The following is a 42,616-nucleotide window of genomic DNA, read 5'->3' as shown; positions in this document are numbered from 1 at the left end:
GGGGGGGTGGGGTGTGCCCCCCCCCCCCCTGTGGGGGGGCCCCGCCCGGGGCCCCCGCCCCCCCCCCGCGGCCGGCGCCGCGGGACTGGTTCGAAGCGCCGGGCGCCGAAGCGCTCTCTCGCCACCCACTGGTACGCGTGGGCCATGATCGCCCCGGTGGTGATCGTGATCGCCGTGATCATCGGGTACCCCCTGGTGCGCGGCATCTACCTGTCGCTCACCGACGCCAACGAGCGCAACGTCGCGCGCAGCATCGGTGTCAACGAGATCCCGGCCAGCTACGAGTTCGTCGGTCTGGACAACTACGTCACGGCCCTCAACGGCAGCCAGTTCTGGGCGACGCTCGGCTGGACGGTCCTGTGGACCGTGGCCTGCGTGTCGATCACCTTCGCCCTCGGCCTGGCCCTCGCCAACATCCTCAACCGCAAGATCGCCGGCCGCTCCGCCTACCGGATGATGCTCATCCTGCCCTGGGCGGTCCCCGGCTTCGTCTCGGTCTTCGCCTGGCGCTTCCTCTACGACGAGCGCCGCGGCATGCTCAACCAGATCCTCTCCGGCATCGGCGTCGACGGCATCCCGTGGCTGAACGACCCCACCTGGGCCAAGTTCTCCGTCATCGCCGTCAACGTCTGGCTCGGCATCCCCTTCATGATGGTGGCCCTCCTCGGCGGCCTCCAGTCCATCCCCGGCGAGCTCTACGAGGCGGCCGAGATGGACGGGGCCAACGCCTGGCAGCGCTTCCGGAACATCACCCTGCCGGGCCTGCGGTCCGTCTCCAGCACGGTGATCCTCCTCTCCACCATCTGGACCTTCAACATGTTCCCGGTGATCTTCCTGCTCACCCGGGGCGGACCCGGCGAGGCCACCCAGATCCTCGTCACCCAGGCGTACAAGTTCTCCTTCGAGATCAGTCCCCGCGACTTCGCCCAGTCGTCCACGTGGGGCGTCCTCATCCTGGTGCTCCTGATGCTCTTCGCCGCGATCTACCGGCGCGTCCTCCGCAAGCAGGGAGAAGTCTGGTGACCACCACGACCCCCACCCCCACGCAGCGACTCAACGCCCCGCTCCGGGGCCGTCGCTCGCCGCTCGCGTCGGTGGCGCTGCACGTCACCCTGATCGTCGCCTCCGTCGTCGCCGTCTTCCCGGTGCTGTGGGTCCTGCTGACCTCGCTCAAGCCCGCGAAGTACGCGACCACCGCGGACTTCTTCAAGGAGACGACGTTCGAGAACTACACGAACCTGCTGAGGGACACCCCGTTCCTCACCTGGTTCGGGAACTCGCTCCTCGTCGCCGCGCTCACCACGCTCATCGGCGTGTTCATCTCCGCCACCACCGGCTACGCGGTCAGCCGCTTCCGCTTCCCGGGCAAGCGCGGCCTGATGTGGACCCTGCTCATCACGCAGATGTTCCCGGTCGCCGTCCTCATCGTGCCGATCTACAACATCATGGCGACGCTGGGGCTGCTCAACCAGTCGGCCGGCCTGGTCATCACTTACCTGACCATCGCCGTCCCCTTCTGCGCCTGGATGATGAAGGGCTTCTTCGACGGCATCCCGCGCGAGATCGACGAGTCGGGATACGTGGACGGGCTCACCCCCTTCGGCACCTTCTGGCGCCTCATCCTGCCGCTCGCCAAGCCGGGCATCGCGGTGACCGCCTTCTACTCCTTCATCACCGCCTGGGGCGAGGTCGCCTACGCCTCCGCCTTCATGGTCGGCGACGAGAACATGACGCTCGCCGGCGGTCTGCAGAAGTTCGTCAACCAGTACGGGGCCCAGTGGGGTCCGATGACGGCGGCCTCCGTCCTCATCGCCATCCCCGCGGCCCTGGTGTTCCTCTTCGCCCAGCGCCACCTCGTCACCGGCATGTCCGCCGGTGCCGTCAAGGGCTGACGGCCCTGAACGCCGAACCCGTACGCCCCTCCTTACCTCCCAGGGAAGACATGACCCAGCATCTCGCCCCCGCCGCCGACGCCCCCACCACCGGCACCGACACGGGCTGGTGGAGAGACGCGGTGATCTACCAGGTCTACCCGCGCAGCTTCGCCGACGGCAACGGCGACGGCATGGGCGACCTGGTGGGCATCCGCGGCCGGCTGCCGTACCTCAAGGAGCTCGGCGTCGACGCCGTGTGGCTCTCCCCCTTCTACGCCTCCCCCCAGGCGGACGCCGGCTACGACGTCGCCGACTACCGGGCCATCGACCCGATGTTCGGCTCGCTGCTCGACGCCGACGCCCTGATCCGCGAGGCCCACGACCTGGGCCTGCGCATCATCGTGGACCTGGTCCCCAACCACTCCTCGGACCAGCACGAGTGGTTCCAGCGCGCGCTGCGCGAGGGCCCCGGCTCCCCGCTGCGCGAGCGCTACCACTTCCGCCCCGGCAAGGGCGAGAACGGCGAGCTCCCGCCCAACGACTGGGAGTCCATCTTCGGCGGCCCCGCCTGGACCCGGGTCGAGGACGGGGAGTGGTACCTCCACCTCTTCGCCCCCGAGCAGCCGGACTTCAACTGGGAGCACCCGGCCGTCCGCGACGAGTTCCGCTCGATCCTGCGCTTCTGGCTCGACATGGGCGTCGACGGCTTCCGCGTCGACGTCGCCCACGGCCTGGTCAAGGCCCCCGGCCTGCCCGACCTCGGCGCGCACGACCAGCTGAGGCTGCTCGGCAACGACGTCATGCCCTTCTTCGACCAGGACGGCGTCCACGAGATCTACCGCTCCTGGCGGAAGATCCTGGCGGAGTACGACGGGCAGCGCGTCCTCGTCGCCGAGGCCTGGACCCCGACCGTCGAGCGCACCGCGAACTACGTGCGCCCCGACGAGATGCACCAGGCGTTCAACTTCCAGTACCTGGGCACCCACTGGGACGCGGCCGAGCTGCGGACCGTCATCGACGCCTCGCTGGAGGCGATGCGCCCGGTCGGCGCCCCCACCACCTGGGTGCTCTCCAACCACGATGTCACCCGGCACGCCACCCGCTTCGCCAACCCGGCGGGCCTCGGCACCCAGCTGCGCACCGCCGGCGACCGCGAGCTCGGCCTGCGCCGGGCCCGCGCCGCGACCCTGCTGATGCTGGCCCTGCCCGGTTCCGCGTACGTGTACCAGGGCGAGGAGCTGGGTCTGCCGGACGTCACCGACCTGCCCGACGAGGTGCGCCAGGACCCGTCGTTCTGGCGGGCCAGCGGCCAGGACGGCTACCGCGACGGCTGCCGGGTGCCGATCCCGTGGACCGCCGAGGGCTCCTCGTACGGCTTCGGCTCCGGCGGCTCCTGGCTGCCGCAGCCGGCCACCTGGGGCGGGCTGAGCGTCGAGGCGCAGACCGGCGACCCCGGCTCCACCCTGGAGCTGTACCGCAGCGCGCTCGCCGTGCGCCGCGAGCGCCCCGAACTCGGTGCGGGCGAGGCCGTGGAGTGGCTGGAGGCACCCGAGGGTGTGCTCTCCTTCCGCCGCGACGGCTTCGTCTGCACCGCCAACACCACCGGCCGGGCCATCTCCGTCCCGCTGCCCGGCCGGTATCTCCTCTCCAACGAGGACGTCAGGATCGTGGACGACACCGCAGAGGTGCCGGCCGACACCACCGTCTGGTGGGCGGTGTGACGATCCCCCCGCCGCGGGGCACCGGAAACGGCGCCCCGCGGCTCGCGGACATCGCGGCCCAGTCCGGGGTCAGCGAGGCCACCGTCAGCCGGGTCCTCAACGGCAAGGCGGGCGTGGCCGGCGGGACCCGGCACAAGGTGCTCGCGGCGCTCGACGTGCTCGGCTACGAGCGTCCCGTACGGCTCAAACGCCGCAGCGCGGGGCTCGTCGGGCTCGTGGTGCCCGAGCTGACCAACCCGATCTTCCCGGCCTTCGCGCAGGTCGTCGAACAGGTCCTGGCCGGGCACGGCTACACGCCGGTGCTCTGTACCCAGATGCCCGGCGGCGCCACCGAGGACGAGCTGGTCGACCAGCTCGTCGAGCGCGGGGTGGCCGGCATCGTCTTCCTCTCCGGGCTGCACGCGGACGCCTCCGCCGACCCGGCGCGGTACGCCCGGCTGACCGAGCGGGGCGTGCCGTACGTCCTCATCAACGGCTACCACGAGCGGATCGACGCCACCTTCGTCTCCCCGGACGACCGGGCGGCGGCGCGGATGGCCGTGCGGCACCTGGCCGAGCTGGGCCACGAGCGGATCGGCCTCGCCATCGGCCCGACCCGTTACGTGCCCTCGCGCCGCAAGGCCGAGGGCTTCGCCGCCGAGCTGTACGAGATGCTCGGTGTGGAGCGGGCGGAGGCCGAACGCTTCGTGCGGCCCACCCTGTTCGGCGTCGAGGGCGGGCACGCCGCCGCCGAGATCCTGCTCGACGAGGGCTGCACGGGCATCGTGTGCGGCTCCGACCTGATGGCGCTCGGCGTCGTCCGGGCGGCCCGTGCCCGGGGTCTCGACGTGCCCCGGGACGTCTCCGTCGTCGGCTTCGACGACTCCCCGCTGATCGCCTTCACCGACCCGCCGCTGACCACCGTGCGCCAGCCCGTGCAAGCCATGGCGACGGCGGCCGCCGGCGCGCTCCTGGAGGAGATCGAGGGCAACCCGGTGCAGCGCACCGAGTTCGTCTTCCAGCCGGAGCTGGTCGTGCGCGGTTCCACCGCGCAGCCGCCGCAACTCCTTGCGTGATCCCTTGTGAGGGGCGTGCCGGAAGTATTGACCGCACGCCTGTACGCCCCTACGGTCGCGGCTGAAAACAGTTGCTGAGAGTTTCGGCAACTTCTTGCGAACAGCTCTCGCACGCGACAGGGACGTCGTACAGGAGGAAGCATGGCAAGAAAGACCGTGGCCGCTGCACTCGCCCTCGTGGCGGGAGCCGCTGCGGCCGTCACGGCGAACGCCCCGGCACAGGCCACCCCGCCGGGGACGAAGGACGTCACCGCGGTGATGTTCGAGTGGAACTTCGCCTCGGTGGCCCGTGAGTGCACCGACCGCCTCGGCCCCGCCGGCTACGGCTACGTCCAGGTCTCCCCGCCCCAGGAACACCTCCAGGGCGGACAGTGGTGGACCTCGTACCAGCCCGTCAGCTACAAGATCGCCGGCCGCCTCGGCGACCGCACCGCCTTCAAGAACATGGTCGACGCCTGCCACGCCGCCGGCGTGAAGGTCGTCGCCGACTCGGTCATCAACCACATGGCCAACGGCTCCGGCACCGGAACGGGCGGGACCCCGTTCTCCAAGTACGACTACCCGGGCCTCTACTCCGGCTCCGACATGGACGACTGCCGGTCCTCGATCTCCAACTACCAGGACCGGGGCAACGTCCAGAACTGCGAACTGGTCCAGCTCCCCGACCTCGACACCGGCGAGGAGTACGTCCGCGGCAAGATCGCCGGCTACCTCAACGACCTGCTGTCGCTGGGCGTGGACGGCTTCCGCGTCGACGCCGCCAAGCACATGCCGGCCGCCGACCTGGCGAACATCAAGTCCCGGCTGACCAACCCGGGCGTCTTCTGGAAGCTGGAGGCCATCTACGGCGCCGGCGAGGCCGTCTCCCCGAGCGAGTACCTCGGCAGCGGCGACGTCCAGGAGTTCCGCTACGCCCGCGACCTCAAGCGGATCCTGCAGAACGAGAAGCTCGCCTACCTGAAGAACTTCGGCGAGTCCTGGGGCTACATGCCCTCCGGCCAGTCCGGCGTCTTCGTCGACAACCACGACACCGAGCGCGGCGGCGACACCCTGTCCTACAAGGACGGCGCGAACTACACCCTCGCCTCCGTCTTCATGCTCGCCTGGCCCTACGGCTCCCCGGACGTCCACTCCGGCTACGAGTGGACCGACAAGGACGCGGGCCCGCCCAACGGCGGCCAGGTGAACGCCTGTTACACCGACGGCTGGAAGTGCCAGCACGCCTGGCGCGAGATCTCCTCCATGGTCGCCTTCCGCAACACCGCCCGCGGCGAGGCAGTCGCCAACTGGTGGGACAACGGCGGCAACGCGATCGCGTTCGGCCGCGGCGCCAAGGCCTACGTGGCGATCAACCACGAGTCCTCCGCGCTCTCCCGCACCTTCCAGACCTCCCTGCCGGCCGGCTCCTACTGCGACGTGCAGTCGAACACCGCCGTCACCGTCGACTCCTCCGGCCGGTTCACCGCCACGGTCGGCGCCAACACCGCCGTCGCCCTCCACGTGAACGCCACCACCTGCGGCGGCACCACCCCCACCACGCCGCCCACCACCCCGCCGACGACGCCCCCCGCCACCGCGGGCGCCTCCTTCAACGTCACCGCCACCACGGTGATCGGCCAGAACATCTACGTCGTCGGCAACCGCGCCGAGCTCGGCAACTGGGCCCCCGCCTCCGCCCTCAAGCTCGACCCGGCCGCCTACCCGGTGTGGAAGCTGGCCGTGAACCTGCCCGCGGGAACGGCCTTCGAGTACAAGTACCTCCGCAAGGACGGGGCCGGGAACGTCACCTGGGAGTCCGGTGCCAACCGCACCGCGACCGTCCCCGCCTCCGGCCAGGTCGTCCTGAACGACACCTTCCGCAGCTGAGCCTCCTCCCTCCGCAGGGCCGCCCCGACCGGGGCGGCCCCCTCTTCCCGTACCTCCAGGGAGCACCCGTGATACCCAAGAGAACGGCCGTGGCGCTCGCCGCCGCCCTCGTCGCCGCCCTCGTCCCGGCCCTGCCCGCGACCGCCGCGCCCCGACCGCCGGCCCCGCCGTCCGACCGGGCGCTGGCCGCCGAGCCGGCTCGCCAGGACCTCACCCGCGAGCAGTTCTACTTCGTGCTCCCGGACCGCTTCGCCAACGGCGACACCTCCAACGACCGGGGCGGCCTCACCGGCAGCCGCACCGCCACCGGCTTCGACCCCGCCGACAAGGGCTTCTACCAGGGCGGCGACCTCAAGGGCCTCACCCAGCGCCTGGACTACATCAAGGGCCTCGGCACCACCGCCATCTGGATGGCGCCGATCTTCAAGAACCGGCCCGTGCAGGGCGAGGGCAAGGACGCCTCGGCCGGCTACCACGGCTACTGGATCACCGACTTCACCCAGGTCGACCCCCACTTCGGCACCAACGACGACCTCAAGAAGCTGATCGCCGCCGCCCACGCCAAGGGCATGAAGGTCTTCTTCGACGTCATCACCAACCACACCGCCGACACCGTCGACTACGCCGAGAAGAAGTACGGCTACCGCCCCAAGGGCGCCTACCCGTACCTCGACGAGGACGGCCGCCCCTTCGACGACCGCGCCGCGATCGGGAAGGTCGACGCGGACTCCTTCCCGTACACCCCCGTCGAGAAGGCGAACACCAAGGTCCCCGCCTGGCTCAACGACCCGACGATGTACCACAACCGCGGCGACTCCACCTGGCAGGGCGAGTCCGCCGAGTACGGCGACTTCGTCGGTCTCGACGACCTGTGGACCGAGCGCCCCGAGGTCGTCGAGGGCATGAAGAAGATCTACGAGAAGTGGGTCCGCGACTTCGACATCGACGGCTTCCGCATCGACACCGTCAAACACGTCGACCTGGACTTCTGGACCCAGTGGGCCACCGCGCTCGACGCCTACGCCAAGAAGCAGGGCCGCGAGGACTTCTTCATGTTCGGCGAGGTCTACTCCGCCGACACCACCGTCACCGCCCCCTACGTCACCCGCGGCCGGCTCGACGCCACCCTCGACTTCCCCTTCCAGGACGCCGCCCGCGCCTTCGCCTCCCAGGGCGCCGGCGCCGACCGCCTCGCCAAGGTCTTCGGCGACGACTACCGCTACACCACCGACAAGGCCAACGCCTACGAGCAGGTCACCTTCCTCGGCAACCACGACATGGGCCGCTTCGGGGCCTTCCTCAAGCAGGACAACCCGAACGCCTCCGACGCCGAACTCGTCCGCCGCACCACGCTCGCCAACGAGCTGATGTTCCTCTCCCGCGGCAACCCGGTGATCTACTCCGGCGACGAGCAGGGCTTCACCGGCGCCGGCGGCGACAAGGACGCCCGCCAGCCCCTCTTCGGCTCGCGGATCGCCGACTATCTCGACGACGACCAGCTCGGCACCGACCGCACCCACGCGACCGACGCCTACGACACCACCCACCCCCTCTACCGCTCGATCGCCGCCCTGTCGAAGCTCACCCGCGAGCACCCCGCGCTCCGCGACGGCGTCCAGCAGGAGCGCTACGCCGAGGGCTCCGTCTACGCCACCTCCCGCACCGACGCGAAGCAGCGCGTCGAGTACCTGGTCGCCGCCAACAGCGCCACCGAGGCGAAGACCGTGAACATCCCGGTCGACTCCACCGCCTTCCACGCCCTGTACGGGGGTCAGGGCGCCGTCGCGGCGAAGGACGGCGAGGTCACCGTCACCGTCCCGGCCCTCTCCACCCTCGTCCTCAAGGCCGACCGGCCCCTCCCGGCCGTCGCCCAGCGGCCCACCGTCACCCTCAAGGCCCCGGCCGCCGGCGCCACCGGCACCGTCGAGCTCACCGCCGACGTCACCGGGGGCGCCCTGAACCGCGTCGTCTTCGCCGCCCAGGTCGGCGACGGCCGCTGGCAGACCCTCGGCACCGCCGACCACGCCCCCTACAAGGTCACCCAGCACGTGACCGCCCCCGCCGGCACCGCGCTCCGCTACAAGGCCGTCGTCGTCGACGCCGCCGGACGCACCGCGAGCGCCACCGCCGCCACCACCGCGGGCGCGCCCCCGGCGCCCGAGAAGCCGGTCGCCGTCGAGCGCCCGTACGCGATCGTCCACTACCGGCGCGAGGACGGGGACTACGACGGCTGGACCCTGAACGCCGCCGGCCAGAAGGCGGCGTTCACCGGCCGCGACGCCCACGGCGCCTTCGCCTGGGTGAAGCTCCCCGAGGGCGCCTCCTCCGTCGCCTACACCGTCGAGAAGGACGGCGCCGCCGACGGCCCGCAGCGCACCATCAGCCTCGGCCGCACCGGCGAGGTCTGGGTCGCCCAGGGCCAGGACGGCCAGTCCGACACGAACCCGGCCCCGGCCCCGGCCGACAAGACCAAGGCCGTCATCCACTACCAGCGCGAGGACGGGAACTACGACGGCTGGGGCCTCCACCTGTGGACCGGCGCCGCCCAGCCCACCGACTGGTCCAAGCCCCTCCTGCCCACCCGCGTCGACGCCTACGGCGCCGTCTACGAGGTGCCGCTCGCCGAGGGCGCCACCACGCTCTCGTACATCCTCCACAAGGGCGACCAGAAGGACCTCCCCACCGACCAGGCCCTCGACCTCGCCACCTACGGCAACGAGGTCTGGCTCCTCGGCGGACAGCCCACGTACCTCCTGCCGACCGTCGGCGGCGCCCCCAGCCTCGACCTCGGCAAGGCCGAGGCCCAGTGGATCGACCGGAACACCGTCGTCTGGAAGGTCAAGGCGACCGACTCCACCAGCCAGCAGCTCGTGTACGCCCCCGACGGCGGCATCACCGCCACCGACGGCGTCCTCAGCGACGAGGGCCAGTGGCTCCGGCTGAACCAGGGCAGCCTCACCGACGCCCAGAAGGCGAAGTTCCCGCACCTCAAGGACTACCCCGCCTTCACCGTCGACCCGCGCGACGCCGACCGGATCCGCGCCTCCCTGCGCGGCCAGCTGATCGCCACCCAGCGGGCCGCCAACGGCGCCCTGCTCGCCGCCACCGGCGTGCAGACCGCCGGCGCCCTCGACGACCTGTACGCCGCGAAGGCCGTGAAGGCCGACCTCGGCCCGGTCTTCGACAAGGGCCGCCCCACCCTCTCCCTCTGGGCGCCCACCGCGCAGTCCGTCGCCCTGGAGATCGACGGCCGCAGCGTGCCCATGCGCCGCGACGACGCCTCCGGCGTCTGGAAGGTCACCGGCCCCAAGTCCTGGACCGGCAAGCCGTACCGGTACGTCGTGAAGGTCTGGGCGCCCACCGTCCGGAAGGTCGTCGAGAACCGCGTCACCGACCCCTACTCGACCGCCCTCACCGCCGACTCCGCCCGCAGCCTCGTCGTCGACCTCGCCGACCCGAAGCTCGCCCCCGCCGGCTGGAAGGGCCTGGCGAAGCCGGCCGCCGTGCCGCTGCGCGACGCCCGGATCCAGGAACTCCACGTCCGCGACTTCTCCGTCGCCGACCCGACCGCGAAGGCCGACCACCGCGGCACCTTCCTCGCCTTCACCGACAAGGACAGCAAGGGCTCCCGGCACCTCAAGGCCCTCGCCGACTCCGGCACCAACTACGTCCACCTCCTCCCGGCCTTCGACATCGGCACCATCCCCGAGAAGAAGTCCGCGCAGACCGAACCCGGCTGCGACCTGAAGGTCTACGCCCCCGACTCCGAGGAGCAGCAGGCCTGCGTCGCCGAGGCCGCGGCGAAGGACGCGTACAACTGGGGCTACGACCCGCTGCACTACACCGTGCCCGAGGGCTCCTACTCCACCGACCCGGACGGCACCCGCCGCACGGTCGAGTTCCGGCAGATGGTCCAGGCCCTCAACGGGCAGGGCCTGCGCACGGTCATGGACGTCGTCTACAACCACACCGTCGCCGCCGGACAGTCCGACAAGTCGGTCCTCGACAAGATCGTGCCCGGCTACTACCAGCGCCTCCAGGCCGACGGCTCCGTCGCCACCTCCACCTGCTGCGCCAACACCGCGCCCGAGAACGCCATGATGGGCAAGCTCGTCGTGGACTCGGTCGTCACCTGGGCCAGGCAGTACAAGGTCGACGGCTTCCGCTTCGACCTCATGGGCCACCACCCGAAGGAGAACATCCTCGCCGTCCGCAGGGCGCTCGACGCCCTGACCGTCGAGAAGGACGGCGTCGACGGCAAGGCGATCGTCCTTTACGGCGAGGGCTGGAACTTCGGCGAGATCGCCGACGACGCCCGCTTCGTCCAGGCCACCCAGAAGAACATGGCCGGCACCGGCATCGCCACCTTCTCCGACCGGGCCCGCGACGCCGTCCGCGGCGGCGGCCCCTTCGACGAGGACCCGGGCGTCCAGGGCTTCGCCTCCGGCCTCTACACCGACCCCAACGCCTCCACCGCCAACGGCACCCCGGCCGAGCAGAAGGCCCGCCTCCTGCACTACCAGGACCTCATCAAGGTCGGCCTCACCGGCAACCTCGCCTCCTACTCCTTCACCGACACCTCCGGGCGCGCGGTCCGCGGCTCCGAGGTCGACTACAACGGCGCCCCGGCCGGCTACGCCGACGCCCCCGGCGACGCCCTCTCCTACGTCGACGCCCACGACAACGAGACCCTCTACGACGCCCTCGCCTTCAAGCTCCCGGCCGGCACCTCGGCCGCCGACCGGGCCCGCATGCAGGTCCTCGCCATGGCCACGGCCACCCTCTCCCAGGGCCCGGCGCTCTCCCAGGCCGGCTCCGACCTGCTCCGCTCCAAGTCCCTCGACCGCAACTCCTTCGACAGCGGCGACTGGTTCAACTCGATCCACTGGGACTGCCGCGACGGCAACGGCTTCGGCATCGGCCTGCCCCCGGCCGCCGACAACAAGGCGAAGTGGGGCTACGGCAAGCCGCTCCTGGTGAACCCGAACCTGACCGTCGGCTGCGCCGAGATCGACGGCGCCTCCGCCGCCTACCGGGACCTCCAGAAGATCCGCGCCACCGAGCCGGGCTTCTCCCTGGCCACCGCGGGCCAGGTCCAGTCCGCGCTCTCGTTCCCGCTCTCCGGCGAGGACGAGACCCCGGGTGTGATCACCATGCGCCTCGGTGACCTCGTGGTCGTCTTCAACGCGACCCCGGGCGAGCGGAAGCAGACGGTCGGCTCCCTGGCCGGCACGGGCTACGGCCTGCACCCGCTCCAGGCGAACGGTTCCGACGCCGTCGCCAGGTCCGCCTCGTACGAGGCGGGTTCCGGCACCTTCACGGTCCCGGCCCGCACGGTCGCGGTCTTCAAGGCCACGACCTGACCATGTCGTACCGGGGGTCCCGGCCGGCCTTGTGCGGCCGGGACCCCCGCGGTGAGGCTGGGGCGGTCACCCCGTACCGACTGGAGAGGCAGCCATGCCGCAGATCACCGTCGACCATTCCGTCCCCTTCGACCGGCGCGGATTCGCGCTCGACCTCCACGGACTCGTGGCGGAGACCGTCCACACCTCCGTCGGCGTCTGCAGGACCCGCTTCCGGGAGGTCGCGGAGGCCGTCGTCGGCGACGGCACCACCGACGCCGCCGTGGTGAACGTCGAGATCGCCCTGGCGTTCGGGCGGACCGACGCGCTCAAGGCCCACCTCGCGAAGGTCGTGCTCGACCTGTTGTCCCGGCACCTCAAGGCGGTCGACGGGGTGCGCCTCGCGGTCGAGGTCCGCGACCGCGAGAGCGCCTACCGCAAGGTCTGATCCGGCACGGCGGGCAGGGGGGCCGGGGACAGCGTGAGGAGCCGGCCCACCAGCTCCGCGAACGGCCCGTCGGCCGGCTCCTCCGCCAGGATCGCCGTCAGCACCTTCGCCGTCTGCTCGTCGTAGACCGCGCTCACCGCCGTCAGCGCGGCGAAGTCGTGCACCAGCTTCCGCTCCAGCTCCCCGCGCGGCACCCGCCGCCCGTCCAGCCACAGCAGCGCCGTCGACTCCGCGAGCGACACCCAGGACCGCACGACCAGTTCGAGCCGGGGCGACGGGTCCGCCACCCCGAGATGGGCCACGATCTGCTCGTACGCGGCCTGCCGCACCTCGTCGATCATCGCGTTGGTCGTCGACGAACCCACCGCGGGACCGCCCCGCATCAGCGCGGCGAAGCCCGGGCCGTGGTCGTCGACGAAGTCGAAGAACCGGCCCATCACCCGCAGCAGCCGTGCCCCCAGCGGGCCCTGCGGCGGCTCCAGGAAGCGGGCCGCGAGCTCGTCGGCCGCACGCCGCAGCGCCGCCTCGTACAGGCTCTGCTTGCCGGGGAAGTAGTGGTAGACCAGCGGCCGGGAGATACCCGCGGCGGCGGCGATCTCGTCGATGGAGACCTCGTCGGGGGAGCGGCTGCTGAAGAGTTCGAGCGCCACCCCGATCAGCTGCTGCTTGCGCTCCTCGACGCCCATCCTGCGCCGTACACCGGTCGTCATACGAACAGCCTATCGGGGTCCGTTACGCTCCTCGTCCATGAGCGACGAGCCCGCGGTGGCGACGGAGGAAGAGACCGACCCGGAAGGTCGGGTAAAGACCGGTCCGGAGGGTCCGGAGGGTCCGGAGGGGAAGACCGGCCAGGAGGGGAAGACCGGCCAGGAGGACCCGGACGAGGACACCGGCCAGGAGGGCCCGGACGAGGACACCGGTCCGGAAGACCCCGAGCGGACCGACGGCATGACGCCCAAGCAGGCGAGACGGCTGCGCGTGGCGGCCGCCTCGGTCCTGCTGGTGGTGATGGGCGTGGTCCTGGTGATCCGGCTGGCGAGCCGGACCTCCGTGCTGGTCGTCGGCGTCTACGGCCTCGCGATGATCCTCTGCGGGGTCGTCATCGAGCTGGCCCGCAACGGCCGCACCCGGCTGGGCACCTGGCTGCTCGTGGGCGGCCTCGCCGCCGCCCTCGCCTTCGACTGGCTGATCCTGCCCTGACCCCGGGGCCTACAGGTCCAGGACGAGCTTCCTCCCGGCGCAGCGCGAGACGCAGATGAGCATCGAGTCCGCCCGCTCCGCGTCGGTGAGCAGCTCGTCCCGGTGGTCGACCTCGCCGTCCAGGACGGTCTGCCGGCAGGTGCCGCAGAAGCCCTGCGCGCAGGAGTACATGAGGCCCGGCACCTCCTCCCGTACGGCCGCGAGCACCGACTGGTCGGCGGCGACGGCCACCGTCCGCCCGGAGCGCCGGAGCTCGACCTCGAAGGGGGTGCCGTCGGCCGGGGCGAGCGCCGAGAAGCGCTCCAGGCGCGGGGACCTGCCCTCCGGCATCGCGGCGGTGACGGCGTCCATCAGCCCTTCGGGGCCGCAGCAGTAGACCTGCGTCTCGGTCGGCACCTGGGCCAGGAAGGACAGGTCCGGATATCCGGCCTCGTCCTCCGCGACCACCGTCACCCGGTCCCCGCCGAGCCGTTCGAGCTCGGCGAGGTACGGCATGGTGGCGCGGGAGCGGCCGCAGTAGACCAGCCGCCAGTCCGCGCCCGCCGCCTCGGCGGCCCGTGCCATCGGCAGGACCGGGGTGACGCCGATGCCGCCGGCGACGAAGACGTACGCGGGGGAGTCGGCCAGCGGGAAGCGGTTGCGGGGCCCCCGGATCTCGATCTCGACGCCCTCGTGGAGCTGCTCGTGCACCTCGTGCGAGCCGCCCTGGCCGCCCTGCTCCTCCCCGATGAGACGGGTCGCGATCCGGTAGACGTCCGCCTGGCGCGGGTCGCCGCAGAGCGAGTACTGCCGGATCCGCCCCGACGGGAGCACGACGTCGAGGTGGGCGCCGGGTTCCCAGGACGGCAGCCGCTCGCCCTCCAGGCGCAGTTCGACGACCCCCTCGGCGGGGACGGACCGGCCGGTGACGAGCACCCGGCGCGGGACGGTCGCCCCGCGCCCGTAGCCGGAGACCGGTGTCTCCAGGGACGGCAGCGGCCACAGCGGGGCGGTGGTCATCCGGGAGCGGACCGCGCGGCGCACGAGCAGCGCGGCGCCCGCGACGAGGGCGACGGTGGCGAACCGGGGCATCAGCGGCCTCCGTTGGCGCCGGGGGAGGCGGCGAGGTAGGCCACGGCCTGTGCGGTGTCGCCCTCCTGGGAGGGGTGGTAGGCGCGGCTCAGGTAGCGGGGTATCGAGCGCAGCATGGCCGGGGTGGACGGCAGCACGCCCTCGCGGCCCTTGCGGTAGAACTCCGCCCAGGCGACCTTGGGGTCGAGCAGGCTCGGGTCGTTCTCCATGAAGAAGCGGACCCCGCGCTGCCAGAGGAAGACCATCGTGGAGAAGGCGAGCGCCCAGGTGCGGGCCCGGCGCCGGTAGCCGCCGTCGAGGTGCATGAAGAGCTCGAAGGCGACCGCCCGGTGCTCGACCTCCTCGGCGCCGTGCCAGCGCAGCAGGTCCATCATCATCGGGTCGGCTCCGCGCCGGTCCAGCTCGTCGGCGTTGAGCACCCAGTCGCCGAGGAAGGCGGTGTAGTGCTCGATCGCGGCGATCAGCGCGACCCGCTCCATCAGCCACCAGCGGCGGGCCCGGCCCGGCGGCAGCGTCCGGTCGCCGAGCAGCTTCTCGAAGAACCAGTCGACCTGCGCGGTGTACGGGGTCGGGTCGAGGCCCTGCCCGCGCAGGTGCGGCAGGACGTCGTCGTGCGCCTGCGAGTGCACGGCCTCCTGGCCGATGAAGCCGATGACGTCCTCGCGCAGCCGGTCGTCGGTGATGTACGGCAGCGCCTGCTGGTAGACGTGCACGAACCACCGCTCACCGGCCGGGAGCAGGAGGTGCAGCACGTTGATCGTGTGCGTGGTGAAGGGGTCGCCGGGAACCCAGTGGAGAGGGGTCTCCTGCCAGTCGAAGGCGACCTTGCGGGCCTTGAGCTCGACGTGTTCCGACGCCACCGGTGCAGGCTGCGTATTAGACATGCCGTCAATGTACTGAGGAGTAAGCACGGGGAACAGAGCCGTGCACGGCCTTTTTCGGCCCGGCACCGGGCCCCGCGACCCCGTGCCCGGACCCGGCTTCCGGACTGGGGAGTCAGACCCCGCCACCCGCGACCCGCCACCCGCGACCCGTGACCCGCCACCCGCGCCCGGGCTCAGCGCAGCGCGGGCATGCGGCGGCCGTCCTTCAGGGTGGCGCTCAGCTCCGCGCGGGCACCCGCCGCCGCCTTCGCGGCCAGGACCGACCCCTCGGCGCGGCCCGTGACCCCGCCCTTCACCTCCACCGACGCCACGTCCGGCCCGCCCGCCGCCAGCACGTACCAGCCACCGCCCGGCGCCTGCCACAGCGCCCCGGCCAGCACCCTCGGCTCCCGCACCCCGCACGCGGGCGTGTCCTGCGCGCGGGCCGCGAGCGCGGCCGGGACCTTCGGGTCCGGCGGCAGGAACTGCGCGAGGACCCGGGTGCCGGCGCCCCGCCAGGTCTCCGCCCGGGTGCACACCCAGGCCGCCCGCCCCGCGCCGCCCGGCAGCGACTGCCGGGCGAACCGCCAGGCCCGCACCGAGCCCACCCCCTGCCCCAGCACCGTCGTCAGCTGGCACGCCGTCCGGGACCAGACCGCCCGTGCCTCGCGCCCGGTCGCCTCCACCGGTGCGCCGGGGGGACCCCACAGCAGACGGGCGGGCACCAGCTCGCCGAGGTCGCCGAGCAGCCGGCCACCCGAATCGTCCCTCACCTGAAGGGTGTTCCACCGCGCGCACTCCTTCGCGAGCGCGGGGCTCGGCACGGCGTCGGTCACCCCGCGCGCGTCCCGCCCCAGCGCCCACGGCTCCTTGCCGGGCATCAGCAGGTCCCGCACGGCCGTGCCGGTCACCCACGGCGCGGTCAGGTACCGCACGTTGCCGGCGGCCCGCGTCACGACGACGGCGCTGGCGCCGGGCCCCTCGGCGCCGTCGGTGCGGGCGAAGTCCAGCGCGGCGCCCGCCGTCCCCTCCACCGGCTCGGCGTACCGCACGATCCGCAGCCCGTCGTGGAAGAGCACCACCCGGGCCGCGTCCACCCGCCCCGCGAACAGCAGTTGGGGCGGCCCCATCGGCGGCCCGACCGGGGTCCCCGGCGTCGCCGAGGACTCCACCGCCCCGCCGGGCCGCGCCCACACCGCGAGCGCCCGCCGCAGCAGCGACGCGTCCCCGGCGAGCTCCCCGCGCGCCGGCCACACCGAGTAGTCCCGCCGTACGGCCCCGGGCCAGACGGCCGGGGCGACCCGTCTCACCTTCGCCGGGTCGAGCGCGGCCTCGGCGGCGGGGTTACGGGCGTAACTCGGCGCCGCAGCACCGTTTCTGCCCCAGCCGTCCCCCGGCAGCCCGAGCAGCGCCCCGCACACCAGCAGCGCCGCCACCCCCACCAGCACCGCCCGCCCGTGCTGCCGGCGCCGCAGCAGATCCCCGGGCCGCGCCTGAAGCGTGCACGGATCGAACTCCGCCGACTCCAGGAGCGAGGCCCCGCTGAGCCGGGGCCCGGCACCACCGCGCCGCTCCTCCGCCCCGGGGGCGGAGGAGGCAGAGGAGGCGGGGGAGGCGGGAGGGACCGGGGAGGCCGAAGCGGTCGGAGAAGTCGGGGAGGTCGGAGAGGCCGGAGAGGCCGGAGCGGTCGGGAAGGCCGGAGCGGTCGGGGACGCCGGAGCGGTCGGGGACGCCGGGGCGCGGCCGGGACCGGCCTGCTCGGCGACCCGCTCGGGACGCCCGCCACCGCGCGGGGAGGGGGCCGGCGGGGCGGGCTCGGGGAGGTCGGGAAGGCCGTCCTCCTCCAAGGCGGCCAGTTCGGCCAGCGCGGACCGCGGGTCCCCGGCGCCCGCCGCGGCCAGGACCCGGAGGACCTCCGCGTCGCCCTGGCGCTCCAGGCCGCGCAGCACGTACGCGGCGCGGGCCGGGCCGGAGAGGCGGGAGAGCAGCCGGTCCAGGGCGAGTTCGTCCGCTCCGCCGGCCCGGGGGAACAGCCGCAGCCCCCACACCTGCGGCAGCAGCGGCGGCAGCTGGGCCCGGCGCGGCACCGCGAGCCGCCGCAGCGGCAGCGCGGCGACCAGGGCCTGCCGGAGCACCTCGCCCCGCACGTACGCGTACCCGGGATCCACCGCGTCCTCGGGCCGCCGGGGCTCCGGCACGGCGGGCCCCGGCACCCGCCGGCGCGGCAGCGCCCGCTGCACCAGCGCGTGCGCGGTCAGCACCCGCCGGTTGCGGCCCATCGTCGGCGGCAGGACCAGATAGGCGATGCGTACGAGCCGCGGATAGCGCTCGACGAGGGCGGCCTCGGCCTGCTCCACGTCGACGGGGCCCACGGGCGAGGGAACGAGATCCTGGGTGCTCACGTTCAGCAGAACGAGCGATTCTTCCGATGGTCACCCCGGCCGGCCCCGCGCCGCCCGGCCCCTTCAGGCCGCGTACACCGTCAACCGCTCCCGGACCAGCGCCGTCACCTCGTCCGGAACCCCGAGCCCGTCGCGTACGTACGCCTCCATCGAACCGTGCCGCTCCGCGACCTCCTCCAGCCCCGCCTCCAGGTACTCCGGCAGCACCCCGATCATCGCGAGCACCAGGTCGGGGTCGCCGCCCTGGGCGACGAACCCCTCGATCATCGGCGCGAAGGCCTGCCGCACCGCCGGATTCACCGCCAGGTACTCCTCCCGCACCGTCGCCTCGTCCGCCCCGAGCAGCGCGAGCACCACCGTCGCCGCCCAGCCCGTACGGTCCTTGCCGGCCGTGCAGTGGAAGAGCAGCGGCCCGGCCCCCGGGGTCCCCAGCTCGGCGAGCAGGGCCCGGTAGGAGGCACGGGCGGAGGGGCTGTCGACGAAGGCCCGGTAGGTCCCCCGCATCGCGTCCAGGATCCGCCCGCCGCCGAGGTGCCGCTCGGCGAGGGCCGGGTCGGTGAGCAGCGTCTTGAGCCGCGCGGCGGGCGGCAGCCCGCTCACGGCCAGGTGGTCGGCGAGCACGTCCGCGACGAGCAGCCGCGCCCCGTCCGGCAGCCGGTCGGGCCGGTCGGCCCGCTCGGCGGCGGTCCGCAGGTCGACGACGGTACGGATCTTCAGTCCGGCGACCGCCGCCTCCTCCGCCTCCAGCCGGTCGAGCTGCGCCGACCGCAGGACGAGCCCGCCCCGCACGGACCGCCCGCCGCCCAGCGGTACCCCGCCGAGGTCCCGGAGGTTGGCGACGGAGGCGGCGGCTATCGCGGGCATGGGCTGGGTCTCCTCCGGTGGCGCGGCTTTCCTCCCGACCGTAACGGGCCCGGCCCGACTCGGCACGACGAGCCCGGACGCGGGGCCGACCGGCCACCGCCGGGGCGGGACGGGCGCCCCGCACCCCCCCCGCCGACGGCCTGGAAGGCGGTCCGTTCCGTACCGCCGACGGCCTGGAAGGCGGTCCGTTCCGTACCGCCGACGGCCCGGAAAGTAGTCCGTTCCGTACCACCGGGAGGCGGTCTGTTCCGCTCCGCCGGCGGGTGACAGCATGTCCCCGATGACGCGTCCCCGGTCGCCGCTGCGCGCCCTGAGAGCCGCCCTGTTCGCGGTGGTGTGCGTCGTACTGGCAGCGGTGGGGCATTCGTCCATGTCTGACCACCCGCTCGCCCCCCGCACCCTCCTCGCGGCCTTCGCCGCCACGGCCGCCGTCGCCTGGTGCGCGGCCGGCCGCCGGCGCGGCCCCGTCGCCTGCGCGACCGGGACCCTGACCGCCCAGGGCGCCCTCCATCTGGTCTTCTCCCTGACGGGAGCCCATCCGGGCGGCGCCCCGGGGACGGCATCCCCGGCGGGCCGGTCCGCCGGCGCCCCCCAGGCCGCGCACGCGGGCCACCCGGGGCACGCGGACCCCTCCGCCCACCTGGGCCACGCGTCCCACGGCGGCACCGTCACCGACACCGCCGCCCCGGACGGCCTGCTCCTCCCGGACGGGCTCGTCGCCCCGGACGGGCTCGTCACCCCCGACGGCCTCGCCGACCTCCTCGCCCCCGCCGTCGCCGGCGGGGGCGGCATGCTCGCGGTCCACCTGCTGGCCGCGCTGGTCTGCGGAGTGTGGCTGGCACGCGGCGAGGCCGCGTTCTTCGCGCTGGCGGAGGGGACGTTCAGGCCGCTCCGCCGACTGTTCGCCGTCCCGTCCGGGCCCGTCGCCGTGCCCTCCGACCCGCGTCGTCCCGTCCGGCGGCCGCGTCGGGACGCCCGGCGGCCGCGCGCCGTCGTCCTCGCGCACGTCCTCTCCCGGCGCGGCCCGCCCCGGCCGCCCGTCCCCCGCGCCACGGTCCTCGGTCCGCTCGTCTGACGCCGCCGGGGGCCGGTTCCCCCTGCCCGACGGCAGACCCCTCACGAGACTCCGAGGACAGTCATGACCATCGACGATCCCGCACGCCCCGACACGGCCGGCACCGCCGGTCCGGCCGAGGCTCCCGCCCCACCGCGTCGCCCCGGCGCCTGGGCCTCCCTCCGGCCCCTCCTCCTCCGGCTCCACTTCACCGCCGGTCTCCTCGCCGCCCCCTTCCTGCTCGTCGCGGCGCTCAGCGGCCTGCTCTACGCGCTCTCCTTCCAGGCCGAGAAGGTCGTGTACGCGCACGAGCTGGAGGTCCCGGCCGGCGACGCCGTCCTCCCGCTCGACCGCCAGGTGGACATCGCCCGCGAGGCGAACCCGGACGGCACCGTCACCGCCGTCTGGCCCGGCGCCGAACCGGGCGCGACCACCCGCGTCCTGATGGCGGATCCCGAAGCCCCCGAGGGCACCTCGCTCGCCGTCTTCGTCGACCCGTACACGGGCGACGTGCGCGGGCAGCTGCCCAGCTACGGCAGCAGCGGCGCCCTGCCGCTCCGCACCTGGATCGACGGTCTCCACCGCGACCTCCACCTCGGCGAACCCGGCCGGATCTACAGCGAACTCGCCGCCGGCTGGCTCTTCGTCCTGGTCCTCGGCGGCCTCGCCCTCTGGATCGCCCGGCGCCGCACGAAGCGGCGGGCCCTCCTGCTGCCGGAGCGCGGTCCCAAGTCCCGCCGCCGCACCCTCTCCTGGCACGGTTCGGTCGGCGTCTGGGCCGCCCTCGGCCTGCTGCTGCTCTCCGCGACCGGCCTGACCTGGTCCCGGTACGCCGGCGAGAACATCGGCACCCTCCAGGACAGCCTCGGCGGCGCCACCCCCGCCCTCTCGGCAGGGGTCGCGGGCGGCGACGGCGCCGCGGGCGGCGAGCACGCGGGCCACGGCGCCGGCCACCAGCCGGCCGCCCCCGCCCCCGCCACCGCCGACATCGGCGTCGACCGCGCCGTCGCCGCCGCCCGCGCGGCCGGCCTCGACAGCGCCTCGATAGCCGTCACGCTGCCCGCCGACGGCAGCGGTTACGTCGTGAAGGAGACCGACAAGCAGTTCCCGGTCGAGCTGGACTCCGTCGCGCTGGACCCGGCGGACGGCACCGTCCTCGACCGGCTCCGTTTCGGGGACTACCCGCTCCTCGCCCGGCTGACCCGGATCGGCATCGACGCCCACACCGGCGTCTTCCTGGGCCTGTTCAACCAGCTGGCCCTCGCCGCCCTCGCCCTCGCGCTGACCCTGATGATCCTCTGGGGCTACCGCATGTGGTGGCTGCGCAGTCCCCGCCGCCCGGTCGGCCGGGGTGCCTGGCGGAAGCTGCCGGTGACGCTCCTCCTGCCGCTCGCCGCGGTGACCGCGCTCGTCGGCTGGTTCGTCCCGCTGCTCGGCCTCAGCCTGCTGGCGCTCCTCGCCGCGGAAGCCGTCCTCGCCCTGGTGACCCGGGCGAGGACGAACCGGGGGAGGAGCACGGAAGCCTAGGGCAGGTACTTGTAGCCGACCCGCCGCACGGTCTCGATCGTGTGGCGGTGCGCGGCGCCCAGCTTGCGGCGCAGCCGGGCCACGTGGACGTCGACCGTGCGGCCGTCGCCCACGTGCCCGTACCCCCACACCGTCTGCACCAGCTGGTCGCGGGTGTGCACCCGGTGCGGATGGGCCACCAGATGGGCGAGCAGTTCGAACTCCAGGTACGTCAGGTCGAGCGCCCGCCCGTCGACGGTGGCGATCCGCCGCTCCCCGTCGATGGAGACCGGCCCCTCCGTGTCCGCGTCCGTGTCCGTCTCCGACGGCGTGAGCGAGGGCGGCTCCTGTTCGGCGGGCAGCAGCACCAGATAACCGACCATCGGCGGCCGGCCGGGCAGCGTGGGCAGGGCGTGCGGAGGGGCGGGCAGCAGCGTGGCGCCCGGCGGCAGGAAGTCGGCGACCCGGGCCAGCGCGGCGACCTCGTCGGGGGCGACGGCGCGCAGGCGGGGACGGGAGGCGGGGACGAGCGGGGTGGCGGCAGCCTGGGTGTGGGCCATGGGAGGACTCAGCTCTCTCGCGCGAGGTGCGGGACGGACCGGAGGTCGTACGTCATGCGTCATGCGCGTCGGCCGAAGGCCGGGGACCGGAATCCGCCCGGTCGGGGCTTTAGAGGGCCGACGCGTTCCTCACGCGCCGACAGCACCGGTCGAAGTCGTGGTGCTGGCGGGAAGGCCAGAACGGCTCGAGGTCGTGGCGACCCCTCGCGCTGTCGTTCCGCTCCATGCTGGCCATATCCCTATTAAACCAGGAGGGAAGTCCTCCGGGCAGCCCGGGGACGGCCAAAACCGTTGTCGTTCCTCCCACATGGCGAAAAGGGGCGCCCACCGTACGGAACGGTGGGCGCCCCTTCACGGGATGCGCGTCGGCGGGACGATCAGACCTGGCCGGCCTTGGCCAGCGCCTCGCAGCAGGTGTCCACGATGAGGCGGGTCACCACGTACGGGTCGACGTTCGCGTTCGGGCGACGGTCCTCGATGTAGCCCTTCTGGTCCTGCTCGACCTGCCACGGGATGCGGACCGAGGCGCCGCGGTCCGAGACGCCGTAGGAGTACTCGTCCCACGGGGCGGTCTCGTGGAGACCGGTGAGGCGCTCGTCGATGCCCGCGCCGTAGTTCTTGACGTGGTCGAGCGGCTTCGAGCCCTGGCCGAGGGACTCGCAGGCGGTGATGATCGCGTCGTAGCCCTCGCGCATCGCCTTCGTGGAGAAGTTGGTGTGCGCGCCCGCGCCGTTCCAGTCGCCCTTCACCGGCTTCGGGTCGAGCGTCGCGGAGACGTTGAAGTCCTCGGCCGTGCGGTAGAGCAGCCAGCGGGCGACCCACAGCTGGTCGGAGACCTCCAGCGGGGACAGCGGGCCGACCTGGAACTCCCACTGGCCGGGCATGACCTCGGCGTTGATGCCGGAGATGCCGAGACCGGCGGTGAGGCAGTTCTCCAGGTGCGCCTCGACGATCGGACGGCCGTGGATCTCGTCCACGCCGACGCCGCAGTAGTAGCCGCCCTGCGGGGCCGGGAAGCCGTTGACCGGGAAGCCGAGCGGACGGGTGCCCTCGAAGAAGGTGTACTCCTGCTCGATGCCGAAGATCGGCTCCTGCGCGCCGTACGTCGCGGCGACCTCGGCCAGCGCGGCACGGGTGTTGGACTCGTGCGGCGTCATGTCCGTGTTGAGGACCTCGCACAGCACCAGGACGTCGTTGCCGCCGCGGATCGGGTCCGGGCAGGTGAAGACCGGCTTGAGGACGCGGTCCGAGGCGTGGCCCTTGGCCTGGTTGGTGCTGGAACCGTCGAAGCCCCAGATCGGCAGCTCCGCCAGCGACAGGCCCTCGCCCGCGATGATCTTCGTCTTCGAGCGAAGCTTCGCGGTCGGCTCGGTGCCGTCGATCCAGATGTACTCAGCCTTGAAGGTCACGGGGGTCATCCTTAGGGCGTGGCGTGCTGCTGCGGGAATCCGCGGCGGCTCGCGGCGCTGCGAGAAGCTGCGGGGCGGCGCCGAACGCCCGGCCGGTGACCCGGCCCGCCGCCCGTAGCGCCTTTCGTGTGACCGCAGCTTCGCAACACGTGATTTCCCTTCGGTTGCCCGTTTGTGAACCCCGTGTTACTCAGCCTTCCTGGAATACCCGCGCCGCCTGTGCGAGCCCGTGGGCGTCGAGCAGCGGCCCGAAGCCGGCCGCGCGGATCCGCCGGACCAGCTCCTCGCGCGAGATGCCCAGCTCCTGGGCCGTCCGCCCCGGATGCCAGTCGCAGGACGCCAGTCGGCGGAGCAGGTAACCCCGTCTGACCTGCGCGTCCGAGAGGCGGAAGGTCTTCAGGTAGGCCGTCCGCCCCTTGTGGTCGGTGATCAGCTCGCCGATGTGCTGCTCCCGGCCGTCCCGCAGGAACGGCGGCAGGAACCGGTACAGCGAGAACGGCCCCATCCGGTACGCCCGCTCGAAGGCGTACGGCGTCTCCAGCAGGTCCCGCGCCATCAGCCCGTCGTGCGCCACCACCCAGCGCCGCTCCTGCTCCCGGGCCGCCGCCCGCAGGTCCGCGAGGTTCCGGACGCCGCCGGCGCCGTCCCGGATGCGGGCCGTGAACTCGGGCACGGGACCGCCGTAGTAGGCGTACTGGTGCACCAGCTCGCCGTACAGGTCCTCCACCAGCGTCGGATGCAGCAGCCGGTAGTCCTCCGGATGCGGCACGACGAAGGCCGCGGCCAGCGCGTCCGCCGTGTACACCAGCACCCCGCACTGGCCCGGGTGCAGTTCGAAGACGCGCAGCGCCTCCGCGAGTCCCGGCACGTCCACACCCGCGTACGCCGCCTCCGCCCGCGGCGAGAGCCCCCGCCGCAGCGCCTGCCGCGACCACTCCTCCCACAGCACGGACGGCCCGCCGAAGTGCAGCGAGAGGTACCCGTCCAGGGCGAGGTGGAGCGGCAGGAACCGCAGCCGGCGCTCGCCGCGCCGCCGCTTGGCGAGCCGGTGGTGCGGGGCGCGCAGCGGCACGGCGGCCGGCGGCCCGTCCCCGAGCCGCGTCCCGTACGCCGCCTCCTCCCGCTCCGCCCCCGACCAGTCCGCGACGAAGCCGTGCGGGATGTAGGAGGTGTAGACGGTGCCGTCGCCGACGTCGACGGACGAGGACCCGTCCCAGCGCGTCCGCTCGTACACCTCCCGGTGCAGCCGCAGCCCCTCGACCGGCTCGGCCCGCACCAGCGGCACCAGCCGCACCCCGCCCCACACCTGCGCGGGCCGCACGTCGAGCCCGGTCAGATCGATCCGCGTCACGCGCCCGCTCCCCTCGCGTGCTCCGTCAGGAAGTCCGCCACCCGCCGGTCCAGATAGGCGCGCAGCTCCGTCAGCCCGGTCCGGCCCTCCGCGAACCCGGCGATCTCCACCAGCGCCGGCAGGTCCTCCGCGTCCCGGATGCCGACGGCCGGCACCGAGGGTCCCAGCCGGCGCACGTCGAACACCCCCGCGTCGTATACGGGGTTCACGTGCACCGCCGCCGTCCGCCGCTCCGGGTCGAGCCGCGTCCGCCACACCCGCAGCACCTCGCCCGCCAGACCCGGCGGCGCGTTGTCCCAGCCGTCCGAGACGATCACGAGCCGCTCGGGCCCGCCGTCGAGCGCGTCGAGGATCCGCAGCCCCAGCGGCGTGGCTCCGTACGGCCTGACCAGCAGCGGATCCGTACCGCCCGAGGTCCACAGACCGGTGTACGCCCCCGGCGCCGCCAACGCCTCCAGGAGGAAGTGGCAGCCGAGCGCCACGGCCAGCGGCCGGCGCCGCTTCACCGCCGAACCCGAGGAGGAGAAGCTGTCGTCGAGGACGGCCGCGACCCGCCCCCAGCTCCCCGCGTACGGCCCCGCCGCCCGCCGCGCCGCGGCCCGCAGCGCCCCGGTCAGCTCGCCCCGCCGCTCCGCCCGCTCGGCGAACGGCAGCGAGAGCACGTACAGCGCGAGCCGGGTCAGCGGCATCACGGTCAGGTCCGAGGCCGTCCCGGCGCCCCGCCCCGAGGCCCGCTCGCTCCGCAGCCGCTCCGACCGCGTCATCCGGGGCGCGATCCGCTCCAGGAACACCGCCCGCTCCACCCCGTGCCGCGCCGCGAACCCCTCGGCGACGGTGAACGGCAGCTCGTACAGCGCGCCCTCGTCGTGGTGGGCCCGTCGGTACGCCTCCAGGGTCCGGTTCCCGTACCGCGCCCGGCGCCCGGGCGCGAAGAGGAAGTCCCCGGTCTCGGCGTCGGCGGGCGGCACGTGCGCGTGCTTGAGGACGGCCTTGACCCCGGCCCGGTACTTCACGGCGTCGAGCGCCGGGTCCGGCCGCGCCGCCAGCCACTCCCGTGCGATCGCGCGCGTGCGCCGGTTGTTCACGCCGGCCTCCCGCAGCTTCCCGAAGAGCCGGTACACCCGCTGCGGCGCCATCCGCGCCAGCCGGGCCGCGACCAGCCGGCCCTCCCCGGCCCCGGCCTCGCCGGGGGTCCGCAGCAGCTGCTCGACGACGAGGGCGGCGTTGTGGTCGTTGATGTCGAGGGCGAGGCTCGCGGCGTACAGCGGGCGGTAGTTGACCCGTACGTACTCGTGCAGGAAGGCGAGCGACAGCCGCTGCTCGGCGGCGGAGGAGCGGAACTCCCGCTGTCCGGTGGCGGTCACGGCCGCGTTCACGAACAGCAGCACGTCCTCCGCGGCGACGAGCTCGGACACGGCGTCCCCTTCCTCGCGTGTCGGGGTGCCGGCCGGGGAGAGGAAGCACGATCAGCGAAGACGTTGCTTTACAAGGCAGGTTCCGGAAGTCGTACCGAAGTCCCGCGGCCGGCACCCGAGCACGCTAACACCGCCGCCGGGGACCGGTGCCACCGCTTTTCGCACCGCCCACCCCCGGGGCCGGCCTTCGGCCCCCGCCCGCTCCGGTGCCCCGTCCCGGCCCCGCACGGCAGACTGGTCCCATGGCGCATCACTCCCTCCCCGACCGTCCCCGGATCGGCCTCCTCGGCACCGGTCCCTGGGCCGCCCGCACCCACGCCCCGGCGCTCGCCGCCCACGAGGGGATCGAGTTCCACGGGGTGTGGGGACGCCGCCCGGAGGCGGCCGCCGAGCTGGCCGCGGCCTCGGGCACGCGCGCGTACGACGACCTGGACGCCCTGCTGGAGGCCAGCGACGCCGTCGCGATCGCGCTCCCGCCGGACGTCCAGGCGCCGATCGCCGCCCGCGCGGCCCGGGCCGGCTGCCACCTCCTCCTCGACAAGCCGCTGGCGACCACGGTCACGGCCGCCCGCGAGGTCGTCGACGCGGCGGAGGAGGCGGGCGTCGCCTCGGTCGTCTTCTGCACCCTGCGCTTCGCGCCCGAGACGGCCCGCTGGATCGAGGAGCGGCGGGCGGAGGGCGGCTGGTACGTGGGCGAGGCCCGCTGGCTCGGCTCCCTCTACGGCCCCGGCTCCGACAGCGCGTACGCGGCGAGCCCGTGGCGCCGGGAGAAGGGCGGCCTGTGGGACGTGGGCCCGCACGTCCTCTCGGTGCTCCTCCCCGTCCTCGGCGAGGTGACGTCCCTGACGGCGGCGAGGGGCCCGGAGGACACCCACCACCTGATCCTCCGCCACGCCTCGGGCGCGAGCAGCACGGCCACCCTCACCCTGAGCGCCCCGCCCCGGGCGGCGGGCGCGTCGATCAGCCTCCACGGCACGGCGGGCCGCGCCGACCTCCCGGCGTGGGACGGCGCCCGGCCCGCGTACACGGAAGCGATCACGGCGCTCCTCGCCGCCGCCCGCACGGCCGAGCCCCACCCCTGCGACGCCCGCTTCGCCCTCCGCCTCACCGAACTCCTCACCGAAGCGGAGAGGAGCGCGGCAGCGCTCTGAGCGCGGGAGGGGCCGAGCAGGGAGGGGCCGAGCGGGAGGGCGTCCGGGCGAAAGAGACGGCCTAGCTCCGGCCGAGGGCGTCCCGTACGGCCTCCTCGGAGCGGCCGATGACGGCGGTGCCGTCATCGGCGGTGATGAGGGGCCGCTGGATGAGCTTCGGGTGGGCGGACAGCGCCTCGATCCACCGGTCCCGGTCGCCCGGCTCCCGGCCCCACTCCTTCACCCCGAGCTCCTTGGCGACGTCCTCCCCGGTCCGCGTGATGTCCCACGGCTCCAGGCCGAGCCGGTCGAGCACGCCCCGGATCTCCTCGGCGGACGGCACGTCCTCCAGGTACTTCCGGACGGTGTACTCGGCCCCCTCCGCGTCGAGCAGGGTGAGGGCCCCGCGGCACTTGGAACAGGCGGGATTGATCCAGATCTCCATCCCCACAACCTACCCGTAAACCCCGTCCGACCAGGCCCGATTGTCAGTGCCCCCTCGTAGAATGGAGTCGAAGGCAAGGGCCCCGGGGAGGGCCCCCGCCACCGTTCGCCAGGAGGTAGCCCATGGCAGTCGCCGTGATCCGCAGGCCGTCCATCGAACCCTTCACGCCCCTCCAGAAGAAGGCCCTTCCGGCCGGCCGGCCCCGCGAGTGGTACATCACCCACAACCGCCGCCTGAAGGCCATGCGCCTCGCGATCGCCCTCCTCGACACCGGCGTCTACGTCCCGTCGAAGGCGACGAACGCGGCGATCCGCACCATGGCCGAGCGCATAGGCATCCACCCGCCCTCGAACACCACCTGCCGCATGGTCCGCACCCTGATCCGCGACAACAACCGCTGACGTCCGGTCGCCGCCCGCCCGCCCGCCCGCGCGCGCGGCGCACGGCGAAGGCCGCCGCCCCGGAGTTCCGGGGACGGCGGCCTTCGTGGTCGTGCGGTGCGCCTCGCGGCTTAGAGGTCGTAGTAGAGCTCGAACTCGTGCGGGTGCGGGCGGAGCTGGATCGGGGCGATCTCGTGGGTCCGCTTGTAGTCGATCCAGGTCTCGATCAGGTCGGAGGTGAAGACGCCGCCGGCCTGGAGGTAGTCGTTGTCCTCCTCCAGGGCCCTGAGCACGGCCTCCAGGTTGGTCGGGACCTGCGGGACGCTCGCGTGCTCCTCGGGGGCGAGCTCGTACAGGTCCTTGTCGATCGGCTCCATGGGCTCGATCTTGTTCTTGACGCCGTCGAGGCCCGCGAGGAGGAGGGCGGAGAAGGCGAGGTACGGGTTCGAGGACGGGTCCGGCGCGCGGAACTCGACGCGCTTGGCCTTCGGGTTCGAGCCCGTGATCGGGATGCGCATGGCGGCGGAGCGGTTGCGCTGCGAGTAGACCATGTTGACCGGCGCCTCGAAGCCCGGCACCAGACGGTGGTAGGAGTTCACCGTCGGGTTGGTGAAGGCGAGCAGCGACGGGGCGTGCTTGAGGATGCCGCCGATGTAGTAGCGGGCGGTGTCCGAGAGGCCCGCGTAGCCGGCCTCGTCGTAGAACAGCGGGTCGCCGTTGGCCCACAGCGACTGGTGGACGTGCATGCCCGAGCCGTTGTCGCCGAAGATCGGCTTCGGCATGAAGGTCGCGGACTTGCCGTTCCGCCAGGCGACGTTCTTGATGATGTACTTGAACAGCATCAGGTCGTCGGCCGCGGCGAGCAGCGTGTTGAACTTGTAGTTGATCTCGGCCTGGCCGGCGGTGCCCACCTCGTGGTGCTGGCGCTCGACCTGGAGGCCGACCTTCTCCAGCTCCAGGGACATCTCGGCGCGCAGGTCGGCGAAGTGGTCGACCGGCGGGGCCGGGAAGTAGCCGCCCTTGTAGCGGACCTTGTAGCCGCGGTTGTTCTCCTCGGAGCCGGTGTTCCAGGCGCCGGCCTCGGAGTCGATGTGGTAGAAGCCCTGGTTCGCGGAGGTCTCGAAGCGGACCGAGTCGAAGACGTAGAACTCGGCCTCGGGGCCGAAGTACGCGGTGTCGGCGATGCCGGTGGAGGCCAGGTAGGCCTCGGCCTTCTTCGCGATGTTCCGCGGGTCACGGCTGTACTGCTCGCCCGTGATCGGGTCGTGGATGAAGAAGTTGATGTTGAGCGTCTTGTCGCGGCGGAACGGGTCCAGGCGGGCCGTCGACAGGTCGGCGCGCAGCGACATGTCGGACTCGTGGATGGCCTGGAAGCCGCGGATCGACGAGCCGTCGAAGGCCAGCTCCTCGGACGGGTCGAAGGCCGTCGCAGGGATCGAGAAGTGCTGCATCACGCCGGGAAGGTCGCAGAAGCGGACGTCGACCATCTTGACGTCCTCGTCCTTGATGAACTTCGCGACCTCTTCGGCGTTCTGGAACCCGTGCTTGGACATCCAACTCCTCCTACTCCCGGCCCGGGGAGGGGCGGGGTTGCAGCTCGGTGATGCGGCCAGTGCGGTGGCGCACGCTCGGACCCGACCCTAGGCAGTCGGGATTTCTCAAGCATGACCCATTTGTTTCGTCGAAGTTAACCGGGGCGGGTGGCGGCTCTCCGTGTCGCGGCTCCCGCCGTGTCCGTGTCGTGTCCGTGTCGCGCCCCATCCACACCCGGACCGAAGTGATCGAAAACGGGCGCAGTACCGTGGTCGGGTGGACAACAGGCAAGCACTCGGATCGTGGCTCTCCGGCCCCCGTGCCGCGGCGGAGCAAGCAGGCGTGGACTTCGGCTACCGGGGACAGCAGCTGGGCCTCCCCGAAGAAGGGCCGGGCTCCATCGCCCGTCCGGGGGCACGGCTCGGCGCGCTCGCCGTGGACTGGGGCCTGTGCCTGCTGATCGCATACGGTCTCATCACCGACGGCTACGGACAGGCGACCAGCAACTGGGCCCTGCTCATCCTGTTCGTCCTGAACGCCCTGACCGTCGGCACCGTCGGCGCCACCCCCGGGAAGCTCCTCTTCCGCCTGCGGGTCGTCTCGGCCCGGGGCGGCCGGCTCTCACTGCCGCGCGCCGTGCTCCGCGCGGCCCTCACCTGCCTGGCGATCCCCGCCCTCGTCTGGGACCGGGACGGCCGCGGCCTCCACGACCGCTTCTCCGGCGCCGTCCAGGTACGGGTCTGAGGCACGGTCCGCCGGACGGCGGGCCGCCGGAGGACGAAAAGGCGGTGCCCCGGACCTGGGAAGGTCCGGGGCACCGCCTTTTCCGGTCTCGTGCGCGTCAGCGCATCTTTCCGCCGCGCGGCATCTTCATGCCCTTGGGCATCGGGCCCTTTGGCAGGGGCATGTTGCTCATGAGGTCGCCCATCGCCCGCAGCCGGTCGTTGGCCGCCGTCACCTGGGGGCCGCTGAGCAGCCGGGGCAGCTTCAGCATCTTGGTGCGGACCTTCTTGAGCGGGACCTGGCCCTGCTCCTCGTCGTTGCCGACGATGATGTCCGTCACCGGCACGTCGACCAGGATGCGGGCCATCTTCTTCTTCTCGGCCACGAGGAGGGGCTTCAGCCGGTTCGGGTTGCCCTCGCCGACCAGGACGATGCCCTGGCGGCCGACCGCCCGGTGCACCACGTCCTGGCTGCGGTTCATCGCGACCGCCGGGGTCACCGTCCAGCCGCGCCCGATGTTCTGCAGCACCGCCGCGGCCGCGCCCGGCTGGCCCTCCATCTGCCCGAAGGCCGCCCGCTCGGCGCGCCGCCCGAAGACGATCGCCATCGCCAGGAGCGCCAGGACGAAGCCCAGGATGCCCAGGTAGACCGGGTGTCCGATCAGGAAGCCGATACCGAGGAGGACACCGAGTACGACGATGCCCACGCCGGCCACGACGAGCCCGACCTTGGGGTCGGCCTTCCGGGTCATCTTGTACGTGAGGGCGATCTGCTTCAGTCGCCCGGGGTTCGCGGCGTCAGCGCCGCCCGTGTTTGCCTTCCTCGCCATGCCTTGAAGTCTACGTGGCCCGGGACGTCGGGCCAGACGCGGCCTCCAGCACGTGCTGGGCCTCGATGCGGTCCTTGGCGCGGCGGCGGTCCTCCAGGACGGAGGTCCAGGCGTTGCGGCGGGCGGTGCGCTGTCCGGCGCCCAGGAACAGGGCCTCGAAGGCCCGGAGGGCGCCGGTGACGGACGGGAGGGCAGTGACGCGGACATGCGTCGACACGGCCGGCATGAGGGGTCCTCTCTCGGAGTGCGGATGAGACGAGGTGGGGGAGCGATCGGTGGCGGTGCGTGGAGCCATGCTCACAGAACGGTGTTACCAGGGCATGACCCGACGGTCAAACACTGATGAATCGCCGCCGCCGGACCCCCGTACGGCGGAGCGGCCCGTACCGCCCCGCTGAACTGCGGGGCCGTACGGGCCGCTCTCCGAGACGCATTACCTGCGGGTAACCGCATGTGCGGCGACTCACACCGGCGTCACACCGGCGACTCGCACCGGCGTCACACCGCCTGGACGGCCTCCACGGTCGCCCCGCGCTTCTCGATCGCCTGCTGGTACAGGCGGCCGGCGCGGTACGAGGAGCGGACCAGCGGGCCCGACATCACGCCGGAGAAGCCGATCTCCTCGGCCTCCTCCTTCAGCTCCACGAACTCCTGCGGCTTCACCCAGCGCTCCACGGGGTGGTGCCGGACGGAGGGGCGCAGGTACTGGGTGATCGTGATGAGCTCGCAGCCGGCGTCGTGCAGCTGCTGGAGCGCCTCGCTGACCTCCTCGCGGCTCTCGCCCATGCCGAGGATCAGGTTGGACTTCGTGACCAGACCGTAGTCGCGGGCCTGGGTGATGACGTCCAGCGAGCGCTCGTAGCGGAAGCCGGGACGGATCCGCTTGAAGATCCGCGGGACGGTCTCGACGTTGTGCGCAAAGACCTCCGGGCGGGACTCGAAGACCTCCCGCAGGAGCTCCGGCACCGCGTTGAAGTCGGGGGCCAGCAGCTCGACCTTGGTGCGGCCGGCGGCGCGCTCGGCGGTCTGCTGGTGGATCTGGCGCACGGTCTCGGCGTACAGCCAGGCGCCGCCGTCCTCCAGGTCGTCGCGGGCGACGCCGGTGATGGTGGCGTAGTTCAGGTCCATCGTGACGACCGACTCGCCCACGCGGCGCGGCTCGTCCCGGTCCAGCGCCTCGGGCTTGCCCGTGTCGATCTGGCAGAAGTCGCAGCGCCGGGTGCACTGGTCACCGCCGATGAGGAAGGTGGCCTCACGGTCCTCCCAGCACTCGAAGATGTTGGGGCAGCCCGCTTCCTGGCACACCGTGTGCAGTCCCTCGCTCTTCACGAGGCTCTGCATCTTGGTGTACTCGGGCCCCATCTTCGCGCGGGTCTTGATCCACTCGGGCTTGCGCTCGATGGGGGTCTGGGCGTTCCGGACCTCCAGGCGCAGCATCTTGCGTCCGTCGGGTGCGACTGCGGACACATCGGCTCCTGTAGCTTCGATTCTTCGGCGCACACCAGGGTACGCCCGTTGCTTCCATGCCTTGCTACGTCTGGCCAACCCGTGGCCAGAGCCCGGCATTCCTAGGCCGAGGCCTGTGCCGTCTCCCGCTGGATCTCCCGCGGCTTGGGGTCGGCGTTCTCCAGTACGTCCCGCAGGTGCCTCTCCACCACCGGGAGGACCTCCTCGATGGTGACGTCGCGGCCCAGCTCGTTGGCGAGCGAGGCCACGCCCGCGTCGCGGATGCCGCAGGGGATGATCCGGTCGAACCAGGCGTTGTCCGGGTTCACGTTGAAGGAGAAGCCGTGCATCGTGACGCCCTTGGCGACGCGGATGCCGATGGCGGCCAGCTTGCGGTCCTCGCGGCGCTGGCCGGCGTTGGAGGGGGCGTACTCGGGGCCGTGCAGCCGCGGGTCGAACTCCTCGTCCGTCAGTCGCGGGTCGAAGTCCAGGGAGAGCCCGCCGAGCGACGGCCGCTCCTCCAGCGGATCGCCCAGCACCCAGACCCCGCTCCGCCCCTCGACCCGGGTGGTCTCCACGCCGAACTCGGCGGCGGTCCGGATCAGCGCCTCCTCCAGGCGGCGGACGTGCGCGACGACGTCCACCGGGCGGGGGAGCTTGAGGATCGGGTAGCCGACCAGCTGGCCGGGACCGTGCCAGGTGATCTTGCCGCCGCGGTCGACGTCGACGACCGGGGTCCCGTCGAGCGGGCGCTCGTTGTCCTGCGTGCGCCGGCCCGCCGTGTAGACGGGCGGGTGCTCCAGGAGCAGGCAGGTGTCACCGGTCTCGTCGGCGAACCGCGCTGCGTGCACTTCGCGCTGCTTGTCCCAGGCCGTCCGGTACTCGACGGCGTCCTCGCCGAAGCCCAGGCGGACGAATTGCAGCTCACTCACGGCCATGCCTCCTCCTGGGTGCCCGCGGCCGGGTTCCGGGGATCGTCCCGGGGCGGGAGCCGGCCCGGCACCCTGCGTCTTTCGCGCCCCTGCCACTGTACGGCGGCGCGGCGCGTCCCCGGCGGGCAGGTGGAGAGGGGACGGGGGTGGACGTCCCTGTCAGCATGAAGTGGCAACCATGGTTCCGGTTCCTCACACGATCGGATGAATGTGGGGCGAAGCTGGCGGTACGGGCCGGGATGACCGCTACATTCGCGCCGTTCCATGAGGGTCGAGACGGGCTGCCACCTGCGCCCGGAAGGCAGGAGACCGCACAGCCGATGACGGAACGACCACCGCAGCGCGTCCCGAACCGCCAGCTCGCCGCGCTCATCGCCGAGGCCGGGTTCTCCAACGCCGGGCTCGCCAGAAGGGTGGACCAGCTGGGCCTGGAGCACGGGCTCGACCTGCGGTACGACAAGACCTCCGTGACCCGGTGGCTGCGCGGGCAGCAGCCGCGCGGCACCACCCCGGCCCTCATCGCCGAGGTCTTCACCCGCCGGCTCGGCCGCCGGCTCACCGCCCAGGACCTCGGCCTCGACGCCTGCGCGCCGGTCTACGCGGGCCTGGAGTTCGCCGCCACCCCCGAGGAGGCCGTCGACATCGTCAGCGGCCTCTGGCGCAAGGACTCCGGCAGCCACGCCGAACTCCGCAAGATCGCCTTCACCCCGGCCGGCCTCGTCGTGCCCAGCCGCGACTGGCTCATCGGCCGCGCCGACGACCGCGTCGCCCGCGGCGAGCCCGTGCCCGTGCCGGCGGTCCGCCCGGCCGCCACCGGCGGACCGGTCCGCCCGATCGGCGGCCAGGACCCCCGGGTGCCGCCGCAGAGCCGCTACGCCGTCCCCCGCCAGCGCGGTACGGAGCGCGGCCCCGGCCAGCGGGTCACCGGCGGCGACGTCGCCGCCCTCCGCTCCGTCGGCGACCTCTTCCGGACCCTCGACCACGCCTACGGCGGCGGCCACGCCCGCCAGGCCCTCGTCCGCTACCTGGAGCACGAGGCCGAACCCATGCTCCGCGGCACCTACGGCGAGGCCACCGGCAGGCGCCTCTTCGCCGCCGCCGCCGACCTCACCCGGCTCGCCGGCTGGACCTCCTACGACATCGCCGCCCACGGTCTCGCCCAGCGCTACTTCGTCCAGGCGCTGCGCCTCGCCCAGGCCGCCGGGGACCGCGCCTACGGCTCGTACGTCCTCGTCACCATGAGCTGTCAGGCCGTCTACCTCGGCCACGGGCGCGAGGCCGTCCAGCTCGCCCGGGTCGCCCAGCAGGGCGTCGGCTCCTCCGCGCCCCCGGTCGTCCAGGCGATGCTGCACGCCGTCGAGGCCCGGGGGCACGCCGTCCTCTCCGAGGCCCGGGCGTGCAGCGCCGCCCTCGTCCGCGCCGAGCGGGCCCTGGAGTCCGCCCGGCCCGGCGACGAGGTGCCCTACTGGGCCCGCGCCTTCGACGAGGCCCAGCTCGCCGACGAGCTGGGCCACTGCCACCGCGACCTCCAGCAGTACCGCCCCGCCGCCCAGCACGCCGAACGGGCCCTCCAGCTCCGCGCCCCCGGCTACGCCCGCAGCCGGCTCTTCTGCCGGGTCGTCCTCGCCACCGCCCGGCTCGCCCTCGGCGAGCTGGACCAGGCGTGCGCGCTCGGTGCCGAGGCCGCCCAGCAGGCCGCCGAGATGCGCTCGGCCCGCGCGGTCGAGTACGTCCGCGACTTCGAGCGCCGCCTGGAGCCCTACCGCGACGCCCCGCCCGTCCGCACCTACCGCGACCGCGTGGCCGCCCTCGGCTGAGCTCCGGTCAGGCCGCCTCCTCCTCCGCCTCCTCCAGGACGGCCGGGCGCAGGCCCAGGTCGGCCAGGACGGCGTCCGCGGCGCGCTCGCCGGAGGCCAGCGTGGAGCGCAGGGTGCCCGCCGCGCGGTGGTCGCCGCACACGTACAGGCCCGCGAGCAGCCGCACCGAGCGGCTCGGGTCGTGCGCCGGGGGAGTGGCCAGGACGGCGTCCGCGGTGTGGTGCATGGCCAGCAGCTCCCACTCGTCCGTGGACGTCCCGTAGAGCGCCGCGAGGTGCTTGCGGACCCGCCGCTCGGTGTCGTCCGGGGGCGTCCCGAGGACCGTCGAGGTGATCAGCGGCCGGCCCGCCGGCGCCCGCGTCGGGTCCACCGCGCTCATCACCACCGTGTGCGCCACCGGGCCGCCCGGGTCCGACTCCAGGAGTAGCGTCGGGTCCGCCGTCGGCGCCGCCGGCGCCGTGTGGTGCAGCACCGTCACCGGGTGGTACGCCGGGACCCGCAGGCCCGGGAGCAGTCCGGCCGCGGTCCGCGCCCCGGTCGCCAGGACCATCGCCCGGCAGCCGACCGTTCCGTGCTCCGCCGTGACGACCCGGGCCGCCGACACCTCCGTGACCCGGACGCCGGTCCGCACCGTGCCCGGCGGCAGCGCCGCCGCCAGCCGCTCGGGCAGCACCGCCGTCCCGCCCTCCGGCACCGACACCCGGCCCCGCGCGAAGGCCCGCAGCGCCAGGTCCGCCCGCCGGCTCGACGTCGACAGGTCCGGATCCGCGAGCAGTGCCGCGAGCAGCGGCCGCAGGACCGTCTGCACGGTCCTGGCCGGCAGCCGGCCCGCCAGCGCCTCCCGCGCGGTCCGCTCCGGCCGGGCGAGCAGCCGCTGCGTGGGGGTCGCCGCGAGCCGCACCAGCGAGGCGCCGAGCCGCGCCTGGTCCAGCGAGGCGGCCGGATGCCGGGGGGCGCTCGCGAGGGCGCGCGCCACCGTGAACGCGCCCCTGCGGGCCCTCGGGTGCGGTGCGCCCCAGCGCGCGTACCGCCCGTCGGAGTGGACCAGCACCCCGGGCGCGAAGGGCCGCGGCACCACGCCGTCGAGACCGGGCACGGTCCGGAGCTCCTCCGGTGCCAGGGTGAGCAGCCGGCCCACCCGGTCGAGCAGGAAGCCGTCCGTCTCGCCGGTGGCGTGCCGGCCGCCGACGAACGGCTCGGCCTCCAGGACGGCGACCGAGAGCCCCGCTCCGGTCAGCCGCCGGGCCGCCGTGAGCCCCGCGATTCCCGCGCCCACGACGACGACATCGACGTCCGTGACGTCGTCCGCGTCCTGTTCCTGTTGTGCGCTGCGTGCGGTACTGAGCACGTGCCCCTCCCCAGGTCTGCGCCGCCTGTTGGTGGCCTATGCCCCCAACGGGCCCCCGGAATACCCGAGTTCGCGATCCATGTCGACTGGTGGCCACCGAGGGTAGGCAGCGCTCCCACGGCACCGGGCCCGCGCGCGGCGGGCTTCCGGGAGCACGGGGGAGCGCAGGGAGCGCGCGGGCCCCGCTCAGCGCGGCGCGGCGGCCCGGATCGACTCGTCGATGGTGGGGAAGGCGAAGGTGAAGCCGGAGGACAGCAGCCGCCGCGGGACCACCCGCTGACTGCCGAGGACGTCCGCCGCGAAGTCCCCGAGGGCCACCTTCAGCGCGGCCGCGGGGACCGGGAAGGGGGTCGGGCGGCGCAGCACCCGGCCCATCGCGGCGGTCACCTCGCGGTTGGTGACGGGTTCGGGGGCCGTCAGGTTCACCGGGCCCGACAGCGAGGGGGTGTCCATCAGGTGCCGCAGGGCGGCGACCTCGTCGTGGAGCGAGATGAAGGACCAGTACTGCCGGCCGTCGCCCATGCGTCCGCCGAGCCCGGCGCGGAAGACGGGGAAGAGCCGCCCCCAGGCGCCGCCCTGACGGGCCACCACCAGGCCGGTGCGGGCGTACGTCACCCGGATCCCGGCGTCCTCGGCGGGCGCCGCCGCGGCCTCCCACTCCACGCACACCGACGGCAGGAAGCCGGTGCCGGCCGGGGCGCTCTCGTCCACCGCGCGGCTGCCGGTGTCCCCGTACCAGCCGAGGGCGGTGCCGCAGACCAGCGTCTCCGGCGGTTCGGCGAGACCGGCGAGGGTCCGGGCGATCGCGGTGGTGCCGAGCACCCGGCTGTCCCGGATCTCCTTCTTGTACGCCTCGCTCCACCGGCGCTCGCCGACGCCGGCGCCCGCGAGGTGCACGACCGCGTCGACGCCGACGAGCCCGGCGCCGTCCACGTACAGCCTCCTGGGGTCCCACTCGACCTCGTCGGCGGTCCGGGCGGGCCGGCGGACGAGCCGCAGGACCTCGTGCCCGTCGGCGCGCAGGGAGCGGACGAGGGCGGCGCCGATGAGGCCGGAGGCCCCGGTGACGGCGACGCGCTTGCGGAGGGCGGAAGGCTGCATGCCCCCATCCTGCCCGGTGTCGTCCCCGCGTACGGGCCCGCGGGGACGGACGGCGTGGCAGAGTGGCCGTCATGACCGTGCCGGAGACCTTCGTGATCCGCGGCGCCCGGGCGGGCGACGGCGAGCCGCTGGGGGCGCTGGACCGGGCGGAGTGGTCCCCGCTGCACGCGGTGCTGCCCCCGCCCTCGGAGCCGTACCCGCCCTTCTTCGACGAGCGCCACCAGCCGGCGGACTATCTCGTCGCCGAGCGCGCGGGCGTCCTTCTCGGGTACGTGCGGGTGGCGCGGCCGACGCCCCTGGAGTCCAACGGGCACGTCCGCCAGATCCAGGGCCTCGCCGTCGCCTCCGAGGCGCGCGGGCAGGGGGTGGGCCGGGCGCTGCTGCGGGCCACCCTGGCGAAGGCCGCCGCCGACGGCGCCACCCGGATCACCCTGCGGGTCCTCGGGCACAACACGCCCGCCCGCGCGCTCTACGCGGCCGAGGGCTTCGCGGTGGAGGGCGTGCTTCCGGGCGAGTTCCTCGTCGAGGGGAAGCCCGTCGACGACGTCCTGATGGGCCGACCGCTCAGCCAGGGCCCGCTCGGCTAGGGCCCGCTCGGCCGGGGTCCGCTCGGCCGGGGTCCGCTCGGCCGGGGTCCGCTCGACTGGGCCCGCTCGGCCAGGGCCCGCTCAGCCAGGGCCCGCTAGGCCGGGGCCCGTGGGGCGGGCCGCGGCCGGTTCCGTGCTCCACAGCGTCACCCCGCCCATCAGTTCGCGCAGGCAGCGCAGGGCGAGGGAGGCGGGGGAGCCGGGGCCCTCGACGGGGGCGTCGGACTCGGCCCAGCTCTCCAGGGCGATCCGGATCGCGTCGGTGGCGGCCGCCGCGGCGAGCCGTACCTCCAGCGGATCGGCCCGCGGTCCCGCGAGGACGGTCAGGACCTCGCGGAGCCGTTCCTCCGACTCCTGGTTGACCCGGTACCAGACGGCCCGCAGCGCCGGGTCCTCGGCCGAGGCGCGCAGCAGCCCGCGGGTCCAGCGCAGGCCCTCGGCCCCGGCCTCGTCGACCGGGGTGAGGGAGGCGGCGATCGAGCCCTCCAGGGCGGCCGCCAGGGGTGTGTCGGGGCCGGTGGCGGCCAGCGACTCCCGCCAGCGGTCGGCGCCCCCGGCGAGGAGCGGGGCGACGGCGTCCTGCTTGGAGCGGAAGTAGCGGTAGAAGGTGCGCAGCGCGACCCCGGCCCGCTGGGCGATGGACTCCGCCGTGGTGCCGTCGGGTCCGTCCTCGGTGAACAGCTCGGCCGCCGCGCGGGCGATGTCCAGCTGGGTGGCGGCCTTGCGGCGCTGGGTCAGGGAGGGCGTCGCGGTCGTCGGCTCGGGTCGGTTGCTCACCGTACGAGGGTACGCCCCCACCCTTGCGAAGTGCATGAAATGCAGACATGGCAAAACGTGCCACTTAGGCGTACGGTGGCTATCGGCAAGGAAGCTTGACATCGAGAGGTCGCCGCCATGAACCAGCTCACCCGTTACGAAGGACGCCGCGCACTCGTCACCGGCGGCGGCTCCGGCATCGGCCAGGCCACCGTCCTGCGGATGCTCGCCGAGGGCGGCCGCGTCGTCGCCGCCGACATCAGCGAGGACGGCCTCAAGGACACCGTCGCCAAGGCGGGCGGGGCGGCCGACCGCCTCACCACCGTGGTCGTGAACGTCGCCGACGAGGACTCCGTACGGGCCGGCGTCGCCGCCGCCGTCACCGCCCTCGGCGGCCTGGACGTGCTGGTCAACGCGGCGGGCGTGCTCCGCTCCTCGCACACCCACGAGACCAGCCTCGACTCCTTCGAGCAGGTGCTCCGGATCAACCTCACCGGCACCTTCCTCATGATCCGCGAGGCGATCCCGGCGCTCCTGGAGGGCGACGGCTCCGCCGTCGTCAACTTCTCCTCCACCTCCGCGATGTTCGCCCACCCCTACATGGCGGCCTACGCGGCCAGCAAGGGCGGCATCCAGTCCATGACCCACGCCCTCGCCGCCGAGTACGCCAAGCAGGGCATCCGCTTCACCGCCGTCCAGCCCGGCTCCATCTCCTCCGGCATGACCGACGGCTCCGGCGCCAGCAGGCAGTCCGTCGGCCCCGGCCTCCCCGCCGACGCCGACATGTCCCTCTTCATGAAGCTCGCCCCCGCCCTCGGCCAGGGCTTCGCCGGCCCCGAGACCGTCGCCGGCATCGTCGCGATGCTCGCCTCCGAGGACGGCAGGTTCATCACCGGCACCGAGGTCCGCGTCGACGGCGGCACCCACTTCTGAACCGGACACCCGCCTCCGGGCGGGCCGGCCCGAAGCCGCCGAGGGCCCCGGATCCCCCGCCGGGGCCCTCGGCCTATCCCGCCCCGAACCGCTCCCACAGTCGCGGCAGCCGGGCCGCGAGCGCCGCCTCGTCCGCCAGGTCCAGCGGCGCGCCCTCCGGTTCCCCGTCCGGCATCACGATCCCCAGCTCCGGCGTCTCCGTCCCGGTCAGCGTCTCGTAGGCCTCGTCCGCCGCGAAACCGATCTCCTCGCCGTCCCCGTCCAGCTCCGGATCGAACTCCCCCAGGAGCTCCGCCAGGCCGTCCGGATCGGCGACACCGCCCTCGTACACCTCCCGGCCCTGGCCGATGAGCCAGCAGCGGAAGGCGTCGAAACCCTCCTCGCCCGCCCCGGCGCCGTCGAGCAGCACCGCCGCCGCGCCCCACACGTCCCAGTGGTACGCGCGGTTGAACCGGGCCTCGAAGTGGCGCGCGTAGTCGAGCACCGTGTCCGGATCCAGCCGGGTCAGCCGCTCCACGAGCAGATCCGCCTGCTCCTCGGGATCGCCCTCGGCGTCCGCGCGGGAGGCGTCGATGATCTCCCAGAACTCGGTCTCGTCCATCACGGGACCAGCATCCTGTCTCCGCGACGGCGACGCACGCGGAAAGCCGGGATTCCATCCGGACAGAAGATGTCGGGTATCGCTGCCAGCCTGGAGCCATGACCACCGAAACGAAGTCGCTGCACGGACGGATCTGCCTCGTCGCCGGGGCCACCCGGGGCGCCGGACGGGCCATCGCCGTCCAGCTCGGCGCCGCCGGGGCCACCGTCTACGTCACCGGACGCACCACCCGCGAGAAGCTCAGCGAGGTCGGCCGCGCCTCCGAGACCATCGAGGAGACCGCCGAACTGGTGACCGCCGCCGGCGGCGAGGGGATCGCCGTCCCCACCGACCACCTCGACCCCGGACAGGTCCGCGCCCTCGTCGACCGGATCGACCGCGACCACGGACGGCTCGACGTCCTCGTCAACGACGTGTGGGGCGGCGAGCACCTGCTCGTCTTCGGGAAGAAGACCTGGGAGAACGACCTCGACGGCGGCCTCAGGATGCTCGAACTCGGGGTGCGGACCCACGCCATCACCTCGCACCTCGCGCTCCCGCTGCTGATCCGCAACCCCGGCGGCCTCGTCGTCGAGGTCACCGACGGCACCGCCGCCTACAACGGCACCCGCTTCCGCGAGAACCTCTACTACGACCTCGCCAAGAACGCGCCGATCCGGATGGCCTTCGGCCTCGCCAGGGAACTTGAGGAGTTCGGCGGCACGGCCGTCGCCGTCACCCCCGGCTGGCTCCGGTCCGAGCAGATGCTCGCCGCCTTCGGCGTCACCGAGGAGAACTGGCGCGACGCCACCGCCCAGACCCCCGACTTCGCGATCTCCGAATCGCCCGTCTACGTCGGCCGGGCCGTCGCGGCCCTCGCCGCCGACCCCGACCGCCACCGCCGGACCGGACAATCGCTCTCCAGCGGCGGCCTCGCGAAGGAGTACGGCTTCACCGACGCGGACGGCTCCCGGCCGGACGCCTGGGGCTTCATCGTCGCGGGCGAGACCGGGAAGCCGGACCCGGCCGACTACCGGTAGAGCTCCGCCAGGCCCCGGGCCGCCGCCGCGAACCGCGCGCGGAGCGAGTCCGGGGCCAGCACCTCCGCCTCCGGACCCAGCGACAGCAGCTGCGCGACGGCCACCTCCTCGCTCTCCACCCGCAGCACCGCCCGCAGCCGGCCGTCCTCCTCCGGATCCGCCGCCGCCAGCGCCTCCTCCGCCGCCGCCCGGTCCGTGACGTGCGGCAGCCGGCGGGCCCCCGCCTCCGTCAGCCGCAGCACCACCTCGGCCCGCAGCAGCGAGCGCGCGAACTCCGCCGCCCGCTCCGCCCAGAAGGCGGCCAGGTCGAACTCCGGGTCCCGCGCGAAGCGCTCCCCGCCGACCGCCACCGCCGTGAACCGGTCCACCCGGTAGGTGCGGTACGCGCTCCCCGCGAGGGCGCACACGTACCAGACCCCCGCCTTCAGCACGAGCCCGTAGGGCGCGAGCTCCCGCTCCACCTCCTCGCCGTCCCGCCGCCGGTAGCGCGCGGACATCCACCGGTCGCCCCAGACCGCCTCCGCCACCGCGGGCAGCAGCTCCGGCGTCACCGGCTCCCGGTACCAGCCCGGCGCGTCCAGGTGGAAGCGGCGGGCCGCCGAACCCGGCGCGTCCGCCAGCGAGGGCAGCAGCGCCGCCGACACCTTCAGCCGCGCCGCCGACGCCGCGTCGTCGAGCCCCATGTCCCGCAGCGCCCCCGGCAGCCCCGACAGGAACAGCGCCTCCGCCTCGTCCCTGGCGAGCCCGGTCAGCCGTGTGCGGTACCCGCCCACCAGCCGGTAGCCGCCGGCCCTGCCCCGCTCCGAAAACACCGGAACCCCCGCCTCCGAGAGGGCGAGGGCATCACGGGTGACGGTCCGCTCCGACACCTCCAGCTCGGCCGCGAGTTCGGCCGCCGTCATGGACGGGCGGTTCTGGAGGAGGAGGACCATCTTGATGAGCCGGGCGGGGCGGGTGTACGACACCCCGAACCCGGGCACAGAAACACCGCGGCCGCGGGGGCCGGGGCGCCCCCGGGCGCACGCGGGGGGCCCC

The 42,616-nt window shown here is 73.6% G+C and carries 37 protein-coding genes; 17 read left to right on the top strand and 20 right to left on the bottom strand.

What is annotated here, in order from left to right; all coding sequences use genetic code 11:
- Positions 1-30: 30 nt before the first annotated feature.
- The 7 genes from ACFQ8C_RS18345 to ACFQ8C_RS18315 all read left to right on the top strand — a co-directional run bounded on the left by ACFQ8C_RS18345 (position 31) and on the right by ACFQ8C_RS18315 (position 12,306).
- Positions 31-1,023, top strand: a complete 993-nt coding sequence (locus ACFQ8C_RS18345; protein ID WP_383458319.1) for a carbohydrate ABC transporter permease — start codon at positions 31-33, stop codon at positions 1,021-1,023.
- Positions 1,020-1,892 (top strand): sugar ABC transporter permease, encoded by an 873-nt coding sequence (locus tag ACFQ8C_RS18340; protein WP_383458318.1) that lies wholly within the window; start codon positions 1,020-1,022, stop codon positions 1,890-1,892. Before ACFQ8C_RS18345 ends, ACFQ8C_RS18340 begins: the two co-directional genes overlap by 4 nt.
- 50 nt (positions 1,893-1,942) lie before the next feature.
- Entirely contained in the window at positions 1,943-3,595 is a 1,653-nt protein-coding gene (locus ACFQ8C_RS18335) for an alpha-amylase family glycosyl hydrolase (RefSeq protein WP_383458315.1), read from the top strand.
- Positions 3,583-4,650, top strand: a complete 1,068-nt coding sequence (locus ACFQ8C_RS18330; protein WP_383458312.1) for a LacI family DNA-binding transcriptional regulator — start codon at positions 3,583-3,585, stop codon at positions 4,648-4,650. Before ACFQ8C_RS18335 ends, ACFQ8C_RS18330 begins: the two co-directional genes overlap by 13 nt.
- 141 nt (positions 4,651-4,791) lie before the next feature.
- Positions 4,792-6,516 (top strand): carbohydrate-binding module family 20 domain-containing protein, encoded by a 1,725-nt coding sequence (locus ACFQ8C_RS18325; protein WP_383458309.1) that lies wholly within the window; start codon positions 4,792-4,794, stop codon positions 6,514-6,516.
- A gap of 68 nt (positions 6,517-6,584) precedes the next feature.
- The gene (pulA, locus tag ACFQ8C_RS18320; protein ID WP_383458307.1) at positions 6,585-11,879 is read left to right on the top strand and encodes a pullulanase-type alpha-1,6-glucosidase; all 5,295 of its coding nucleotides are present in this window, start codon (positions 6,585-6,587) and stop codon (positions 11,877-11,879) included.
- Positions 11,880-11,973: 94 nt separating this feature from the next.
- On the top strand, positions 11,974-12,306 hold the full coding sequence (locus ACFQ8C_RS18315) for a 5-carboxymethyl-2-hydroxymuconate Delta-isomerase (protein WP_383458304.1): 333 nt from the start codon (positions 11,974-11,976) through the stop codon (positions 12,304-12,306).
- On the opposite strand, the gene ACFQ8C_RS18310 is transcribed toward ACFQ8C_RS18315, so the two are convergent.
- Positions 12,291-13,016 carry a TetR/AcrR family transcriptional regulator gene (locus ACFQ8C_RS18310; RefSeq protein WP_383458301.1) on the bottom strand — a complete coding sequence of 242 codons (726 nt, stop codon included), beginning with the start codon at positions 13,014-13,016 and terminating at the stop codon, positions 12,291-12,293. The two genes, ACFQ8C_RS18315 and ACFQ8C_RS18310, sit on opposite strands and share 16 nt — an antisense overlap.
- Before the next feature lie 37 nt (positions 13,017-13,053).
- On the opposite strand from ACFQ8C_RS18310, the gene ACFQ8C_RS18305 reads away from it, so the two are divergent.
- A complete protein-coding gene (locus tag ACFQ8C_RS18305) occupies positions 13,054-13,506 on the top strand; it encodes a hypothetical protein (protein ID WP_383458299.1) in 453 nt (150 codons plus the stop codon).
- Between the two features lie 9 nt (positions 13,507-13,515).
- On the opposite strand, the gene ACFQ8C_RS18300 is transcribed toward ACFQ8C_RS18305, so the two are convergent.
- The 4 genes from ACFQ8C_RS18300 to ACFQ8C_RS18285 all read right to left on the bottom strand — a co-directional run bounded on the left by ACFQ8C_RS18300 (position 13,516) and on the right by ACFQ8C_RS18285 (position 18,706).
- Positions 13,516-14,577: a PDR/VanB family oxidoreductase gene (locus ACFQ8C_RS18300; RefSeq protein WP_383458298.1), complete on the bottom strand. Its 1,062-nt coding sequence runs from the start codon at positions 14,575-14,577 to the stop codon at positions 13,516-13,518.
- The gene (locus ACFQ8C_RS18295) at positions 14,577-15,461 is read right to left on the bottom strand and encodes a metal-dependent hydrolase (RefSeq protein ID WP_383458296.1); all 885 of its coding nucleotides are present in this window, start codon (positions 15,459-15,461) and stop codon (positions 14,577-14,579) included. The genes ACFQ8C_RS18300 and ACFQ8C_RS18295 overlap by 1 nt, the downstream gene beginning before the upstream one ends.
- A gap of 173 nt (positions 15,462-15,634) precedes the next feature.
- A complete protein-coding gene (locus tag ACFQ8C_RS18290; protein ID WP_383458294.1) occupies positions 15,635-17,842 on the bottom strand; it encodes a hypothetical protein in 2,208 nt (735 codons plus the stop codon).
- 63 nt (positions 17,843-17,905) lie between these two features.
- Entirely contained in the window at positions 17,906-18,706 is an 801-nt protein-coding gene (locus ACFQ8C_RS18285) for a tyrosine-protein phosphatase (protein ID WP_383458291.1), read from the bottom strand.
- 280 nt (positions 18,707-18,986) lie between these two features.
- Between ACFQ8C_RS18285 and ACFQ8C_RS18280 the strand changes: the two genes are divergently transcribed.
- Together ACFQ8C_RS18280 and ACFQ8C_RS18275 are read left to right on the top strand one after the other, a co-directional pair.
- Positions 18,987-19,781 (top strand): hypothetical protein, encoded by a 795-nt coding sequence (locus tag ACFQ8C_RS18280; protein WP_383458289.1) that lies wholly within the window; start codon positions 18,987-18,989, stop codon positions 19,779-19,781.
- A 63-nt stretch (positions 19,782-19,844) separates the two neighbouring features.
- On the top strand, positions 19,845-21,287 hold the full coding sequence (locus ACFQ8C_RS18275) for a PepSY-associated TM helix domain-containing protein (RefSeq protein ID WP_383458286.1): 1,443 nt from the start codon (positions 19,845-19,847) through the stop codon (positions 21,285-21,287).
- On the opposite strand, the gene ACFQ8C_RS18270 is transcribed toward ACFQ8C_RS18275, so the two are convergent.
- From ACFQ8C_RS18270 to ACFQ8C_RS18255, 4 genes are all read right to left on the bottom strand, one after another.
- Positions 21,284-21,826, bottom strand: a complete 543-nt coding sequence (locus ACFQ8C_RS18270) for a winged helix-turn-helix domain-containing protein (protein ID WP_383458283.1) — start codon at positions 21,824-21,826, stop codon at positions 21,284-21,286. The two genes, ACFQ8C_RS18275 and ACFQ8C_RS18270, sit on opposite strands and share 4 nt — an antisense overlap.
- Before the next feature lie 377 nt (positions 21,827-22,203).
- On the bottom strand, positions 22,204-23,235 hold the full coding sequence (gene glnII, locus ACFQ8C_RS18265) for a glutamine synthetase (protein WP_383458281.1): 1,032 nt from the start codon (positions 23,233-23,235) through the stop codon (positions 22,204-22,206).
- Positions 23,236-23,425: 190 nt separating this feature from the next.
- Positions 23,426-24,586: a hypothetical protein gene (locus tag ACFQ8C_RS18260; RefSeq protein ID WP_383458278.1), complete on the bottom strand. Its 1,161-nt coding sequence runs from the start codon at positions 24,584-24,586 to the stop codon at positions 23,426-23,428.
- Positions 24,583-26,001, bottom strand: coding sequence for a hypothetical protein (locus tag ACFQ8C_RS18255; RefSeq protein WP_383458276.1), 1,419 nt, complete (start codon positions 25,999-26,001; stop codon positions 24,583-24,585). Before ACFQ8C_RS18255 ends, ACFQ8C_RS18260 begins: the two co-directional genes overlap by 4 nt.
- Before the next feature lie 242 nt (positions 26,002-26,243).
- Here ACFQ8C_RS18255 and ACFQ8C_RS18250 point away from each other — a divergent pair, with 242 nt between their 5' ends.
- Positions 26,244-27,152, top strand: a complete 909-nt coding sequence (locus ACFQ8C_RS18250) for a Gfo/Idh/MocA family protein (RefSeq protein ID WP_383458274.1) — start codon at positions 26,244-26,246, stop codon at positions 27,150-27,152.
- A gap of 61 nt (positions 27,153-27,213) precedes the next feature.
- On the opposite strand, the gene ACFQ8C_RS18245 is transcribed toward ACFQ8C_RS18250, so the two are convergent.
- On the bottom strand, positions 27,214-27,576 hold the full coding sequence (locus ACFQ8C_RS18245; protein WP_383458271.1) for an arsenate reductase family protein: 363 nt from the start codon (positions 27,574-27,576) through the stop codon (positions 27,214-27,216).
- A 122-nt stretch (positions 27,577-27,698) separates the two neighbouring features.
- Here ACFQ8C_RS18245 and ACFQ8C_RS18240 point away from each other — a divergent pair, with 122 nt between their 5' ends.
- Positions 27,699-27,977, top strand: coding sequence for a hypothetical protein (locus ACFQ8C_RS18240; protein WP_383458268.1), 279 nt, complete (start codon positions 27,699-27,701; stop codon positions 27,975-27,977).
- 110 nt (positions 27,978-28,087) lie between these two features.
- Here ACFQ8C_RS18240 and glnA read toward each other — a convergent pair whose 3' ends face one another.
- Positions 28,088-29,509: a type I glutamate--ammonia ligase gene (gene glnA, locus ACFQ8C_RS18235; protein WP_383458266.1), complete on the bottom strand. Its 1,422-nt coding sequence runs from the start codon at positions 29,507-29,509 to the stop codon at positions 28,088-28,090.
- A 256-nt stretch (positions 29,510-29,765) separates the two neighbouring features.
- Between glnA and ACFQ8C_RS18230 the strand changes: the two genes are divergently transcribed.
- Positions 29,766-30,233, top strand: a complete 468-nt coding sequence (locus ACFQ8C_RS18230; RefSeq protein ID WP_383458263.1) for an RDD family protein — start codon at positions 29,766-29,768, stop codon at positions 30,231-30,233.
- Between the two features lie 97 nt (positions 30,234-30,330).
- On the opposite strand, the gene ACFQ8C_RS18225 is transcribed toward ACFQ8C_RS18230, so the two are convergent.
- The 4 genes from ACFQ8C_RS18225 to lipB form a co-directional block, all read right to left on the bottom strand.
- Positions 30,331-31,041 (bottom strand): DUF4191 domain-containing protein, encoded by a 711-nt coding sequence (locus ACFQ8C_RS18225; protein ID WP_169085510.1) that lies wholly within the window; start codon positions 31,039-31,041, stop codon positions 30,331-30,333.
- A 10-nt stretch (positions 31,042-31,051) separates the two neighbouring features.
- On the bottom strand, positions 31,052-31,267 hold the full coding sequence (locus ACFQ8C_RS18220) for a hypothetical protein (RefSeq protein ID WP_383458260.1): 216 nt from the start codon (positions 31,265-31,267) through the stop codon (positions 31,052-31,054).
- A 272-nt stretch (positions 31,268-31,539) separates the two neighbouring features.
- On the bottom strand, positions 31,540-32,508 hold the full coding sequence (gene lipA, locus ACFQ8C_RS18215) for a lipoyl synthase (protein ID WP_383458257.1): 969 nt from the start codon (positions 32,506-32,508) through the stop codon (positions 31,540-31,542).
- Between the two features lie 101 nt (positions 32,509-32,609).
- On the bottom strand, positions 32,610-33,419 hold the full coding sequence (gene lipB, locus ACFQ8C_RS18210; protein WP_383458254.1) for a lipoyl(octanoyl) transferase LipB: 810 nt from the start codon (positions 33,417-33,419) through the stop codon (positions 32,610-32,612).
- Positions 33,420-33,739: 320 nt separating this feature from the next.
- On the opposite strand from lipB, the gene ACFQ8C_RS18205 reads away from it, so the two are divergent.
- Positions 33,740-35,236: a regulator gene (locus ACFQ8C_RS18205; protein ID WP_383458251.1), complete on the top strand. Its 1,497-nt coding sequence runs from the start codon at positions 33,740-33,742 to the stop codon at positions 35,234-35,236.
- Between the two features lie 7 nt (positions 35,237-35,243).
- On the opposite strand, the gene ACFQ8C_RS18200 is transcribed toward ACFQ8C_RS18205, so the two are convergent.
- Both ACFQ8C_RS18200 and ACFQ8C_RS18195 read right to left on the bottom strand, forming a co-directional pair.
- Positions 35,244-36,584 (bottom strand): NAD(P)/FAD-dependent oxidoreductase, encoded by a 1,341-nt coding sequence (locus tag ACFQ8C_RS18200; RefSeq protein ID WP_383458248.1) that lies wholly within the window; start codon positions 36,582-36,584, stop codon positions 35,244-35,246.
- A gap of 186 nt (positions 36,585-36,770) precedes the next feature.
- Positions 36,771-37,685: a TIGR01777 family oxidoreductase gene (locus ACFQ8C_RS18195; protein WP_383458246.1), complete on the bottom strand. Its 915-nt coding sequence runs from the start codon at positions 37,683-37,685 to the stop codon at positions 36,771-36,773.
- 71 nt (positions 37,686-37,756) lie between these two features.
- On the opposite strand from ACFQ8C_RS18195, the gene ACFQ8C_RS18190 reads away from it, so the two are divergent.
- Entirely contained in the window at positions 37,757-38,272 is a 516-nt protein-coding gene (locus ACFQ8C_RS18190) for a GNAT family N-acetyltransferase (protein WP_383458243.1), read from the top strand.
- Positions 38,273-38,353: 81 nt separating this feature from the next.
- Here ACFQ8C_RS18190 and ACFQ8C_RS18185 read toward each other — a convergent pair whose 3' ends face one another.
- A complete protein-coding gene (locus tag ACFQ8C_RS18185) occupies positions 38,354-39,085 on the bottom strand; it encodes a TetR/AcrR family transcriptional regulator (protein WP_383458240.1) in 732 nt (243 codons plus the stop codon).
- Between the two features lie 81 nt (positions 39,086-39,166).
- Between ACFQ8C_RS18185 and ACFQ8C_RS18180 the strand changes: the two genes are divergently transcribed.
- On the top strand, positions 39,167-39,961 hold the full coding sequence (locus ACFQ8C_RS18180) for an SDR family NAD(P)-dependent oxidoreductase (RefSeq protein ID WP_383458238.1): 795 nt from the start codon (positions 39,167-39,169) through the stop codon (positions 39,959-39,961).
- A 73-nt stretch (positions 39,962-40,034) separates the two neighbouring features.
- Here the strand turns inward: ACFQ8C_RS18180 and ACFQ8C_RS18175 are convergent, their stop codons facing one another.
- Positions 40,035-40,562 (bottom strand): DUF4240 domain-containing protein, encoded by a 528-nt coding sequence (locus ACFQ8C_RS18175; protein WP_383458325.1) that lies wholly within the window; start codon positions 40,560-40,562, stop codon positions 40,035-40,037.
- Between the two features lie 98 nt (positions 40,563-40,660).
- Here ACFQ8C_RS18175 and ACFQ8C_RS18170 point away from each other — a divergent pair, with 98 nt between their 5' ends.
- Complete coding sequence (locus tag ACFQ8C_RS18170) at positions 40,661-41,581, top strand: SDR family oxidoreductase (RefSeq protein WP_383458235.1); 921 nt, start codon at positions 40,661-40,663, stop codon at positions 41,579-41,581.
- Here ACFQ8C_RS18170 and ACFQ8C_RS18165 read toward each other — a convergent pair.
- Entirely contained in the window at positions 41,572-42,513 is a 942-nt protein-coding gene (locus ACFQ8C_RS18165) for a helix-turn-helix transcriptional regulator (RefSeq protein WP_383458322.1), read from the bottom strand. The two genes, ACFQ8C_RS18170 and ACFQ8C_RS18165, sit on opposite strands and share 10 nt — an antisense overlap.
- Between the last annotated feature and the right edge of the window lie 103 nt (positions 42,514-42,616).

It is taken from the genome of Streptomyces sp. NPDC056503, from assembly GCF_042794995.1.
GTDB lineage: Bacteria > Actinomycetota > Actinomycetes > Streptomycetales > Streptomycetaceae > Streptomyces.
This window is presented reverse-complemented; position numbering and strand designations above follow the sequence as displayed.

Bases quoted from the DNA above. Each gene is read 5' to 3' on its own strand.
- ACFQ8C_RS18250 (WP_383458274.1), top strand. From the start codon at position 26,244: ATGGCGCATCACTCCCTCCCCGACCGTCCCCGGATCGGCCTCCTCGGC.
- ACFQ8C_RS18180 (WP_383458238.1), top strand. From the start codon at position 39,167: ATGAACCAGCTCACCCGTTACGAAGGACGCCGCGCACTCGTCACCGGC.
- ACFQ8C_RS18225 (WP_169085510.1), bottom strand. From the start codon at position 31,041: ATGGCGAGGAAGGCAAACACGGGCGGCGCTGACGCCGCGAACCCCGGG.
- ACFQ8C_RS18325 (WP_383458309.1), top strand. From the start codon at position 4,792: ATGGCAAGAAAGACCGTGGCCGCTGCACTCGCCCTCGTGGCGGGAGCC.
- glnA (WP_383458266.1), bottom strand. From the start codon at position 29,509: ATGTCCAAGCACGGGTTCCAGAACGCCGAAGAGGTCGCGAAGTTCATC.
- ACFQ8C_RS18335 (WP_383458315.1), top strand. From the start codon at position 1,943: ATGACCCAGCATCTCGCCCCCGCCGCCGACGCCCCCACCACCGGCACC.
- ACFQ8C_RS18270 (WP_383458283.1), bottom strand. From the start codon at position 21,826: ATGGCCCACACCCAGGCTGCCGCCACCCCGCTCGTCCCCGCCTCCCGT.
- ACFQ8C_RS18300 (WP_383458298.1), bottom strand. From the start codon at position 14,577: ATGCCCCGGTTCGCCACCGTCGCCCTCGTCGCGGGCGCCGCGCTGCTC.
- ACFQ8C_RS18170 (WP_383458235.1), top strand. From the start codon at position 40,661: ATGACCACCGAAACGAAGTCGCTGCACGGACGGATCTGCCTCGTCGCC.
- ACFQ8C_RS18310 (WP_383458301.1), bottom strand. From the start codon at position 13,016: ATGACGACCGGTGTACGGCGCAGGATGGGCGTCGAGGAGCGCAAGCAG.
- ACFQ8C_RS18205 (WP_383458251.1), top strand. From the start codon at position 33,740: ATGACGGAACGACCACCGCAGCGCGTCCCGAACCGCCAGCTCGCCGCG.
- ACFQ8C_RS18190 (WP_383458243.1), top strand. From the start codon at position 37,757: ATGACCGTGCCGGAGACCTTCGTGATCCGCGGCGCCCGGGCGGGCGAC.
- ACFQ8C_RS18285 (WP_383458291.1), bottom strand. From the start codon at position 18,706: ATGCCCGCGATAGCCGCCGCCTCCGTCGCCAACCTCCGGGACCTCGGC.
- ACFQ8C_RS18295 (WP_383458296.1), bottom strand. From the start codon at position 15,461: ATGTCTAATACGCAGCCTGCACCGGTGGCGTCGGAACACGTCGAGCTC.
- ACFQ8C_RS18315 (WP_383458304.1), top strand. From the start codon at position 11,974: ATGCCGCAGATCACCGTCGACCATTCCGTCCCCTTCGACCGGCGCGGA.
- ACFQ8C_RS18175 (WP_383458325.1), bottom strand. From the start codon at position 40,562: ATGGACGAGACCGAGTTCTGGGAGATCATCGACGCCTCCCGCGCGGAC.
- ACFQ8C_RS18280 (WP_383458289.1), top strand. From the start codon at position 18,987: ATGACGCGTCCCCGGTCGCCGCTGCGCGCCCTGAGAGCCGCCCTGTTC.
- ACFQ8C_RS18185 (WP_383458240.1), bottom strand. From the start codon at position 39,085: ATGCACTTCGCAAGGGTGGGGGCGTACCCTCGTACGGTGAGCAACCGA.
- ACFQ8C_RS18220 (WP_383458260.1), bottom strand. From the start codon at position 31,267: ATGCCGGCCGTGTCGACGCATGTCCGCGTCACTGCCCTCCCGTCCGTC.
- ACFQ8C_RS18275 (WP_383458286.1), top strand. From the start codon at position 19,845: ATGACCATCGACGATCCCGCACGCCCCGACACGGCCGGCACCGCCGGT.
- ACFQ8C_RS18245 (WP_383458271.1), bottom strand. From the start codon at position 27,576: ATGGAGATCTGGATCAATCCCGCCTGTTCCAAGTGCCGCGGGGCCCTC.
- ACFQ8C_RS18240 (WP_383458268.1), top strand. From the start codon at position 27,699: ATGGCAGTCGCCGTGATCCGCAGGCCGTCCATCGAACCCTTCACGCCC.
- ACFQ8C_RS18305 (WP_383458299.1), top strand. From the start codon at position 13,054: ATGAGCGACGAGCCCGCGGTGGCGACGGAGGAAGAGACCGACCCGGAA.
- ACFQ8C_RS18165 (WP_383458322.1), bottom strand. From the start codon at position 42,513: ATGGTCCTCCTCCTCCAGAACCGCCCGTCCATGACGGCGGCCGAACTC.
- ACFQ8C_RS18195 (WP_383458246.1), bottom strand. From the start codon at position 37,685: ATGCAGCCTTCCGCCCTCCGCAAGCGCGTCGCCGTCACCGGGGCCTCC.